Origin of the sequence: Rhodococcus jostii NBRC 16295 (genome assembly GCF_001894825.1) — a bacterium.
Classification (GTDB): Bacteria; Actinomycetota; Actinomycetes; order Mycobacteriales; family Mycobacteriaceae; genus Rhodococcus_F; species Rhodococcus_F jostii.
In genome coordinates, this window is sequence record NZ_BCWY01000005.1 from 1 (window position 1) to 55,488 (window position 55,488).

General features: G+C 68.4%; 56 protein-coding genes, 3 tRNA genes and 1 pseudogene (1 of these 60 only partly in view). 29 read left to right on the forward strand and 31 right to left on the reverse strand.

Going from position 1 to position 55,488, the window contains the following annotated elements:
* Both RJ1_RS05185 and RJ1_RS05190 read left to right on the forward strand, forming a co-directional pair.
* Positions 1 to 221, forward strand: a pseudogene (locus RJ1_RS05185) (PIN domain-containing protein); the annotation flags it as partial.
* 148 nt (positions 222 to 369) lie between these two features.
* A complete protein-coding gene (locus RJ1_RS05190; protein WP_073358913.1) occupies positions 370 to 1,407 on the forward strand; it encodes an alpha/beta hydrolase in 1,038 nt (345 codons plus the stop codon).
* A 4-nt stretch (positions 1,408 to 1,411) separates the two neighbouring features.
* Here the strand turns inward: RJ1_RS05190 and RJ1_RS05195 are convergent, their stop codons facing one another.
* Genes RJ1_RS05195 through RJ1_RS05205 form a run of 3 tightly spaced genes read right to left on the reverse strand, consistent with a single transcriptional unit; the run spans position 1,412 to position 4,011 of the window.
* The gene (locus RJ1_RS05195; protein WP_073358914.1) at positions 1,412 to 2,494 is read right to left on the reverse strand and encodes a S1C family serine protease; all 1,083 of its coding nucleotides are present in this window, start codon (positions 2,492 to 2,494) and stop codon (positions 1,412 to 1,414) included.
* A 29-nt stretch (positions 2,495 to 2,523) separates the two neighbouring features.
* Complete coding sequence (locus RJ1_RS05200) at positions 2,524 to 2,931, reverse strand: pyridoxamine 5'-phosphate oxidase family protein (RefSeq protein ID WP_073358915.1); 408 nt, start codon at positions 2,929 to 2,931, stop codon at positions 2,524 to 2,526.
* Positions 2,932 to 2,991: 60 nt separating this feature from the next.
* Positions 2,992 to 4,011: a LacI family DNA-binding transcriptional regulator gene (locus tag RJ1_RS05205; RefSeq protein WP_073358916.1), complete on the reverse strand. Its 1,020-nt coding sequence runs from the start codon at positions 4,009 to 4,011 to the stop codon at positions 2,992 to 2,994.
* A 293-nt stretch (positions 4,012 to 4,304) separates the two neighbouring features.
* On the opposite strand from RJ1_RS05205, the gene RJ1_RS05210 reads away from it, so the two are divergent.
* From RJ1_RS05210 to RJ1_RS05250, 9 genes are all read left to right on the forward strand, one after another.
* Entirely contained in the window at positions 4,305 to 5,816 is a 1,512-nt protein-coding gene (locus tag RJ1_RS05210) for a sugar ABC transporter ATP-binding protein (RefSeq protein ID WP_073358917.1), read from the forward strand.
* Entirely contained in the window at positions 5,813 to 6,868 is a 1,056-nt protein-coding gene (locus RJ1_RS05215) for an ABC transporter permease (RefSeq protein ID WP_073358918.1), read from the forward strand. The genes RJ1_RS05210 and RJ1_RS05215 overlap by 4 nt, the downstream gene beginning before the upstream one ends.
* Positions 6,858 to 7,910, forward strand: a complete 1,053-nt coding sequence (locus RJ1_RS05220; RefSeq protein ID WP_083400553.1) for an ABC transporter permease — start codon at positions 6,858 to 6,860, stop codon at positions 7,908 to 7,910. The genes RJ1_RS05215 and RJ1_RS05220 overlap by 11 nt, the downstream gene beginning before the upstream one ends.
* Before the next feature lie 70 nt (positions 7,911 to 7,980).
* On the forward strand, positions 7,981 to 9,057 hold the full coding sequence (gene rhaS / locus RJ1_RS05225) for a rhamnose ABC transporter substrate-binding protein (RefSeq protein WP_073358919.1): 1,077 nt from the start codon (positions 7,981 to 7,983) through the stop codon (positions 9,055 to 9,057).
* An 8-nt stretch (positions 9,058 to 9,065) separates the two neighbouring features.
* Positions 9,066 to 9,428 (forward strand): L-rhamnose mutarotase, encoded by a 363-nt coding sequence (locus RJ1_RS05230; RefSeq protein WP_073358920.1) that lies wholly within the window; start codon positions 9,066 to 9,068, stop codon positions 9,426 to 9,428.
* A 6-nt stretch (positions 9,429 to 9,434) separates the two neighbouring features.
* On the forward strand, positions 9,435 to 10,616 hold the full coding sequence (rhaI, locus tag RJ1_RS05235) for an L-rhamnose isomerase (protein ID WP_073358921.1): 1,182 nt from the start codon (positions 9,435 to 9,437) through the stop codon (positions 10,614 to 10,616).
* On the forward strand, positions 10,616 to 12,061 hold the full coding sequence (locus RJ1_RS05240) for an L-fucose/L-arabinose isomerase family protein (RefSeq protein ID WP_073359114.1): 1,446 nt from the start codon (positions 10,616 to 10,618) through the stop codon (positions 12,059 to 12,061). The genes rhaI and RJ1_RS05240 overlap by 1 nt, the downstream gene beginning before the upstream one ends.
* 27 nt (positions 12,062 to 12,088) lie before the next feature.
* Complete coding sequence (locus tag RJ1_RS05245) at positions 12,089 to 14,128, forward strand: bifunctional rhamnulose-1-phosphate aldolase/short-chain dehydrogenase (RefSeq protein ID WP_073358922.1); 2,040 nt, start codon at positions 12,089 to 12,091, stop codon at positions 14,126 to 14,128.
* Complete coding sequence (locus tag RJ1_RS05250) at positions 14,128 to 15,576, forward strand: rhamnulokinase (RefSeq protein ID WP_073358923.1); 1,449 nt, start codon at positions 14,128 to 14,130, stop codon at positions 15,574 to 15,576. Before RJ1_RS05245 ends, RJ1_RS05250 begins: the two co-directional genes overlap by 1 nt.
* Here RJ1_RS05250 and RJ1_RS05255 read toward each other — a convergent pair.
* Genes RJ1_RS05255 through rfbA form a run of 4 tightly spaced genes read right to left on the reverse strand, consistent with a single transcriptional unit; the run spans position 15,573 to position 18,434 of the window.
* Positions 15,573 to 16,382, reverse strand: a complete 810-nt coding sequence (locus RJ1_RS05255) for an enoyl-CoA hydratase (RefSeq protein WP_073358924.1) — start codon at positions 16,380 to 16,382, stop codon at positions 15,573 to 15,575. The two genes, RJ1_RS05250 and RJ1_RS05255, sit on opposite strands and share 4 nt — an antisense overlap.
* Before the next feature lie 22 nt (positions 16,383 to 16,404).
* The gene (locus RJ1_RS05260; protein ID WP_073358925.1) at positions 16,405 to 16,911 is read right to left on the reverse strand and encodes an SRPBCC family protein; all 507 of its coding nucleotides are present in this window, start codon (positions 16,909 to 16,911) and stop codon (positions 16,405 to 16,407) included.
* Positions 16,912 to 16,969: 58 nt separating this feature from the next.
* Positions 16,970 to 17,557, reverse strand: a complete 588-nt coding sequence (locus tag RJ1_RS05265) for a dTDP-4-dehydrorhamnose 3,5-epimerase family protein (RefSeq protein ID WP_073358926.1) — start codon at positions 17,555 to 17,557, stop codon at positions 16,970 to 16,972.
* Position 17,558: 1 nt separating this feature from the next.
* Positions 17,559 to 18,434, reverse strand: a complete 876-nt coding sequence (rfbA, locus tag RJ1_RS05270) for a glucose-1-phosphate thymidylyltransferase RfbA (RefSeq protein ID WP_073358927.1) — start codon at positions 18,432 to 18,434, stop codon at positions 17,559 to 17,561.
* A 63-nt stretch (positions 18,435 to 18,497) separates the two neighbouring features.
* Between rfbA and rfbB the strand changes: the two genes are divergently transcribed.
* Positions 18,498 to 19,502 carry a dTDP-glucose 4,6-dehydratase gene (gene rfbB / locus RJ1_RS05275; protein WP_073358928.1) on the forward strand — a complete coding sequence of 335 codons (1,005 nt, stop codon included), beginning with the start codon at positions 18,498 to 18,500 and terminating at the stop codon, positions 19,500 to 19,502.
* Here the strand turns inward: rfbB and RJ1_RS05280 are convergent.
* From RJ1_RS05280 to RJ1_RS05290, 3 genes are all read right to left on the reverse strand, one after another.
* Positions 19,492 to 20,283: a class I SAM-dependent methyltransferase gene (locus RJ1_RS05280; RefSeq protein WP_073358929.1), complete on the reverse strand. Its 792-nt coding sequence runs from the start codon at positions 20,281 to 20,283 to the stop codon at positions 19,492 to 19,494. The genes rfbB and RJ1_RS05280 overlap by 11 nt on opposite strands.
* Positions 20,284 to 20,293: 10 nt before the next feature.
* Positions 20,294 to 21,277: a lysylphosphatidylglycerol synthase transmembrane domain-containing protein gene (locus tag RJ1_RS05285; protein WP_240319822.1), complete on the reverse strand. Its 984-nt coding sequence runs from the start codon at positions 21,275 to 21,277 to the stop codon at positions 20,294 to 20,296.
* 79 nt (positions 21,278 to 21,356) lie between these two features.
* Complete coding sequence (locus RJ1_RS05290) at positions 21,357 to 22,076, reverse strand: DapH/DapD/GlmU-related protein (protein WP_073358931.1); 720 nt, start codon at positions 22,074 to 22,076, stop codon at positions 21,357 to 21,359.
* Positions 22,077 to 22,181: 105 nt separating this feature from the next.
* Between RJ1_RS05290 and RJ1_RS05295 the strand changes: the two genes are divergently transcribed.
* Together RJ1_RS05295 and RJ1_RS05300 are read left to right on the forward strand one after the other, a co-directional pair.
* Positions 22,182 to 23,282 (forward strand): DegT/DnrJ/EryC1/StrS family aminotransferase, encoded by a 1,101-nt coding sequence (locus RJ1_RS05295; protein ID WP_073358932.1) that lies wholly within the window; start codon positions 22,182 to 22,184, stop codon positions 23,280 to 23,282.
* Positions 23,282 to 24,247, forward strand: a complete 966-nt coding sequence (locus tag RJ1_RS05300; RefSeq protein WP_073358933.1) for a Gfo/Idh/MocA family protein — start codon at positions 23,282 to 23,284, stop codon at positions 24,245 to 24,247. Before RJ1_RS05295 ends, RJ1_RS05300 begins: the two co-directional genes overlap by 1 nt.
* Here RJ1_RS05300 and RJ1_RS05305 read toward each other — a convergent pair.
* Positions 24,237 to 25,193 (reverse strand): NAD(P)/FAD-dependent oxidoreductase, encoded by a 957-nt coding sequence (locus RJ1_RS05305; protein WP_073359115.1) that lies wholly within the window; start codon positions 25,191 to 25,193, stop codon positions 24,237 to 24,239. The genes RJ1_RS05300 and RJ1_RS05305 overlap by 11 nt on opposite strands.
* A gap of 115 nt (positions 25,194 to 25,308) precedes the next feature.
* On the opposite strand from RJ1_RS05305, the gene RJ1_RS05310 reads away from it, so the two are divergent.
* Positions 25,309 to 25,902 (forward strand): helix-turn-helix domain-containing protein, encoded by a 594-nt coding sequence (locus tag RJ1_RS05310; protein ID WP_205415401.1) that lies wholly within the window; start codon positions 25,309 to 25,311, stop codon positions 25,900 to 25,902.
* Positions 25,903 to 25,963: 61 nt separating this feature from the next.
* On the forward strand, positions 25,964 to 26,821 hold the full coding sequence (locus tag RJ1_RS05315; protein ID WP_073358934.1) for an SGNH/GDSL hydrolase family protein: 858 nt from the start codon (positions 25,964 to 25,966) through the stop codon (positions 26,819 to 26,821).
* Here RJ1_RS05315 and RJ1_RS05320 read toward each other — a convergent pair.
* Positions 26,793 to 29,009: a glycosyltransferase family protein gene (locus tag RJ1_RS05320; protein WP_174694941.1), complete on the reverse strand. Its 2,217-nt coding sequence runs from the start codon at positions 29,007 to 29,009 to the stop codon at positions 26,793 to 26,795. The genes RJ1_RS05315 and RJ1_RS05320 overlap by 29 nt on opposite strands.
* A 49-nt stretch (positions 29,010 to 29,058) precedes the next feature.
* On the opposite strand from RJ1_RS05320, the gene RJ1_RS05325 reads away from it, so the two are divergent.
* From RJ1_RS05325 to RJ1_RS05335, 3 genes are all read left to right on the forward strand, one after another.
* The gene (locus tag RJ1_RS05325) at positions 29,059 to 29,856 is read left to right on the forward strand and encodes a glycosyltransferase (protein WP_073358935.1); all 798 of its coding nucleotides are present in this window, start codon (positions 29,059 to 29,061) and stop codon (positions 29,854 to 29,856) included.
* A gap of 81 nt (positions 29,857 to 29,937) precedes the next feature.
* Positions 29,938 to 31,827, forward strand: coding sequence for a glycosyltransferase (locus tag RJ1_RS05330; protein ID WP_073358936.1), 1,890 nt, complete (start codon positions 29,938 to 29,940; stop codon positions 31,825 to 31,827).
* Positions 31,824 to 33,350, forward strand: a complete 1,527-nt coding sequence (locus RJ1_RS05335) for a glycosyltransferase family 39 protein (RefSeq protein WP_073358937.1) — start codon at positions 31,824 to 31,826, stop codon at positions 33,348 to 33,350. The genes RJ1_RS05330 and RJ1_RS05335 overlap by 4 nt, the downstream gene beginning before the upstream one ends.
* On the opposite strand, the gene RJ1_RS05340 is transcribed toward RJ1_RS05335, so the two are convergent.
* The 6 genes from RJ1_RS05340 to RJ1_RS05365 form a co-directional block, all read right to left on the reverse strand.
* Positions 33,322 to 34,197, reverse strand: a complete 876-nt coding sequence (locus tag RJ1_RS05340; protein ID WP_073358938.1) for a class I SAM-dependent methyltransferase — start codon at positions 34,195 to 34,197, stop codon at positions 33,322 to 33,324. The two genes, RJ1_RS05335 and RJ1_RS05340, sit on opposite strands and share 29 nt — an antisense overlap.
* Positions 34,198 to 34,263: 66 nt before the next feature.
* Positions 34,264 to 35,346, reverse strand: a complete 1,083-nt coding sequence (gene rsgA, locus RJ1_RS05345) for a ribosome small subunit-dependent GTPase A (RefSeq protein ID WP_073358939.1) — start codon at positions 35,344 to 35,346, stop codon at positions 34,264 to 34,266.
* A 156-nt stretch (positions 35,347 to 35,502) separates the two neighbouring features.
* Positions 35,503 to 36,414 carry a galactofuranosyltransferase GlfT1 gene (glfT1, locus tag RJ1_RS05350; RefSeq protein WP_007298361.1) on the reverse strand — a complete coding sequence of 304 codons (912 nt, stop codon included), beginning with the start codon at positions 36,412 to 36,414 and terminating at the stop codon, positions 35,503 to 35,505.
* A complete protein-coding gene (gene wzt / locus RJ1_RS05355; protein ID WP_073358940.1) occupies positions 36,411 to 37,307 on the reverse strand; it encodes a galactan export ABC transporter ATP-binding subunit Wzt/RfbE in 897 nt (298 codons plus the stop codon). The genes glfT1 and wzt overlap by 4 nt, the downstream gene beginning before the upstream one ends.
* A gap of 13 nt (positions 37,308 to 37,320) precedes the next feature.
* Positions 37,321 to 38,193 (reverse strand): galactan export ABC transporter permease subunit Wzm/RfbD, encoded by an 873-nt coding sequence (gene wzm, locus RJ1_RS05360; protein WP_073359118.1) that lies wholly within the window; start codon positions 38,191 to 38,193, stop codon positions 37,321 to 37,323.
* Positions 38,194 to 38,241: 48 nt separating this feature from the next.
* On the reverse strand, positions 38,242 to 38,826 hold the full coding sequence (locus tag RJ1_RS05365) for a bacterial proteasome activator family protein (RefSeq protein WP_073358941.1): 585 nt from the start codon (positions 38,824 to 38,826) through the stop codon (positions 38,242 to 38,244).
* Between the two features lie 153 nt (positions 38,827 to 38,979).
* Between RJ1_RS05365 and RJ1_RS05370 the strand changes: the two genes are divergently transcribed.
* The gene (locus RJ1_RS05370; protein WP_012691164.1) at positions 38,980 to 40,182 is read left to right on the forward strand and encodes a cysteine desulfurase-like protein; all 1,203 of its coding nucleotides are present in this window, start codon (positions 38,980 to 38,982) and stop codon (positions 40,180 to 40,182) included.
* Between the two features lie 124 nt (positions 40,183 to 40,306).
* Here RJ1_RS05370 and RJ1_RS05375 read toward each other — a convergent pair whose 3' ends face one another.
* Entirely contained in the window at positions 40,307 to 41,302 is a 996-nt protein-coding gene (locus RJ1_RS05375; protein WP_073359119.1) for an NAD(P)H-quinone oxidoreductase, read from the reverse strand.
* Between the two features lie 123 nt (positions 41,303 to 41,425).
* On the opposite strand from RJ1_RS05375, the gene RJ1_RS05380 reads away from it, so the two are divergent.
* Both RJ1_RS05380 and RJ1_RS05385 read left to right on the forward strand, forming a co-directional pair.
* Positions 41,426 to 41,908 (forward strand): MarR family winged helix-turn-helix transcriptional regulator, encoded by a 483-nt coding sequence (locus RJ1_RS05380; protein ID WP_073358942.1) that lies wholly within the window; start codon positions 41,426 to 41,428, stop codon positions 41,906 to 41,908.
* A 42-nt stretch (positions 41,909 to 41,950) separates the two neighbouring features.
* Positions 41,951 to 42,038: transfer RNA gene (locus RJ1_RS05385), tRNA-Ser, on the forward strand.
* Between the two features lie 47 nt (positions 42,039 to 42,085).
* Here the strand turns inward: RJ1_RS05385 and RJ1_RS05390 are convergent.
* The 4 genes from RJ1_RS05390 to RJ1_RS49220 are packed head-to-tail and all read right to left on the reverse strand — an operon-like array spanning position 42,086 to position 44,570.
* Positions 42,086 to 42,448 (reverse strand): TfoX/Sxy family protein, encoded by a 363-nt coding sequence (locus tag RJ1_RS05390; protein ID WP_073358943.1) that lies wholly within the window; start codon positions 42,446 to 42,448, stop codon positions 42,086 to 42,088.
* 16 nt (positions 42,449 to 42,464) lie between these two features.
* A complete protein-coding gene (locus RJ1_RS05395; RefSeq protein WP_073358944.1) occupies positions 42,465 to 43,250 on the reverse strand; it encodes a VOC family protein in 786 nt (261 codons plus the stop codon).
* A gap of 22 nt (positions 43,251 to 43,272) precedes the next feature.
* Positions 43,273 to 44,256: a TIGR03086 family metal-binding protein gene (locus tag RJ1_RS05400; protein WP_073358945.1), complete on the reverse strand. Its 984-nt coding sequence runs from the start codon at positions 44,254 to 44,256 to the stop codon at positions 43,273 to 43,275.
* Entirely contained in the window at positions 44,256 to 44,570 is a 315-nt protein-coding gene (locus RJ1_RS49220) for an ArsR/SmtB family transcription factor (protein WP_240319819.1), read from the reverse strand. Before RJ1_RS49220 ends, RJ1_RS05400 begins: the two co-directional genes overlap by 1 nt.
* A gap of 94 nt (positions 44,571 to 44,664) precedes the next feature.
* Here RJ1_RS49220 and RJ1_RS05410 point away from each other — a divergent pair, with 94 nt between their 5' ends.
* The gene (locus tag RJ1_RS05410) at positions 44,665 to 45,297 is read left to right on the forward strand and encodes a maleylpyruvate isomerase family mycothiol-dependent enzyme (RefSeq protein ID WP_073358947.1); all 633 of its coding nucleotides are present in this window, start codon (positions 44,665 to 44,667) and stop codon (positions 45,295 to 45,297) included.
* A 146-nt stretch (positions 45,298 to 45,443) separates the two neighbouring features.
* Entirely contained in the window at positions 45,444 to 46,445 is a 1,002-nt protein-coding gene (locus RJ1_RS05415) for an alpha/beta hydrolase (RefSeq protein ID WP_073358948.1), read from the forward strand.
* A 6-nt stretch (positions 46,446 to 46,451) separates the two neighbouring features.
* Here RJ1_RS05415 and RJ1_RS05420 read toward each other — a convergent pair whose 3' ends face one another.
* Both RJ1_RS05420 and hisC read right to left on the reverse strand, forming a co-directional pair.
* Positions 46,452 to 48,158, reverse strand: a complete 1,707-nt coding sequence (locus RJ1_RS05420; protein WP_073358949.1) for a bifunctional metallophosphatase/5'-nucleotidase — start codon at positions 48,156 to 48,158, stop codon at positions 46,452 to 46,454.
* 89 nt (positions 48,159 to 48,247) lie between these two features.
* Complete coding sequence (gene hisC, locus RJ1_RS05425) at positions 48,248 to 49,324, reverse strand: histidinol-phosphate transaminase (RefSeq protein WP_073359120.1); 1,077 nt, start codon at positions 49,322 to 49,324, stop codon at positions 48,248 to 48,250.
* 61 nt (positions 49,325 to 49,385) lie between these two features.
* Between hisC and RJ1_RS05430 the strand changes: the two genes are divergently transcribed.
* The 3 genes from RJ1_RS05430 (at position 49,386) to RJ1_RS05440 (ending at position 50,423) form a co-directional block, all read left to right on the forward strand.
* A complete protein-coding gene (locus tag RJ1_RS05430; RefSeq protein WP_073358950.1) occupies positions 49,386 to 50,111 on the forward strand; it encodes a dienelactone hydrolase family protein in 726 nt (241 codons plus the stop codon).
* Positions 50,112 to 50,210: 99 nt separating this feature from the next.
* A tRNA-Ser gene (locus RJ1_RS05435) sits at positions 50,211 to 50,302 on the forward strand.
* A gap of 45 nt (positions 50,303 to 50,347) precedes the next feature.
* Positions 50,348 to 50,423 (forward strand) — tRNA-Arg (locus RJ1_RS05440).
* A 58-nt stretch (positions 50,424 to 50,481) separates the two neighbouring features.
* Here the strand turns inward: RJ1_RS05440 and RJ1_RS05445 are convergent.
* Positions 50,482 to 50,955: an ArsI/CadI family heavy metal resistance metalloenzyme gene (locus RJ1_RS05445; RefSeq protein ID WP_073358951.1), complete on the reverse strand. Its 474-nt coding sequence runs from the start codon at positions 50,953 to 50,955 to the stop codon at positions 50,482 to 50,484.
* Positions 50,956 to 51,049: 94 nt separating this feature from the next.
* On the opposite strand from RJ1_RS05445, the gene RJ1_RS05450 reads away from it, so the two are divergent.
* A complete protein-coding gene (locus RJ1_RS05450; RefSeq protein ID WP_073358952.1) occupies positions 51,050 to 51,409 on the forward strand; it encodes an Rv2640c family ArsR-like transcriptional regulator in 360 nt (119 codons plus the stop codon).
* Positions 51,410 to 51,424: 15 nt separating this feature from the next.
* On the opposite strand, the gene RJ1_RS05455 is transcribed toward RJ1_RS05450, so the two are convergent.
* Positions 51,425 to 51,898, reverse strand: coding sequence for a hypothetical protein (locus RJ1_RS05455; RefSeq protein WP_073358953.1), 474 nt, complete (start codon positions 51,896 to 51,898; stop codon positions 51,425 to 51,427).
* 94 nt (positions 51,899 to 51,992) lie between these two features.
* Positions 51,993 to 52,358 (reverse strand): YybH family protein, encoded by a 366-nt coding sequence (locus tag RJ1_RS05460; RefSeq protein WP_073358954.1) that lies wholly within the window; start codon positions 52,356 to 52,358, stop codon positions 51,993 to 51,995.
* Positions 52,359 to 52,459: 101 nt separating this feature from the next.
* Here RJ1_RS05460 and RJ1_RS05465 point away from each other — a divergent pair, with 101 nt between their 5' ends.
* Positions 52,460 to 53,371, forward strand: a complete 912-nt coding sequence (locus RJ1_RS05465) for a LysR family transcriptional regulator (protein ID WP_073358955.1) — start codon at positions 52,460 to 52,462, stop codon at positions 53,369 to 53,371.
* 4 nt (positions 53,372 to 53,375) lie between these two features.
* Here RJ1_RS05465 and RJ1_RS05470 read toward each other — a convergent pair whose 3' ends face one another.
* The 3 genes in view from RJ1_RS05470 to RJ1_RS05480 are tightly spaced (each overlapping or abutting the next) and all read right to left on the reverse strand, a layout consistent with a single transcriptional unit that may run on beyond the window.
* Complete coding sequence (locus RJ1_RS05470) at positions 53,376 to 54,143, reverse strand: SDR family oxidoreductase (protein WP_073358956.1); 768 nt, start codon at positions 54,141 to 54,143, stop codon at positions 53,376 to 53,378.
* Positions 54,140 to 54,880 (reverse strand): fumarylacetoacetate hydrolase family protein, encoded by a 741-nt coding sequence (locus RJ1_RS05475; protein WP_073358957.1) that lies wholly within the window; start codon positions 54,878 to 54,880, stop codon positions 54,140 to 54,142. The genes RJ1_RS05470 and RJ1_RS05475 overlap by 4 nt, the downstream gene beginning before the upstream one ends.
* Positions 54,877 to 55,488, reverse strand: the final stretch of a protein-coding gene (locus tag RJ1_RS05480; RefSeq protein WP_073358958.1) for an MFS transporter. 786 nt of this gene lie beyond the right edge of the window; only the last 612 of its 1,398 coding nucleotides appear in the window; its start codon lies off the right edge, out of view; its stop codon occupies positions 54,877 to 54,879. The genes RJ1_RS05475 and RJ1_RS05480 overlap by 4 nt, the downstream gene beginning before the upstream one ends.

The window sequence follows — 55,488 nt, forward strand, 5'->3', positions numbered from 1 at the left end:
CTGTCGAACAGCCGGCCTCCGACCGTGTGGAGCCGCCGGCACCGGCCCCGTCTGCGGCGCTGCCGCCCGTGCACGTGGCGAAGCCCCGGGTGGCGCCGCAGCGCATCCTGCCGTCGGCCAACGCGGACACTGGCGGACGCCGCGGCCTCGGCCGGATGATGGGTGGCCGCAAGCGCAAGGTCACCGTGGTGGAGGAGCTGGACGAGCTCGATTTCGGGTGATCGCCCTCGAACGATAACGATTCGGGCAGCGGGCATAACGACTTGGGGCCGAAGCCACCATGAGCGACACACGACCGCAGCGGATACTCCAAGGTTGAAGCTACGTATCCGTCAACGGCGACGGGTATCGGCGACCAGGGGAGAAGGCATGAAATCTGTGCCGAACGACCGCAAGCCGTCTGCGCAGCAGCGGACCGGCACACCGACCGTCCAATACCGTTCGGGAGCGCGGCTCGCGGGCCCGAGTATCGAATCCCAGGTCCTCTACCAGGCGTGCAGATGGTTTCTCCGGCCGGTGGTGCGGATGGCCCCGCTCAACGAGTCGGCCATTCGCAGGGCCGCGCTGCTGGACCTGGCGGCGGGGATCCGGCCGGCCTCCGGTATTCGCCGCCAGAAGGTCCGACTGCCCGGATTCGACGCCGAGATCGTCCGCGCGCCGGGGGTGTCACCGGATCTGGGTGACGGCGTCGTCCTCTATCTTCACGGCGGCGGATTCCTGTGTTGCGGGCTGAACACGCACCGGCCCGTGGTGGCGACGATCGCGAAGCTGACCCGGTTGCCGGTGATGCACGTGGGCTACCGCCAACTGCCCGACACGAACATCAGCGGTTCGGTCGACGACTGTCTGACGGCGTACAAGTGGTTGCTGGAGAACGGGGCCCGCGCGGGTGGGACGGTGTTCGCCGGTGATTCGGCGGGTGGGTTCCTCGTGTTCGCCACGGCGTTGAAGGCCCGCGAGGAGGGCGTCGACCTGCCCGCCGGTCTGGTCGGATTGTCGCCGTTGCTCGACCTGGACTGCGCCGACAAACTGGTGCACGCCAACGCCGCCCGCGACGTCTTCGCCCCCGTGGAGGCGCTCGTCACCATCGGCAAGCTCGGTGGCGAGGTGGACGGTGTGCTCGACTCGGCGCTGTCGCCGGTGAACGGCGCCCTGGAGGGTCTGCCGCCGTCGTTGCTGGTCGCCGCGGAAGGCGAGGTGCTGCGGTCGGATTCGGAATTGATGGCGCATCGGCTGAGCGCTGCGGGTGTGCCGACGACGTTGCAGATCTGGGACGGTCAGGTGCATGCGTTCCCGGCCCTGTGGCCCGGTCTTCCGGAAAGCCGTGTGGTGCTGCGTCGTATCGCCCGTTTCGTGGCGACGCGGGTGCGTCCGGACGACGGTGTAGCGCGGGACAAGACCGCCTGACGACCTACCGCGGCGGGCCTTTCTCGAGCACGATCGTCGCCGTGCGTTGCTGTTCGCTCTCGTCGAGCCAGCGCACCGCGACGGCGTCGCCGGGGTGCCGCGCGATCATCAGTTTGCTGAGATCGGCCGACGACCGGACGGCGGTCCCGTCGAAATCGGTGATCACGTCGCCGATTTCGATGCCCGCCTCGTCGGCGGGGGTGCCGATGCTGACCCACAGCACCTCCGCGCCCCGATCGTCGTCGGTGACGCTGATGCCGAGCAGGGGAGTGTCGCCGATGTGCACGGTGGCGGACGTTCGTCCGGCACGCACCTGGTCGACGACCGTCATGGCGGTGTCGATGGGTACCGCATACGACCGCGGCTGGGCGGGAGCGGGTTTCGACGGGTCGGAGTCGGCGTTGCCCGCGGTGTTGACGCCGATCACGGCGGCGCCGGCATCGACGAGGGGACCGCCGGAGTCGCCGGGGCGGACCGCCGCGTCCACCTGGATCAACCCGTTCAGCCGGTTCCGGGAACCGTCGGTGGAACTGCGGGCGGTGATCGTCTGCTCGAGATCGGTCACGAAACCCCGTGCCGCCACCGGGACTCCGCCGCCTTCTGCGTTGCCCACCGCGGTCACCGGATCCCCGATCCCCGTGGTCGTGTCCTTCGCGAGGGTCGCCGCGGGAAGGTCGCCGGCACCCTGCAGTCGGAGTACCGCGATGTCGCGGGAACTGTCGTAGCCGAGGACGTCCGCGACGTACTCGGCGCCGTTGCCGAGGCTGACCGCGCTGATATCGAGAGCACCGTCGATCACGTGATGGTTGGTGAGGACGACGCCGTCGGGTGTGAGCACGATCCCCGTGCCCGCGGTTTCGACGAAACCCGAATCCGCGACGAGGGTGACGATCGCCGGGATCACCCTGGCCTCGACCTCCTCCGGGGAGAGGACGACCGGTGGCGGCGGTGGTGGTGGCGGCGCGGCGGGCTGGGCCACCGTCACCGCGGGCGGTCCCGACTCGCGGACCGGCGGTGCGCTCAGCAGCAGGCTGCCGATCACCGCCGTGGCCACGGCGAGGACCGTTGCGGCGCGGGGCCCCGTCATGCCCGGCAGCTAGTGGTCGCGGATCCGGTTCAGGACTGTTTCAGTGAGCCCCAGCCGTGCCAGGTGTCGATCTCTATCCAGGCGCTGACGCGTGTGCGGTCGCGGACGGGGTACGGCTTGCCGGTGTAGTGCGTGGCGAGGCGGTCGATGTCGGCGAGTTCGTCGTCGTCCACGAAGTCGACGACACGGCCCTGGATGCTGACGTGGGTGATCCAGTCCTCGGGGTCCATCGCAGTGAGGCTGACGCGCGGGTCGCCCCGCAGGTAGTCGAGGCGGCGACGCTCGGCGTCCATGTTGACCAGCACCTTGCCGTTCTCGAACAGGTACCAGGTGGCCACGGACACGGGCTGGCCGCCCGGTCGGAGGCAGGCGATGGTGGCGTAGTTGGGCCGAGCGAACATCTCGGCGGCTTCCGGTGGCAGAGGTGGCTTCGACATCTCCGAAAGATACTCCTGAGGCCTCCGGCCCTGTGCGTGGTTGACGAGTCCGGGCGCTCGTCACCCGCGCACGGGGCAGGAGGCCGTGGACTCGCGGACCACGAGGGTCGGGGTGAACGAGAGCTGTTGGTGCCGGTGGGTGTCGGGGTTGTTGACCTGATCGAGCAGGAGTTCGGCCGCCGCCCGCCCGAGTTCGTTCCGCGGCTGGGCGACCGACGTCAGCGGCACGGCGGCACCGGCGGCGTAGTCGATGTCGTCGTACCCGACGATCGCGAGGTCCTCGGGTACCCGTTTGCCGTGCTGGATGAACTCCTGCAGCACCCCGAGGGCGAGCAGGTCGTTGGCGCAGAACGCCGCTGTGGGCCGGTCCTCGCCCGACATCGCGAGGATCTCACGGGCGGCCTCGGCGCCGGCTTCGATGCTGAGCGATCGGGTGGCGACGGTGCGCATCCGGGTGTTCGCCGACTCCGCGACAGCGCTGATCGCCCCGTCGCGGCGGTCGCGGACCTGCCGGATGCTGTCGGGTCCGCCCACGAACACGAGGTTGCGGTGTCCCTGCTCCATGAGGTGGCGTGCGGCGATCCGGCCACCGTGGACGTCGTCGACAGCGACGGACGACCGTCCGGGGGTGCGGGACCCGCGGTCGAGCAGGACCACCGGTGTGCCCTGCCGATCGAGGTTGGCGAGCATCGGGGTGCTTTCGCCGGTGGGGCAGAGCAGGATTCCGTGGACGCGTTGTTCCATGAGCTGGCCGAGTTGCCGGTTCTCGCGTTCCTCCGATTCGCCGGTGCTGACCATGACCATCAGCAGTTCGTTGGCCTCGGCGACTTCTTCGGCTCCCGACGCGACGTCGACGAAGAACGGGTTGCGTGCGTCGAGAACGACGACGGCGAGCATGCGCGATTGGCCCGCGCGAAGCTGGCGGGCGGCGTCGTTGCGAACGAAGCCGAGTTGGGTGATGGCGGCGTGCACGCGCTCGCGCGTCGCCTCGGACACCAGTTCGGGGTGATTGAGCACGTTGCTGATGGTCCCCATCGAGACGCCCGCGAGTGCCGCGACCTCGCGCATGGACGCTGCCATCCGATGTCCCCCTTCAGCCGGCTCGTTCGACAGCGCACATTGTTGCGTCGGCCGGTGCCCGAGAACAATCCGGCATTCTTGAATCGCTTCATTGCAAGTATCTCCGGTGTCGCGGGTGGAATCAACCCCGGCTGCCACGGCCGACGGACAGACGTACTCCGCACCGGACCTGGCGTGCTGTTATAACGATAAGATAACGGACGTGGCCGTATCGACCCCGCCTCTTGACTTGTGGCGCCCATCACTTCTAGCTTCGTAACCAAGAAATGAACCGTTTCAATCGGAGGTGCTGAATGAGCGTCCCCCCTGCGGTGCCGCTGCTGGAAGTGCGGGACGTCACCAAGTCCTTCGGCAACGTCGCCGCTGTTCAGGGTGTGTCGTTTCCGCTCTACGGCGGCGAGGCCCACGCCCTCGTCGGAGAGAACGGTGCAGGCAAGTCGACCATCGTGAAGATGCTCGCCGGCGTGCACGGCCCCGACACCGGATCGCTCCTCGTCGGCGGCGAGGAGGTGTCACTCGGATCGCCCGCGGACGCCAAGGCCCGGGGCATCGCGGTCATCTACCAGGAGCCGACCCTGTTCCCCGACCTCACGATCGCGGAGAACATTTTCATCGGCACCCAGCCCCGCGCCCGGTTCGGCATGATCGACCGCGGCGCGATGAACGCCGCCGCCCGCGCACTGTTCGACCGTCTCGGCGTCCCGATGGACCCGGACCGGCCGGCCCGCGGACTGTCGATCGCCGACCAGCAGCTCGTCGAGATCGCGAAGGCGCTCTCCACCGACGCCAACGTCATCGTCATGGACGAGCCGACCGCCGCCCTGTCCGGCAACGAGGTGGAGCGGCTGTTCAAGGTCGCCCGGTCCCTCTGCGCGTCCGGCGCCGCGGTCATGTTCATCTCGCACCGCTTCGAGGAGATCTTCGCGCTGTGCCAGCGGGTCACCGTGATGCGCGACGGCCGGCACATCTCCACCTCGGAGCTGGCGGGCCTGACGGTCGACGACCTCGTCCGCAGCATGGTAGGCCGCGACCTGGGCGCACTGTTCCCGAAGATCGACGTGGAACCCGGCGCCGTGGTCCTCGAGGTCGAGAACCTGTCGCGTGCAGGGGTGTTCTCCGACATCAGTTTCCAGGTCCGCGCCGGTGAGATCGTCGCGCTGTCCGGTCTGGTCGGTGCCGGACGCTCGGAGGTCATGCAGTCGGCGTTCGGAGTGGACCCCCGCGACAGCGGCGACGTCCGGGTGCGCGGCAAGAGCCTGCGCAAGGGCAACCCCAAGGCCGCGATGCGCGCGGGGATGGCGCTCGTCCCCGAGGACCGTCGCCAGCAGGGCCTGATCCTCGACATGTCGATCGAGCGCAACGCCACGCTGACGCGTTCGTCCGCTCTCGCGCGGTTCGGCTTCCTGTTCGGGGGAGGCGAGCGCCGGTCGGCATACGAGTGGACGAAGAAGCTGCAGACCAAGTACGCCCGCATCACCGACCCGGTCGGGGTGCTCTCGGGCGGCAATCAGCAGAAGGTGGTGCTCGCCAAGTGGATGGCCACCGCGCCGAGCGTCCTGATCGTGGACGAACCCACCCGCGGAATCGACGTCGGCACCAAAGCCGAAGTGCACCGAATCATCTCGACGCTCGCCAGTGAAGGCGTCGCCGTCGTGATGATCTCCTCCGAACTGCCGGAGGTGCTCGGAATGGCCGATCGCGTCCTTGTGATGAGGGAAGGACGAATCGTGTCGGAGCTGAGCCGGTCCGAAGCCGACGAGGAGAAGATCATGTTCGCTGCAACGGGTTCGGAGGCCGCCGCATGAGCGCACCCACCCGCGTCGCGCCGCCCGGCGCCGCGAAGACGACGGTGCGGTCGGATGAGGGGCCGTCGCTGATCGAGAAGGTGCTGCAGGTCCGTTCACTCGGTATCCTCGCCGCGCTGATCGTCCTGGTCGTGGTCACCACCACCCAGAACAGCAATTTCCTGTCCGCCCAGAGTATTCGCGACATCCTCCTGGCGGCGTCGATCGTCGGGGTTCTGGTGGTGGGGCAGACCGTCGTCATGATCACCAAGAACATCGACCTCTCGGTCGGCTCCGTGCTCGGGCTGTCGGCGTTCGCCGCGGGCAGTGTGATGCAGGGGCCCGGCGGTGCACCGATCGTGTTCGGCATCCTCGCCGGAATCGTGGTCGGTGCGATCTGCGGACTGGCCAATGCGCTGCTGGTGCGCTTCGGCGGGGTGCCGGCGCTGGTCGTCACCCTCGGCACGATGTACATCTTCCGCGGCATCGCCTACCTGTGGGCGGGCGGCGAGCAGATCACCGCCGACGAAATGCCGTCCGGCTTCCTGACGCTCGGCACCGCAACGCTTCTCGGTGTCCCCGTACTCGTTCTCGTCGCGGTCGTGGCAATCGCCGTGGCCGGGGTGTATCTCCGCCGCTACCGCAGTGGCCGCGACCTCTACGCCATCGGCTCGAACGGCCACGCCGCCGAACTCGCCGGCATCGCCGTCGGCAAGCGCATCCTGCTCGCCTTCGTGTTCTCCGGGGCCCTGGCCGGCATCGCCGGAGTCATGTTCGCCGCGCGGTTCGGCACCGTCGACGCCGCCGCCGGATCCGGATACGAACTCAACGTGATCGCGGCCGCCGTCGTGGGCGGTGTGGCCGTGGTCGGTGGCGTCGGAACCGTCTGGGGCGCGGCGCTCGGCGCGCTGCTCCTCACCACCATCAACAGTTCACTGCCCGTCCTCCAGATCAACCAGTTCTGGCAGCAGGCCATCGTCGGTGCACTGATTCTCATCGCCATCGCGGCCGACCGGCTGCTGGCGGTGCGTGCCGCACAGCAACTTCGGAAGAGGAGCGCTCATGTCGACTGACACCATCGAGCCGGCGGTGACCCCCGCGACGCCCGGCACCGCAGGTCAGACGTCGATGGGCAGCCGCATCCGCGAATGGCTCTCGAGCTGGGACTCGGCGATCATCGCCATCACGGTCGTCGTGCTGGTGGTCGCGTCGGTCACCAACCCCGACTTCGGGAACAGCCGGAACTTCACGTTCCTCGTCCTCGACCTGGCGCCGATCTTCCTGATCGCACTGCCGATGACGTTCATCATCATCACCGGGGAGATCGACCTGTCGGTGGCGAGCATCCTCGGCCTGAGCGGCGCCGCGATGGGCTGGATGTGGAACAACGGCTTCGCGATCGAGATGATCATCCCGATGTGCATCCTGCTCGGTTGCGTCCTCGGTGCCCTCAACGGTGTCCTCGTCGCGAAGCTGGGGCTGCCGTCCCTGGCCGTGACGATCGGCACCCTGGCCCTGTTCCGCGGACTCGCGTTCGTCCTCCTCGGTGACCAGGCGGTGTCCAACTTCCCGCGGGCGTACACGTCGTGGGTGACGGGAACGGTCGGCGGTACGTCGATTCCCAACCTGGCGATCCCGCTGGTCGTGGTGGCGGTGCTGTTCGCGGTGGTCCTGCAGGCCACTCCGCTGGGCCGCGACATCTACGCCACCGGCGCGAGTGACACGGCCGCGCGTTTCGCCGGGATCGACGGGGCGCGGCTGAAGTTCTGGCTCTACGTGGTGTGCGGCGGCGTCGCCGCTCTCGCCGGGGTGCTGTGGAGTCTGCGGTACTCGAGCGCCCGCGCCGACAACGGATCCGGGCTCGAACTGGCCGTGGTCGCCGCGGTCCTCCTCGGCGGCGTGTCGATCTTCGGCGGCAAGGGCCGGCTGGCCGGGGTGCTCGCCGCGGTCGTTCTGCTCGCCGCGCTGCAGAATGCGCTGCGCCTCGAGGACATCTCGAACGAGGCGCTCACCATCGTCACCGGTGTCCTCCTGATCGTGGCCGTCCTGCTGCCGAACCTGCTGAAGACCCTGCGGACCTCCGCGCAGCGTCGAAAGCTGCAGAACGCCTCCTGATTTCCCCTGCCCCACAGCTCTTTCTCACTTCAGCGTTCGCGATGACGCGAACACGAGGAAAGGATCCACCATGACCCGATTCCGCCGGACCTTCGTTCCCCTGGCGGGGATCGTCGCAGTCTCGATCGGACTGACGGCCTGCGGCGGCACCACCCAGGATTCGGCGTCGAACTCGGGCGGTGGCGGCCGCGCCACCGGTACCGCGAACCCCGACGCGCCGATCCAGGACGGGCTGCAGGTCGCGTTCCTCCCCAAGCAGCTCAACAATCCCTACTCGGACATCGAGGTGGGCGGCGGCAAGACCGCCGTGGACGAGTTCGGCGGCGAGTACAAGCTCGTCGGCCCCAACGATGCGAGCGCGTCGTCGCAGGTGTCCTACATCAATACGCTGATCCAGCAGGGTCAGAACGTGATCAACATCGCGGCCAACGACCCGAACGCCGTGTGCCCGTCGCTGAACCAGGCCCGCGACGCCGGCATCAAGGTGGTGACGTTCGATTCCGACGCGGCCGAGGACTGCCGCGACCTGTTCATCAACCAGGCCACCACCGAGGCCGTCGGTGAGACGCTCGCGAAGATGACGAGCGAGCAGATCGGCGGCGCCGGCAAGATCGCCGTGCTGTCCGCGACCCCCAACGCGACCAACCAGAACGCGTGGATCGAGGTGCTGAAGTCCGAGCTCGCGAGCAAGCCGGAGTACCAGAACATCGAGCTCGTGACCACCGTGTACGGCAACGACGACGACCAGAAGTCGTTCCAGGAAACGCAGGGTCTGCTGCAGACGTACCCCGACCTGAAGGCGATCGTGTCGCCGACGACGGTCGGCATCGCCGCCGCGGCGCGCTACGTCTCGTCGTCGAGCTACAAGGGCAACGTCGTCCTCACCGGACTCGGCACCCCGAACCAGATGCGGGAGTATGTGAAGAACGGCACCGTCAAGGAATTCGCGCTCTGGGACCCGACCAACATCGGCTACCTGTCCGCCTACGCCGGTGCCGCCCTGGCGTCCGGGCAGATCACCGGCGCCGAGGGGCAGAAGTTCACCGCAGGCAAGCTCGGTGAGTACACGATCGGCGCCGACGGCGAGGTCGTGCTCGGCCCGCCCACCGTGTTCGACGCGAACACCATCGACCAGTACAACTTCTGAACGCTCCGATGAACAAGTACTGCTTCACCTTGCAACTCCGGCCGGACCGGATCGACGAGTACGTTCGCCGTCACGCCCATGTCTGGCCGGAGATGCTCGAGGCCCTGAAAGCCAGCGGCTGGCACAACTATTCGCTGCACATCCGGCCGGACGGGCTGATCGTCGGCTACGTCGAGTCGGAGAATCTCGAACAGGCGCAGGCGGCCATGGCCCGCACCGACGTCAACCGGCGGTGGCAACACGACATGGCGCCGTTCTTCGAACTCGACGGTGTGGCGCCCGACGAGGGATTCACGCTCCTCACCGGGATCTTCGACCTGGACGCGCAACTTCACACCCCTCTCGACCACACGATCTCCACCGAAGGATGATTCACCATGACGGCAACTGACATTCGGCGCACCGCCGGAGACATCTCCGCCCTCGCCGACTTCGGGATCGAAGTTCCCAGTTGGGCTTACGGGAATTCGGGAACCCGATTCAAGGTGTTCGCCTCGGCCGGTGTCCCGCGCAACCCTTACGAGAAGATCGAGGACGCCGCGCAGGTGCATCGTGTGACCGGTGCGGCGCCGAGGGTGTCGTTGCACATCCCGTGGGATCGCGTCGACGACTTCGGCAAGCTCGCCGCGTTCGCCGCCGATCAGGGGGTGTCGCTGGGGGCGATCAACTCCAACGTGTTCCAGGACGACGACTACAAGCTGGGATCGCTCACCAACGCCGACCCGAAGATCCGCGCGAAGGCCGTCGCCCACCACGTGGAGTGCATCGACGTCATGCGCGCCACCGGGTCGAAGGATCTGAAGCTGTGGCTGCCCGACGGCACCAACTACGCCGGCCAGGATTCCATCCGCGCCCGGCAGGATCGGCTCGCCGACTCGCTTCAGAAGATCTACGCCGAACTCGACGACGACCACCGCCTGCTGATCGAATACAAGTTCTTCGAACCGTACTTCTACACCACCGACATCCCCGACTGGGGAACGTCGCTGCTGCATTGCCTGGCGCTGGGCGAGAAGGCGCAGGTGGTCCTGGACACCGGCCATCACGCACCGGGCACGAACATCGAATTCATCGTCGCCCAGCTGATCCGGCAGGGACGGCTCGGCGCGTTCGATTTCAACTCCCGCTTCTACGCCGACGACGACCTGATCGTCGGATCCGCGGACCCGTTCCAGCTGTTCCGGATCATGCACGAGATTGTCCGGGCGGGAGCACATCTCCCGGATTCCGGGGTGAACTTCATGCTCGACCAGTGCCACAACATAGAGCCGAAGATCCCGGGCCAGATCCGGTCGATCATGAACGTCCAGGAGGCCACGGCCAAGGCGCTGCTCGTCGACGGGGACGCCCTCGATGCGGCGCAGCAGTCGGGCGACGTGCTCGGCGCGCACGCCGTGCTGATGGACGGGTACAACACCGACGTCCGGCCGCTGCTCGCCGAACTACGCGAATCGCAGGGCAGAGACGCCGATCCGATCGGTGCGTTCGCGCGCTCCGGATACCTCGAGCGGATCGAGAACGAGCGGGTCGGCGGGAACCAGGCGAGCTGGGGCGCGTGATGACCGCGAGGACGGCGGACGCCGTGATCGCGCATCTCGACCGGGTACGTCCCCGGAAGGCCCGGCTGGGGCTGGTGTCGGGTGGACTCGGCGCTTACTGGCCGCAGTTCCACGGCCTGCTCCAGACGTTGCAGGAATCGGCACGGTACGTGACGGGCCGATTCGAGGAGCAGGACTGCCAGGTCGTCGACGCCGGGTTCGTGTCCGATCCGCAGGAATCCGCGGCGGCCGCAGAGACGCTCCGGCAGGCCGACTGCGATCTGGTGGTGATCTTCCTGACCACCTACCTGACATCGTCGATGGTGTTGCCGATCGCGCAGCGCACCAACGTCCCGGTGCTGCTGATCGACCTGCAGCCGACCGAGGCGATGGATCACGCGAACACCGACACGGGAACGTGGCTCGCCTACTGCGGCCAGTGCGCGCTGCCGGAGGTCGCGAACGTGTTCCGGCGCAGCGGCATCGACTTCCGGTCGGTGTCCGGGTACCTGCACGACGAGAACGCCTGGCGGCGAATCGACGCCTGGGTGAGCGCTGCGTCCGCACGGGCCGCGCTGCGGCATGCCCGTCTGGGGCTCATGGGGCATCTGTATCCGGGCATGCTCGACATCTCGACCGACATGACGCTGCTGTCTTCGCAGTTCGGGTCGCACGTCGAAGTGCTCGAATTCGACGACCTCCGGGTGCGCGTCGACGCGGTCTCCGAGCGGGAGACGGCCGAGCGGATCGCAGTCGCGAAGGACATCTTCGCCCTGGACGGTTCGGTGAACGAGGACGATCTCGCCTGGGGAGCCCGAGTGTCCGTCGGGCTCGACCGTCTCGTCGCGGACTTCGAACTCGACGCCATGGCGTACTACCATCGTGGCCTCGAGGGCGAAGTGCACGAACGTCTCGGTGCCGGAATGATTCTCGGAGCATCCCTGCTCACCGCGCGCGGTATCCCGCTGGCCGGCGAGTACGACATCCGCACCGCGGTCGCGATGCTGGTGTCCGACCGGATGGGAGCCGGTGGGTCGTTCACCGAACTGCAGGCGCTGAACTTCCGCGACGGGGTCGTCGAAATGGGGCACGACGGGCCCGCCCATCTCCAGGTCTCGTCCGCGGAACCGCTGCTCCGTGGTCTCGGTGTCTATCACGGCAAACGCGGATTCGGCGTGAGCGTCGAGTTCGACGTGACACACGGGCCCGTCACCACTTTCGCGGTCGGGCAGAACCGCGACGGGTCGTACTCGTTCATCGCGTCCGAGGGCGAAGTGGTCCCGGGACCGCTCCTGGCGATCGGCAACACCACGTCCCGGGTCGACTTCGGGCGCGATCCGGGGGAGTGGACGGACGAGTGGAGCGGCACCGGGACCGGTCACCACTGGGCGTTGTGCGTCGGTCACCGCGCCGGCGCGATCAAGGCCGCAGCAGAGTTGCTCGGCGTCGAATTCATCCGGGTCTGAAGTAAGAACATCGAGGGAGAAACAGCAGTGAACGCCACGAGCACCATCGCCGAACTGATCGCGCGGTCCAACAGACTGGGCGCCGACGCTCGGAACACCAATTACGCCGGCGGCAACACCTCCGCGAAGGGCACCGACGTCGACCCGGTGACCGGCGCCGACGTGGAACTGGTCTGGGTGAAGGGCTCCGGGGGAGACCTCGGAACGCTGAAGCCCGCCGGACTCGCCGCGCTGCGCCTCGACCGGGTCCGCGCGCTGACCGACGTCTACCCCGGCCTCGAGGCCGAGGACGAGATGGTCGCGGCATTCGACTACTGCCTCCACGGCAAGGGCGGTGCGGCCCCGTCCATCGACACCGCCATGCACGGACTCGTGAACGCGCCGCACGTCGACCACCTGCACCCCGATTCCGGTATCGCGCTCGCGACCGCCGCGGACGGTGAAGAGCTGACCCGCAAGTGCTTCGGCGACCGTGTGGTGTGGGTGCCGTGGCGCCGCCCCGGTTTCCAGTTGGGTCTCGACATCTCGGCCATCGCGGAGGCGAACCCGCAGGCCATCGGCTGCATCCTCGGCGGGCACGGCATCACCGCGTGGGGGGCGACCAGCGAGGAGTGCGAGCAGCGGTCGCTCGAGATCATCCGCACGGCCGAGCAGTTCATCGCCGACAACGGTCGCGCGGAGCCGTTCGGTCCGGCGATCGCGGGCTACGAGGCGCTGCCCGCCGGCGAGCGCCGACGCCGGGCGGCGGCACTGTTCCCGCTGCTGCGCGGACTGGCCTCCACTGATCGCCCGCAGGTGGGCCACTTCACCGACAGCGACGAGGTTCTGCACTTCCTGGCCGCGCAGGAGCATCCGCGTCTCGCCGCACTGGGCACGTCGTGCCCGGATCACTTCCTGCGCACCAAGGTCCGGCCGATGGTCCTCGACCTGCCGCCGACCGCGTCGCTCGACGACGTCACCGCGCGGCTGCGCCAACTGCACACCGCCTACCGCGAGGACTACGCCCGCTACTACGCCGAGTACGCGGAGCCGGGCAGCCCGGCGATGCGCGGCGCCGACCCGGCCATCGTGCTGGTCCCCGGCGTCGGCATGTTCTCGTTCGGCGCCAACAAGCAGACCGCGCGGGTGGCGGGCGAGTTCTACGTCAACGCGATCAACGTGATGCGCGGTGCCGAGGCCGTCTCCACGTACCAGCCGATCGACGAGCGGGAGAAGTTCCGCATCGAGTACTGGGCCCTCGAGGAGGCGAAGCTGGCCCGCATGCCGAAGCCGGCGCCGCTCGCCACCCGGGTCGCGCTGGTCACCGGTTCGGCGTCGGGCATCGGCAAGGCCATCGCGACGCGCCTCGCCGCGGAGGGCGCATGCGTCGTGATCGCCGACCTCGACCAGGCGAAGGCCGCCGAGGCCGCCGCCGAGATCGGGGGCAGTGACGTCGCGGTCGGGGTCGCGGCGGACGTGACCAGCGCCGACCAGGTCGCGGCGGCATTCGACGCCGCGGTCCTGGCGTTCGGCGGCGTCGATCTCGTCGTCAACAACGCGGGACTGTCGATCTCCAAGCCGCTGCTCGAGACCACCGAGAAGGACTGGGACCTGCAGCACGACGTGATGGCGAAGGGGTCGTTCCTGGTGTCGCGCGAGGCGGCGCGGGTGATGACCGCCCAGGGCATGGGCGGCGACATCGTCTACATCTCGTCGAAGAACTCGGTGTTCGCCGGGCCCAACAACATCGCGTACTCGGCGACCAAGGCCGACCAGGCGCACCAGGTGCGTCTGCTCGCGGCGGAACTGGGCGAGTACGGCATCCGCGTCAACGGCATCAACCCCGACGGTGTGGTGCGGGGTTCGGGCATCTTCGCCGGCGGCTGGGGCGCCAAGCGGGCCGCGGTGTACGGCGTCGAGGAGGAGAAGCTGGGTGAGTACTACGCACAGCGCACCCTGCTGAAGCGGGAGGTGCTGCCGGAGCACGTCGCCAACGCGGTGTTCGCGCTCACCGGCGGGGACCTCACGCACACGACCGGGCTGCACATTCCGGTGGATGCCGGTGTCGCTGCGGCGTTCCTGCGCTGATGGACGCGTTCGCCGCGATCGATCTGGGTGCGTCCAGCGGGCGGGTGATGCTGGGTCGCGTCGCGGACGGGGTGATCACCCTCGACGAGGTTGCGCGGTTCCCCAACCGGCCGGTGCGGCTGGCGGGATCGCTGCACTGGGATCTGGCCGGACTGTATCGGGGTGTGCTGGACGGACTGCGGGCCGCGGTCACGGAGGCCGAGGCCCGCGGGGACGTGCTCGTGTCGATCGGAATCGACACGTGGGCGGTGGATTACGGGCTGCTCGGCGGCGACGGTTCCCTTCTCGGGATGCCGTACCACTACCGCGACCAGCGGACGTGGGGCGTCGCGGCCGGCGTGCGTTCGACCATCGCCGATCGGGAGTTATTCGAGCGCAACGGTATCGCGCAACTCCCGTTCAACACGGTGTACCAACTGCTCGCCGAGCGGGAGAGCGGCGCGCAGCGGCTCGACATCGCGGAGCAGCTGCTGATGATCCCGGACCTCCTCGCGTACTGGCTCAGCGGGGTCCGCATCGGCGAGGTGACCAACGCGTCCACCACCGGGTTGCTCGACCCGGTGAGCCGCGACTGGGATCGTGCGCTCACGACCCGGCTCGGTCTCGACGACCGCATCCTGCCACCGTTGGCGGAGCCCGGTGGGGCGATCGGACTCGTCCGGCCCGACGTCGCCGAAGAGATCGGCGCCACGCCGGTGGTGGTGGCCGTCGGCAGCCATGACACCGCATCGGCCGTGGTCGCGGTACCCGCGGCGAGCGCGCGGTTCGCGTACATCGCGTCGGGCACGTGGTCGCTGGTCGGGACGGAACTCCCCGGACCCGTCCGCACCGAGGAGGTGCGGGCGGCGGGGTTCACCAACGAGGCCGGAGTCGACGGCACCACCCGCCTGCTGCGGAACGTCATGGGCATGTGGCTGGTGCAGGAGTCGATGCGGCAGTGGCAGGCGGACGGGCTCGACATGTCGCTGCAGGAACTGCTGGAGGACGCCGCGGCGCTGACCGATCTCGGCTCGGTGATCGACCCGGACCTGCCGGTGTTCCTGCCGCCGGGCGACATGCCGGCCCGCATCGCCGCCGAATGCGCCCGGACGGGTCAGCGCGTACCGGACGCTCCGGCCGAGGTGATCCGCTGCGTGCTGGACAGTCTCGCGGACGCGTACCGGAGGTCGGTGCAGGCGATCGTCGAGCTGACCGGCACCCCGATCGACGTGGTGCACATCGTCGGCGGCGGCTCACAGAACGCTCTGCTCTGCCAGCTGACGGCGGATGCCACCGGACTGCCCGTCGTCGCCGGACCCGTCGAGGGTTCCGCCCTCGGCAACGTCCTGGTGCAGGCGCGAGCGGCGGGCGGGCTGTCCGGGGGACTCGCCGAACTGCGGGCCGTGGTGTCGAATTCGTTCACCCTGCGCGAGTTCGCGCCGTCGGCGGCACCGCTGTTCACGCCCTAACGCCGGTCCCGGAACCGGGGTTCGCGCTTGTCCTTCCGGGCGGCGGTGGCCTCCTCGAAGTTGTCGGTGAGCAGTCGCACCAGCAACTGTCCGAGGCCCTCCTGGTGGATGTGTGCCTCCAGGGAGGCGGCGTCGAGCCCGGACCACAGGGTGCGCTTGGTGAGTTCCAGGCCGGGCCGGGAGAACCGGGACATACGCTCGGCGAGGTCGAAGCATTCGTCGAGGAGATCCTCGCCGGGCACGCACCGCGACACGAGCCCGATCCGCTCGGCCTCGTCGGCGTGCACGTCCCGCCCGGACAGCATGATCTCGAATGCCCGGGACGAGCCGATCGCGCGTGGCAGCAGGTAGCTCAGCCCCAGCTCACTCGCCGTCAGACCGTTGTTGATGCCCGCCGCCCGGAAGTACGCGTCCTCCGCCGCGATCCGGATGTCGGAGGCGAGCGCCAGGCACAGCCCGCCGCCGATGGCGGCGCCGTTGACCGCGCTGATCACCGGCTGATGCATCCGGCGGAGCGAGAGCACCACGTTGTCCAGCAACTCCATGGCACGCAGCGCGACGGTCGGGGGCGTGAGCCCGTCGACGTGGGGGAGGGTGCCCGCGGATCTCTGGTCGGCGCCGGAGCAGAAGCCGCGGCCCGCCCCGGTGATCACCACCGCGCGCACCGCGTTGTCGTTGCTGATCGCCTCCAGCGCGTCGCGGAACGGGATCATCACGTCGAACGCCATCGCGTTCATGCGTTCCGGGCGGTTGAGCGTCACCAGGGCGATGCCCGGCCGGGGGTGGTCGACGACGACGAAGTTCACGCACTCGATACTAGAACACGTTTCAGTTCGGTGGATCGATTTGCGGTCGCGGAAGCCCGGGGGCGACGGTGCGAGCGAGGATGCCGAGCGTGGCGCGCAGGGCGTTCTCCGAGATCACCGGGAAGATCCCGGCCTCACGCCAGACCGGGTCGATGGCCGACCAGTCGTAGAACGATGTCACCATCGTTCCCTCGTCGATCGGCTCGAGCCGGTAGCCGTACACGTGCCCGATCTGCGGGCGGATCTGGCCGAGGACCTTCCAGGAGATCTCCCGGTCGGGCACGAACGTCTCGATCGTCACGGTCACGTCGTAGAGTCCGAGGTCGAAGTCGTTCAACGCGTCGCGGTCCATGTGCACGACGAACGTGTCGCCCGCCGCCGTGACGGGGGCGCCTTCCGCGGACATCAGCATTCCGGAGCTGTCGATCGCGACATGCCCCTCGGGGTCGCAGAGCACGCCGAAGATCGTCGCCGGGTCCGCGGCGACAGCCCGCCGGACCTCCAACCGTTCGCTGGTTTCAGTCGTCATGCCCGCATCCTGCCACCCCCACGTGAGTGGCATTGTGTGCTCGGGGACGCAAAAACACTCACGTGGGGAAGGTGGGCAGCACTCCTGCGTCCATCGCCTGCTTCAGGGACGGTGCGGCCGAATCCTTCTCGGACAGCTGGAACGTCAGCGGGCTGCCGTCCCGGCCCACCGTGGGCCAGTCGATGCCCAATTCGGGATCGAGTGGATGGACGTCGTGGTCGAGGGTCGGGGTGTACTCGATCGAGCACAGGTACATCACCGTGGATGCGTCCTCGAGGGACAGGATCGCGTGGCCGACCCCCGCCGGCAGGTACACGGCGCGGCGGTCGACGTCGTCGATGAGCACCGAATCCCACTGCCCGAACATCGGCGACCCGACTCGCAGGTCGACGATGATGTCGAGGAACGCACCTTTGACACAGGTGACGTACTTCGCCTGCCCGGGCGGGTTCTCGGTGAAGTGGATGCCGCGCAGAACCCCGGCGGCGGACACCGAGCAATTGGCCTGCGCGAGTTCGAGGCCGTGCCCGACGGCCGACTCGAACTCCGACCCCTTGAACCATTCGAGGAACACGCCGCGGTCGTCGCCGAATTGCCGGGGGGTGATCTCCCAGGCGCCGGGGATCTTCAGTTCGCGATACTCCACGTCACCAGTCCTTGCCGCGTTCGAGCAGTTCGAGGAGGTAGTCGCCGTACCCCGACTTTCCGAGAGTCTCGGCGCGGGCGCATAATTCGGCGTCGGTGATGAATCCGCGGCGCCACGCGACCTCTTCCGGGACGCCGATCTTCAGACCCTGCCGGTGTTCGAGTGTGCGCACGAAGTTCGACGCCTCGAGCAGTGAATCGACGGTGCCGGTGTCGAGCCAGGCGGTTCCGCGGGGCAGCACCTCGACCTGCAGCCGTTCGGCCTGCAGGTAGGCCTGGTTGACGTCGGTGATCTCGTATTCGCCGCGGTCCGAGGGCTTCAGGTCGCGGGCGATGGTGACGACGTCGTTGTCGTAGAAGTAGAGCCCGGGGATCGAGAAGTTCGACTTCGGGGTGGCGGGTTTCTCTTCGATGGATATCGCTCTGCCCGTGTCGTCGAATTCGACCACGCCGTAGGAGCTGGGATCGGACACCCAGTAGGCGAACACGGCGCCGCCGTCGATGTTCTCGAATCGGTTGAGCCGGGAACCGAGACCGGGGCCGTAGAAGATGTTGTCGCCGAGCACGAGGGACACGGACTCGTTGCCGACGTGATCAGCGCCGAGGACGAACGCCTGCGCCAGGCCGTTCGGTTCCTCCTGGACCTTGTACGTGAGGTTCACGCCGAACTGGGAGCCGTCGCCGAGGAGCCGGCGGAACTGCTCGGCGTCGTGCGGGGTGGTGATGACGAGGATGTCCCGGATGTTGGCCAGCATCAGGGTGGAGAGCGGGTAGTAGATCATCGGCTTGTCGTAGACCGGGACCAGCTGCTTGCTCACTCCGAGAGTGATCGGGTGCAGTCGGGACCCGGTGCCCCCTGCCAGGATGATTCCGCGCATGTGCGCAGTGTTCCAGTGTTCGCGTCGGATAGAAACTCGGGCGCGACACTAGGGTGGGTGCACATGAGGCTTCTCGTGACAGGCGGCGCCGGGTTCATCGGTGCGAACTTCGTGCACCAGACGGTGGCCGAGCGGCCGGACGTGCACGTGACGGTGCTCGATGCGTTGACGTACGCCGGCAACCGGCGGTCGCTCGACCTGGTGGCCGACCGCATCGAGTTCGTGCACGGCGATGTGGCGGATTTCGCGCTGGTCGACCGGCTGGTCGCGGATTCGGACGCGGTGGTCCACTTCGCCGCGGAATCGCACAACGACAATTCGCTGGCCGACCCGACACCGTTCGTGCAGACGAACGTGGTGGGCACGTTCTCGCTGTTGCAGGCCGTCCGCGCGCACGACGTCCGCTACCACCACATCTCCACCGACGAGGTGTACGGCGACCTCGAGCTGGGTGACCCGGAGCGGTTCACCGAGTCGACCCCGTACAACCCGTCCAGCCCGTATTCGGCCACCAAGGCGTCGAGCGATCTGCTGGTGCGGGCGTGGGCGCGGTCGTTCGGTGTGCGGGCCACCCTGTCGAACTGTTCCAATAACTACGGCCCGTACCAGCACGTCGAGAAGTTCATTCCGCGCCAGATCACCAACCTGATCGACGGCGTCCGTCCCCGCCTGTACGGCAGCGGGAAGAACGTGCGGGACTGGATCCACGTCGACGATCACAACGCCGCCGTGTGGACGATCCTGGAGAAGGGAAGTCTCGGCCAGACGTACCTGATCGGCGCGGATGGCGAGGTCGACAACCGGACCGTCGTCGGAACTCTGCTCGAGTTGTTCGGCCGCGATGCCGACGACCTCGACTTCGTCACCGACCGTCCCGGCCACGACCTGCGCTACGCGATCGATTCGACGCGGCTGCGCACCGAACTGGGCTGGACGCCGCAGTACGAGGATTTCCGCAGCGGCCTCGAGGCGACCGTGCAGTGGTACCGCGACAACGAGTCGTGGTGGCGGGCGCAGAAGGAATCGGCGGAGAAGGCGTACGCGGCCACGGAGTCCGTCATCGGCTGACGGTTCCGCGAAACGCCCACGCTCTCGCCGTCAGCGCGATGCGGCCCGTCTCGTCGCGGCGCACCCGGGCGTCGAGCAAGCCGCGAAGCTCGGCGCGGCGCTCCGCGGACAGCGACATGCAATATCCGGGCGCGGGCCCCTGACCGCCCAGGAACGGCCGCCAGAAGTCGTCGAAGTCGGTGAACACGGTGGGAACGTCGAGCGGGTCCACCTCCACGCCGGTGAGCCCCGCGGCATCGAGCAGGTCGCGCAGAGGCTGCGGCCGGCAGAGCGGGAAGCGCACGCCCTCGTCGAGGTTCGCGGCCGCCTCGTCGAGTGCGCGGGCGGCGTCCCAGAACACGCGAATCATCTGCATCCCGTCGGCGTAGTCCCACACGTACCCGGCGACCGTCCCGCCCGCTCGCGTCACGCGGCGCATCTCGGCGAGCCCCTCGATGGGATGGGGAACGAAGTTGAGGACCAACGCGGAGACCATCCGGTCGAACTCGCCGTCCTCGGCGGGGATGGATTCGGCGGTGCCCGGCCGCACCTCGAACCGGGGATCGTCCGTCGCGGCCCGAGCCGCCGCGGCGAACCGCTCCGACGGTTCGACGCCGACCACCCTGGCGGGTTCCGCCGTCCGGAGCACGGTGTGGGCGAGAGCGCCGGTCCCGCAGCCCACGTCGCACCACGCGCCGCCCGGGCCGGCCGGCAGCCATTGCAGGAACTGCGCCGCGACGAGTCTGCTCCAGCGACCGACGTACAGCTCGTACGCGGGATCGATCTCCCAGGCGTCCGTCATCGCGGTCTCCTCACGACGGTTGCGGTACCCGCGAATCCTCGTGGACGAGCGCGTTGCGGAGCGACCGCGAACCGGCGACCGCGGCGACGAAGCCGGCGAGCACCTCGCAGAGCGTGAACACCAGGCGTGACGCGAGGGCTAGCCCGAGCGCGACCCCGCTGTCCATGAAGGGCGACAGCGCGGCGACGACGACGGCCTCGCGGACGCCGATGCCGGACGGCGCGACGACCACGAGCACCCCCGCGCACATGCCGAGCGCGATCGCGCCGATGCACTGCACCAGGGTGCCCGCCTCGAAGCCGGCCGTGCTCGATGCGAGGAACCAGAGGTGCACGCCGTAGAGCACCCAGCTGACGGCACACCAGCCGAGGGCCCGCCCGATCTTGTGCATCGTCAGCTGCCTCTGCAGCGGGGCGCGGCGCAGGATCCGCAGGGCCAGATTCACCAGCCGGGTGAGGACCGGTGGATAGCAGCAGACGAGGGCGATCGGGACGAGCGCGATCACCGCGACCGCCGCGACGGTGCTGATGTGGAACAGGGCGGGCAGCGCCAGCAGACCGACGACCAGCGCCGACGTGATGCTCAACCCGACGGTGACGAGGACGGCGACGAACCCGTTGGCCCGCGACACCCCGGCCCGGCGGACCAGCTCGGTCTGCAGGACGAATGCCCACACACTGCCCGGCAGATACTTGCCGAGCTGTCCGACCAGGTAACAGCGGGCGGCGTCGAACGCGGGAATCGGGTGCTCGAGCGCACCGAGGGCGTGCTGCCACGCGCGCACCGCCGCGCCCATGCCGAGGAAGACGAACACTGCGGAAATTGCGAGCGCCCACCAGTCCAACTGGGTGATCGTGTCCCGCACCTCGGCCCACTGCGATTTCACGGCGAACACGATGGCCACGACGATCGCGAGGGTCACGAGGATGCGCAGCGCGTTCATCAGGACGGCGCGGCCGCCGCGGTCCGGGGCGGTCTCGGGATCGACATTCACGAGAACCACCCCCTCAGGCAGTGCGCCGCTGCGGCAGTGCAGCGTTCGATTCCGACGATAGCAATCGGCGGGCGCCGGATCAGGAAACGAGCGGTTTCACCGCCAGTGCGCGCCACCACGCGAACGCGTCGGCGAGCGACTGCGGGAGATCCGCGACGGCACTCAGCCGCCCCGACGCGTACAGCTTCTCCACGGCCGCGATGTCGTCCTCGGGAATCCCCGACCGGTCCATGCCCACCCGGTTGGTGCCGCGCAGGGCGACGGGATTGCCGAAGACCGTGGCGAACGGCGGAACGTCCTTGGCGACCACGGATCCCATCCCGACCATCGCGCGCGCACCGATCACGCGGCGCTGATGCACCACCGTGCTCATGCCGAGGTTGACGCCGTCGCCGAGAGTCACGTGACCGCCGAGGGTGCTCGACGGCGCGATGACGCAGTCGTCACCGATCCGGACGTCGTGCTCGACGGACGTGTGGTTCATGACGAATCCGCCGCGCCCGATGCTCGTCGGCCGCTCGGCGCCCTGCTGGACCGCGCACATCTCGCGGATCACGGTGCCCGCGCCGATCACGACACCCTGATGGGGGCTGACCTTCGTCCACGTGCGGGGATGCACCTTCCCGATCCACTCCGGCGGCGCCCCCAGCGTGACGTGGGCACCGATCCAGCAGTCGTCGCCGAGATCGACGGGGCCGGTGAGGACGGCGTACGGGCCGATGCTCACCCGGTCGCCGACGGTGACGCCGTCGCCTATCACGACGGTCGGGTGGATTTCGCAGTTTTCACCGATGGTCATGAAAGTTGCCGATTCCTTCCAGGAGCCGTGCAGACCGTGGGAACCTTCAAGTGGTTGCAATCTGTGAAGACGGTGTGAACTGCACGTCAATCTATCGGAGGAACCGTGATCGCGATCTCGAGTATCTCCTTCGGAGAGGATGTCGAGCGCGAGGTTCTCGACACCCTGCGATCCGGGATGGTCGCGCAGGGGCCGAAGGTCGCGAGGTTCGAGGAAGGGTTCGCCGCACTCGTCGGCACCCGGCACGCGGTGGCCGTCAACAGCGGCACCACCGCACTGATCGCGGCCCTGCGGGTGCTGGATCTCGCGCCGGGCGACGAGGTGCTCACCACCCCGTTCACGTTCGTGGCCACGCTCAACGCGATTCTCGAGGCCGGCGCGACAGCCCGGTTCGCCGACATCGGCGAGTCCGATTTCGCGCTCGACCCCGACGTCGTGGCGCAGGGCGTGAACGACCGCACCAGGGTGCTGATGCCGGTGCACCTGTACGGGCAGACCGCCGACATGGGTGCGCTGATGCCGCTGGCCGAGTCCCGCGGGCTCGCCGTGGTCGAGGACGCCGCCCAGGCGCACGGCGCCACGTTCGACGGCAAGGGCGCGGGCAGTTTCGGGCTCGGCTGTTTCTCGTTCTACGCCACGAAGAATCTCACCACCGCCGAGGGCGGCATGGTCACGACCGACGACGACGCGGTGGCCGACAGGTTGCGGGTGCTGCGCAACCAGGGCATGCGACGGCGCTACGAGTACGAGATGGCGGGCCAGAACTTCCGGATGACGGATCTGCAGGCCAGTCTCGGATTGCCGCAACTGGGTTCCTATCTGCAGCAGGTGGAGTCGCGCCGACGCAACGCCGAGGCGCTGCGGACCGGCCTCAAGGACGTCGAAGGTCTCGTGCTGCCTTCAGAACGCGCGGGCCGCGGGCACGTGTGGCACCAGTTCACCGTGATCCTCGCGCCGGACGCGCCGATCGACCGCGACACCCTCGCGCAGCGGCTGTGCGACCGGGGAGTGGGCAGCGGCGTCTACTACCCGAAAACCGTCTACGACTACGACTGCTACCGCGAGCACCCCCGGGTGATCACCTCGCCCACCCCGGTCGCGACATCCGTTGCCCGCCGGTGCCTCAGCGTCCCCGTCCATGCCGCGCTCTCCACCGACGAGGTCGACCGGATCGTTGCCGCGGTGCGCGAGGCGATGGAGGTGTGATGACGACGCCGCGACCGCGGATCGCGCTCATCGGATCCGGCAAGATGGGTTCGCTGCACGCCCGTGTTCTCGCGCAGTCGCCGCTGTGCGAACTGGCCCTGCTCGTGGAACCGCGTGCCGAACACGGCCGGGAGATCGCCGCACGTTTCGACACCACCTGGGTGCCGGATTTCGACACACTCGACGGCATCGACGGCGTCGTCGTCGCGGCGGCGACCCCCGCACACTACGAGGTGGCGGGTCGAATCCTGGACCTCGGCAAACCGCTCCTCGTCGAGAAGCCGCTCGCCGCAACGTACGAGGAGAGCACCGACCTGGTGAAACGGGCCGCCGCGACGGGTGTGCCGCTGATGTGCGGACTGCTCGAGCGGTTCAACCCGGCGGTCCGGACGGCACGTGAATTCGCCGGCGACGTGTGGCAGGTCAACGGAATCCGGCACTCGCCGTTCGTCTCCCGCATCCCCACCGGTGTCGCGACCGACCTGCTGATCCACGACGTCGACCTCGCGATCGGATTCGTCGGATCGTCGCCCGTCGGCGTGAAGGCCGAGTTCGGGTACTTCCACGACAGTTCGGTCCGCAACGAGGCCGAGGACTGCGCGGAGGCCGTGCTGCGATTCGAATCCGGTGCGGTGGCCACCATCTCGGCCAGCCGGGTGAGCCACCGGAAGGTCCGGCAGTTGTCGCTGCTGGAGCCGGACCGGCTGATCGAGATCGACCTCCTGCGCCGCGACATCACCATCCACAAGCACATCGACGACGACCTGCCCCCCGATCGGGACGGCTACAAGCAGCAGACGGTGATCGAGATCCCCACCATCCGCTACAGCGAGGAACCGCTCGCCGCCCAGCTCGCGCACTACGTCGGACTGATCGGCGGTGCGGGGGACGCCGACGCGGAACGCGAGTCGATCCTGCCCGCGCACCGCGTCGTCCACGAGGCGACGGTGTCGGCTACCGGCTGAGCGCGCCGGCGACCGCCAGCCGGGTGTCTTCCGCGATGAGGTCGGCGTTGAGGGCCGCCGCGGCGTTCAGACCGGCTCCGGCTGCGACGATCACCTGCGCCTTCGGGTCTGCGACGTTGCCGGCCACCCACACTCCGGGAACGGCGGTGGCACCCGTCGCGTCGGCGGCGACGGCGGTAGCGATCACGTGTCCGGCCATCTCCATCTCGGTGGTGGCCAGGCCGAGGCTGTCGAGGAAGTCGGCGCGGGCCCGGAACAGTGGCGGCACCACCACTGCGGCGAGGGGGAAGACCTGGCCCGTGTGCAGCCGGACGCCGGTCAGCCGGTCGCCCTGCACCTCGAGTCCCGCCACCCCGCCGTCGACGATGGCCACACCGCGCGCGGCGAGCTGCTCGTACTCCTCGGCGGTGGGTTCGTCCGCGTCGTTCAGGAACAGGGTGACGCTGTCGGTCCACTGCCGCCACATCAGCGCCTGGTGCACCGCAAGCGGACTGCCGGCCACGACGCCGATCGGCTGGTCGCGGACCTCCCAGCCGTGGCAGTACGGGCAGTGCAGGACGTCGCGTCCCCACCGTTCGGCCACCCCGGGGATGTCGGGGAGGACGTCGACGAGACCGGTGGTCACGAGCAGTCTCCGAGCCTTCACCGTCCCGCCGTCGGCGAGAGTCACCCGGAATTCCCCGTCCCCGACCTTCTCGGCCGACGTGACGGTGCCGGTCACGATCTCGCCGCCGTACCCGGCGACCTCCTCGCGTCCGGCGGCCAGCAGCTCGCCGGGCGGCGTGCCCTCGCGGCCCAGATAGTTGTGAATGTGCCCGGCCGGTGCGTTGCGCGGTTCACCCGCGTCGATCACGAGCACCGAGCGGCGGGCCCGCGACAGGGCCAGGGCCCCGCTGAGCCCGGCCGCGCCGCCACCGACGACCACTACGTCATAGCTGTGTTCCACCGCGTTCTCCTTCATTCGTCGACCTCGTGGTGACACTGTCCGTCCCTGCCCGCAAATCTGGCAAGCATGTTTGCCACTGTGGCAATATGGAGGTGTGAACGAAGACGTACCCGACCTGGACGGCGTCCTCGACGCCGTGGGGCCGCGGCTCAAAGCGCTCCGCCAGCAGCGCGGCGCGACGCTCGCCCAGCTCTCCGAATCCACCGGGATCTCGGTGAGTACCCTGTCGCGGCTCGAGTCCGGTCAGCGCAAACCCACCCTCGAGCTGATGCTGCTGCTGGCCCGCGCCCACCAGTTGCCCCTCGACGAACTCGTCGATGCACCCCCCACCGGCGACCCCCGCGTCCACCTGCGACCCCTCGAACGCAACGGGTCGACCATCATTCCGCTCACCCGCAGGCCCGGCGGGATCCAGGCGTTCAAGCACGTCATCCCGCCCGGCGACCCGAACACCGAACCGCAACTGCAGGTCCACGAGGGCTACGAATGGCTGTACGTGCTGTCCGGCCGGCTACGACTGCTGCTCGGCGAGCACGACGTGATCCTGACTGCGGGGGAGGTCGCCGAGTTCGACACCCACGTCCCGCACTGGTTCGGCAATCCCGGACCGCAACCGGTGGAGATCCTCAGCCTGTTCGGGCCGCAGGGTGAGCGGGCGCACGTGCGCACCGTCCCTCGGGGAACGGCGGCCGAGCGCGACCGTCGGTAGAATTCGTCCGGACCGGTGACGAGCGCTCCCTCCGAGGCGCAGGACGTGATGGGGAGGCCCCGTGCGACGCTGGATTCTCGGTGTTCCGGTAGCGGTCGTGCTCCCGCTGCTCGTCGGCTGCTCCACCACGTCGACGTCGCCTGCGGCGCAGCCGCAGCCCGAGCCGGAGTCACAGCCGGCGGTCTCCACGCTGGTGGGCCTGGGGGATTCCATCCCGGCCGGTGACGGGTGCCCCGGGTGCACGCCGTTCGTCGAACTGTTCGGCGACCAGCTGTCCGGCGACGACGCCCAGCCCGTGCAGGTGGCCAACCTGGGGGTCGGGGGCTGGACCAGCACCGACCTGCTCGACTCCCTCGAACCCGGCGAATACGACGCCGACGCCGTCCGCGACGCCGACGTCGTCACCGTCACCATCGGCGCCAACGACTTCTACGCCGAACTCGACGACTATCTCGACGGCGACTGCGGTGGAGACGACGGGCTCGGCTGCTTCCAACCGGTGCTGCCGCAGCTGCAGACCACGCTGACGTCCGTGCTCGACCGCATCGCCGAACTACGTGCCGGACAGCCGACCGCGGTGATGGTCACCGGATACTGGGACGTCTTCCCGGACGGCGACGTGGCCCGTGAGTTGTTCGGCCCGCAGTTCCTCCGGGACAGCTCCGCGCTGACGTTGCGCGCCAACGACGTCATCGCGGAGGTCGCGGGCGCGGAGGGCGCCACGTACGTCGACCTGTTCGGGACGTTCAAGGGGGCGTGGGGCGACGGCGACCCCACCGGACTGCTGGCGGACGACGGCGATCACCCGAACCAGACCGGGCACCAGCTGATCGCCGACGCGTTGTCTTCCGCAGCGGTCGCGGCATCCGGGTCCGCCGACGCGTCGGCGTTCACGTCGTCCGGGTGGTCGCCGCGCTGAGCTTCCGCCGGCGCACCACCACATCGACGACGGTGAGGATCAGCACCACGACCGTCGCGGCGCCGAACGCGGCGACGGACACATTCTCCCGGGGCGGCCGGAACGTCACGACCAGTTCGTGGTCACCCGGCGGCACCGTCACCTCCAGCAGACCGTGCCATCCCGCGGTCGCGGCCACCGGTCCGCCGTCGACTGTGGCGGAGTAGCCGGGCCACGCGAGTCGCGCGAACGAGACGGTGCCGCCGCTGCCCGCCACCCGCACGGTCTCCGTCGCCGCGCTCGATTCGGAGGAGATCACCCGGACGCCGTCGGAGACGAACGACACCCGCCCGGGCAGGGGCAGCGGCCGGTCACGCTGCAGCACCGTGCGGGTGTCGCTCCGCTCGGTGACGTGCCAGCCGGGCGGGGGCGGTGCCGTCTCGACGTCGGGCACCAGCGCATGCTGCACGACCAGGGTCGAGACACGCAGGTAGTCGATCAGCGGGATCGGGATGTTCGCGTTCACCGGCTGCCACAGCGCCCCGTAGACACCCGGGCAGACTGCGCCGCGGTAGTCCATGCACAGTGCTTCCTGGAATTCGGTGAACCCGATGCCGGTGTACGCGTTGATGCTGCCCTCCACCGACGACGCCATGATCTCGTTGCCGAACAGGATCCGGCCGGCGGTGATGTCGTCGTGCGGGGTGTCGTCCAGCGCGGCGAGCTGCAGGACGGTGCCCTGATAGCGGTCCGTCTGCTCGGACAGGGTGGTCGTGCTCGCCGGGTCGACGCGGCTGCCTGGCTCGACGTCGTGGGTGAGGGACCAGACCTGCGCGGCGGTCACCACCACGGTGCCGAGGACCAGGGCGGCGACGAGACCCGCCGTGGCCCGGCGTCGCCACACCGCGTACGCGATCACGCACAGCACCGCGACGAGCAGCGCGAACAGTGCGTGCCGGCCGGTCAGGGCCGGCGAGGAAGAGAACGCCAGGTAGAAGCCCAGCACGATCAGCACCACCGACACCGTCGCCCGGTGACGCACCCGGTCGCGGGCAACGCCCAGCGACAGCGCGAGCGACAGGCCGACCATCACGCAGAGGTACAGGTACTCGACCAGCCGGATCGGCCACCGGAACATCCCGACGTTCGACGGTCCGAACGTGAAGAGGAAGTAGACGACCGCGATCACTCCCAGGCTGATCAGCTGCCGGCCGTGCGCGCGGCGGAACTCCGGGGACGCGAACAGTGCGCGGATCCGCCCCCACGGCAGCCACGGCAGCAGCGGCAGCACGAACCACGCGAAGTAGAGCGAGGGGATGACCTCGACGGGACCGCCGAACGTCATGATCACCGGGAGGTAGGACGGGCTGCTCATCGCCGCGATTCCGCCGACCTGCGGTTGCAGGAACGTGTCGTTGAAGATGCCGGTGCTGCCGGCGCGGGTGGTCACGTCGACGCTGAGGAACAGCGGCAGATACGTCACCAGCGCGGCAGTGCCCGAGCACGCGCCGGTGATCACCAGCACGAACAATCGGAAGAACTCCCGCTGGACGAGGAGCCCGACTCCGAGGCCCAGGAGAACCACCACCGCGCCCAGCGCGGCGTACGGGTTGCCCATACTCACCGTCAGCGCGCCGATCAGGAAGGTGACCAGCGCGTTCGTGCGACCGCGGGAGAGGCGCAACGCGGACCACCAGAACAGCGTCACCCACGCGACCGCCATCATCCCGGACGGCCAGCCGCCGGCCTCGTAGAACAGCGTGAAACCGCTGAACGGGATCGTCAGTCCGGCGAGGATCGCGGGAGCGCGGCGGGCGCCGTATTCACGGCACAGCAGATACGTCGCGACCGCGAACAACGCGAGGAACTCGGTCATGATCACGAACGCCGCGACCGACAGGTCCTCGAACTTCGCGGTCAGCGCGTAATTCGCCAGGTTGACCGGGTTGTAGAGGCCGTAGGCCGCCTCGCCGGCGTAGTTTCCGCCGATCCAGGCGTCGGGGTTGACGGTGAGCCACCGCCCGGCCAGCAGTTCCGTCCCGATCCGGTGCCAGGACGGCACGAACGATTCCAGCATGTCGCCGCCGTAATAGAAGCGGTCGTCCACGATCCGGGGAATCGTCGCGATGACCGCGGCGACCACTGCGACCGCCAGTGCCACCGTCCACTCGGGAACGCCGCGTATCGATCGGGTGACGGTCGAGGACACGGACGCGGAGGGTGCCACGGGTTCCGAGCCTACGAGTTAGGCTGCGCCCGTGCGCCTTTTCGGTTGTTCCCACGGCCAGAACGGCGCACGGGCGCCGAAGGCGCTCTCCGTCGTCATCCCCGCCTACAACTCCGCCGAGGTCATCGAGCAGACCGTCCGCCGGGTGGCGGAACGCCTGGCCGGACACGACGTCGAAATCATCGTCGTGGAGAACGGGTCCACCGACGGCACCGCCGACCTCTGCGCACGCCTCGCCGCCGGGTGGCCGGCCGGACCCGTGTCGCTCACCGTCCTGCAGAGCGAGAAGGGCATGGGCAACGCGTTGCGGGCCGGAGCGGAGGCGAGTCGCGGCGCACACGTACTGCTGACCGCCGACGACCTGCCGTTCGGATTCGACGACCTCGACGGCGCCGAACGTCTCGCCGAGAAGGGCCGGCTGCCGCGGGTGGTGATCGGTTCCAAGGCCCACCCCGACTCGCAGGTGCGGCGCGGCGCCCTGCGGGGAACCCTGACCTGGGGTTTCGCCGCGATGCGGCGGGTGGTCCTCGGGATGCGCACCGGCGACCCGCAGGGCACCGTCCTGATGGACGGCGAACTGATGCGCGAACTGGTTCCCGACCTCGTCGAGCCCGGGTTCCTGTTCACCACCGAACTCGTCTACCTCGCGGAGCGGGCGGGCATCGCGCCGGTCGAGGTCCCGGTGCGTCTGAGCGACGATCACGACAGCCACGAAACCCGCATATCCAGGGCCGATGTGCTCGCCATGGGGGTGGGACTGTTCCGGTTGCGGGCCCGTCACCGGGACGGAGGTCGCCTCGCATGGTCGGGGAGCGCGTCGCGAGGTTGATACCCTGCGAACCGAGAAGAGGATCGCGCCGTTGCCGTGGCGCGGTCCAGCCCACCTCTCGCGGGGAACAGTAGGAGCACTATGAACGAGTCTGCGTCGGTAGCACCTGTGGACGGGAGCACGGCCGCGGTCCGGAGCGCTCTCACCGAGCATCGCGCACCCGATCGGCTCGTGGTGGCACGGGGTCTCTTCACGGGACCGACCACCCGGGTCAAGGACGACCTGTACGCCAGGATCGTCAAGGGCCGCGCTCACCGCGAGCGCTACGTCGTGCACCTCGAGAAGGGTGCGACGGTCGACACCGACACCTACTTCGGCCGGTTCGCCGCCAGCTACTACCAGCGGTGGACGACCGTCACCGAGGTGACGGTCGCGTTGCACCACGAAGCCGACGGACGCGCCGTGGTGGCGCTGCGCGGCTCGGATTCGGGCGGCAACTCCCGCATCCTGAGCACCACGGAGATCGACGGCTCCGGCACGGCGACGCTGTCCGCGAAGCTCGACGCCTACCTCGACGGCGGCTCCCTGTGGGTCGAGTTCACCGCCGTCGACGGCCCCCTCGCCGTGAGCGAACTGGAATGGACCGTCGCCGCGCCGTCGGTGATCCGCCCCGCCGCCATCGCGATCTGCACGTTCAACCGGGCCGACGACTGCGCCGAGACCGTCGCCGCCATCGCGAACGATTCGACGATGGCGTCGAGTATCGACGCCGTGTACGTCGTCGACCAGGGCAGCGACCACGTGTCGGACCGCGAGAAGTTCACCGAGGTCGCCGAGATCCTGGGCGACAAGCTGGTGTACCTGCGACAGCCGAACCTCGGCGGCGCCGGCGGATTCACCCGCGGCATGTACGAGGTGTCGGGTATCAACGAGCACGCCAACCTGATCCTGATGGACGACGACATCCTGTGCGAGCCGGAGTCGATCCTGCGGATGAACGCATTCGCCAACGTCACCACCGAGCCGACGCTGGTGGGCGCGCAGATGCTGTACCTGATGAACCCGGAGCACCTGCACGTCAGCGCCGAGGAAGCGGACCTGTCGAAGCTGAAGGCGGGCCGCTGGGCGGCCGGATCGCGGCACGACATCAACCTGCTCAAGAAGAAGCAGCACAAGCGCGTCGACGCCGGCTACAACGCGTGGTGGTCGTGCCTGATCCCCGCCGAGGTGGTCGCGCAGATCGGGCTCCCGCTGCCGATGTTCTTCCAGTGGGACGACATCGAGTACGGCATCCGTGCCCGCGCAGCCGGATTCGTCACGGTCACGCTGCCCAACGCCGGTGTGTGGCATGCGGACTTCCACTGGAAGGACCGCGACGACTGGGCCAAGTACTTCAGCATCCGCAACTCGCTGATCGCCGCGGCGCTGCACAGCGATTTCGACGCCAAGTCGCTGAGCAAGTTGATGACGCGGGAGATCACCCAGTACCTGGTGTCGATGCAGTACGGGTTGGCGTACACCATGATCCGCGGCATCGAGGACTTCCTCGAGGGACCGAAGGTGCTCGAGGACGGCGGTCAGGCCGTGCTCGCGGCGATCCGGGAGGAGCGCAAGCGGTTCCCGGAGACCGTCAAGCATCCCGCGACGAACATTCCCGGTGTCCGCAACTCCGACCTCGTCACCCGGCATGCCGGTTTCGAGCCGGACAAGAGCAAGATCGACCTCGTGCTCGCCAAGCGCGCCGCGTACCAGTGGCTCGGTCGCACCCAGCACGGGGTGGCGAGTATCCCTGTGGCCGAGGCGCACTGGTGGCACGTGTCGCTGTTCGACGCCGCCGTCATCACCGACGCCTCCCAGTCGGGGGTGCGGGTGCGCCGCCGCGACAAGGAGACCGCCCGCGAGCTCACGGCCAGGACGGCGAAGCTGATGAAACGGTTCCGCGAGGATGCGGCGTCGACGCAGCGCCGGTACCGGGACGCGTTGCCGCAGCTCACCAGCCGAGAGAACTGGGCTCGCCTGTACGGTCAGTGACGTTGACCGGACCGCTGCAGGCCCGCGACGCGCGCGGGCTGCTCCGGGATTCGTTCCTCGTCTTCGTCCTCGGTGTGGTGCTCGGGGCGGCGTGGAGCTGGCGGCCGTCGTTCTGGTACGACGAGGTCGCGACGCTGTATTCGAGTCAGCGGTCCCGGCCCGACCTCTCGAATCTGCTGGGCCACATCGACGCCGTGCACGGGCTGTACTACGTCGGGATGCGGTATTGGTTCGAGATGTTCGGGGCCTCGGAGTTCTCGGCGCGCTTCCCGAGTGCGCTGGCCGCCGGTACCGCGGGCGCCGGCGTGGTGGTGCTCGGTGCGCTGATCTCGACCCGGCGGGTGGCCGGGCTGTCCGGCATCCTGTTCGTGATGCTGCCCAGCGTCACGTGGGCGGCGGTGGAGGCCCGCGGATACGCCCTCACGGCAACGGCCGCGGTGTGGCTGACCGTGATTCTCCTTGCCGCCCTGAGGTTTCGGCGGTGGTGGCTGTGGGTGCTGTACGCCGGAGGCCTGGCGGTTTCGATCGTGTTGTTCGTCTACCTGCTCACCCTCGTTCCCGCGCACCTGCTGACGATCCTGCTGCTGCGTGAGGCCCGGCGGTCCTGGCTCGGCTGGACGTCGGCCACGGCCGCGGGGTTGGTGGTCGCGGCGCCGCTGGTGGCGCTGGTGCGCCGAGAGTCCGTGCAGGTGGCGTGGATCCCGCCGCTCGACGACCATCTGCCCCGCGCCGTGGCGGAGTACCAGTGGTTCGTCGGCGCCCCGTGGTTCGCGGTGCTGTTCGCCGTGCTGGTGGTGGCCGGGTCGGTGGCGCTCGTGCGAAACGGCCGCCACCTGCCCCCGGTGCTGTCGGTGACGGTGCCGTGGGTGCTGGTGCCGATGGCGCTGCTGCTCGTCTACTCGCTGCTGCGCACCCCCGTCTATCTGCCGCGGTACTTCACGTTCACGACACCGGCGGTGGCCCTCGTCGGCGGACTCTGCCTGGCCGCCCTGACCCGGCAGTGGTGGCAATCGGCCGCGGTGCTGGCGGTGTTCGCCGTGGCGGCGTCGCCGAGCTATCTCGCGCAGCGTGAGCAGTGGGCGAAACCCAGCGGCATGGACTTCAGCACCGTCAACGGTTTCGCCGGGCAGAACGTCCGCCCCGGCGACTGCGTCCTGTTCGACACACCGGCCTGGAACCCCACGTCGCTGCGGCTGGTGAAGAACGTGCGACCGGAAGCGTTCGACGGCACCCGCGACATCGGGCTCGGGGCCACGGCCGCGAGCCGGGGGTCGCTGTGGGACGACGAACTCGCGGTCCCGGACGTCGCGGGCGCCCTCGACTCCTGCTCCGTGGTCTGGTTCTTCACCGACTACGAACGCGACACCGAACGGGTCATCCGGCACACCTCCAACGAGGTGTGGACGCTGCCGCCGTACCACTTCGAGGACACGGAGGCGTTCGCGGCGCTCACCCGGTCCGGCCTGCGGATCGACGAACGCCGGACGTTCAACGTCACTCAGGCGGTGAAGCTGGTGCGGTGATCCGCACCACCACCTGCTCGTGGTTGGCCGTGTAGCTCAGGTACTCGAAGCCGACGCCGGTGCGGTCGACGAATTCCGTCCACGCCCGGTATTCGTGTTCCTGCCAGCCGGGGAAGTTGAAGAACTCGTCGAACACGATCACCGTTCCCGCGACCAGCCGATTCCAGATCCGGTCGAGTACCGACTTCGTGGACGAGTAGAGGTCGGCGTCGAGGTGCAGGAACGACACCGGTCCCGGATGCTTCTCGAGGAATCCCGACAGCGTGTCCTCGAAGAGCCCGGGCACCAGCTGCGCGCCCCGCACCCGAGGCAGGTTCTCCTGCGCGAACTCGCCAGCCGGGAATCCGGTGCGCCACGTCTGCGGCAGACCGGAGAACACGTCGAACCCGAATACCTCGTGCCCGGCGTCCTTCAACTGCTCGACGATGATGCGGAGGGTCGTGCCCGACGCCACCCCGAACTCGAGCGCCAGGCCCTCGACCTCCACCCGGGACAGGCCGTACCGCAGCGTGTCCTGCGGATTCCAGAACACGGGCGCCTTCGGCATGTGCTCGAGCACGAACTCCGCGGCCTCGTTCGTGGCCCGCACGTCCAGCGCCTGGGTGATGTCGCGGCGGGCCTGCTGCTCGAGTTCGCCGAGCCGCTGCTGGACGTCGGAGATCTCCATGCGGGCATCGGACAGCTCGTGCAGCACCCGAGCGAGTTCCTGGTTGGTCGCGGTCAACTCGGCCAGGGTCTGGTCGTGCTGGTTCTCGGTGAGCTCGCGGGACCGGCGGTCCGATTCGGACACCACCTCGGACACGGCACGTTGAAGCTTGAGACGGGCCTTTCTCCGAAGATCGAACATATAACCATGTTGCCAGCCCGCATCCCGGCTCACCGATCGAACCGGGATGCGGGCCGGACGCCCGGGTCAGTGACCGCGGCTACGGTACATCTGCCGTTGCCACCGGGCGATGCTCTTCCACTCACGTTCCCGCTCGGCCCGGAGCCTCGTATCGGTGCGTGACGCGATCCACCCGTTCTCGCGAATCAGCTTGCGGTAGCTGGCAAGCCTGCGCTCGGGCAGTTCGCCGCGCTCCACCGCGCTGAGCACCGCGCACCCGGGTTCGGAGACGTGCGAGCAGTCCGTGAACCGGCACTGCGCCGCGAACTCCTCGATCTCGGGGAACGTCTTGTCGATGCCGTCGGCCGCGTCCCACATGCCGACACCGCGCAGCCCCGGGGTGTCGATCAGGGCGCCACCACCGGGCAGTGGCAGCAGTTCGCGGTGCGCCGTCGTATGCCGTCCCTTGTGGTCGCCGTCGCGGACGCGTCCCGTGGCCAGCACGTCTTCGCCGAGCAACGCATTCGCGAGCGTCGACTTGCCCGCACCCGACGGCCCGATGAGGGCGACGGTCCCGTCGATCACGGCGGTGAGGACATCGATGCCGTCCCCGGTGTCGGCGCTCACCGCGAGCACGGTCGCGCCCGGTGCCACCGCCGCAACTTCCGCCGTCGCGACGGAAATGTCCTGCACGGTATCGGATTTGGTGAGAGCGACCACCGGCTGGGCGCCGCTCTCCCAGGCCAGGGCGAGCAGGCGTTCGATGCGCCCGAGATCGAGGGCGGTGTCGAGCGCGGCGGCGATCACCACCGTGTCGACGTTGGCCGCGAGGACCTGGCCCTCCGACCGGCCGGACGCGGACGACCGGACGATCGCGCTGCGCCGGGGGAGCAGGTCGGCGACGGCGATCTCGTCGCCGAGACGGTGGAGCGTCACCCAGTCGCCGGTGCACAGAATGTGCTCGCCGACATGGGCGCGGACGAGGCCCGCGGGGGCGGCGACGTCGCAGTGGCCTCGGTCCACGCGGATCACCCGCCCGGGTTCGCGACCGTCGGCCGGGTAGTCGCCGAAGGTGCCGGAAAGTGTGTCGTTCCAGCCGTAGGGCAGGAGGTGTCCAGGGACGAACATGATGGGTGTGATCCTCGGGTCGATGAGCGCCGACCGGACCACTGCGCGGGTTCGGTCAGGCGAGGGGGAAGGGGGAGTGGACGCACACGGCGTCGACCGACGAGACAGTCATCGGACACTCACTCCTTCACAGCACATCGAGACCTACGAACGGAACTCCACGATGTTCCCACCGGGCGGAACCCGGGTGCAACCGAATTACGGGCGCTCGAACCGTTCCTGACGGCCCAGCTTGCGCAACCGCATCCACTCCCGCAGACCCTGCGGATCACGCCTGGTGACGAGGAAATACCACCCGAACCGCACCCATTCCTGCGGCAGCAGCTTCCGCATGCCCGGCTGGGACAGCAGATACCCGCGGTTGCGGTAGGTGAAGAAGCGTTTCGTCTCGTTGTCCGGGTACTGCGTGTGCATCCGGCCACCGAGGATCGGCTTGAACTCCTCCGCGCCGTTCGGGTGCACGTACGCCGTCTGCAGGCAGGTGCCGAACGGCAGCCCCGACCGCACCAGCCGGCGATGCACCTCCACCTCGTCACCGCGGACGAACAGGCGCAGGTCGGGAACGCCGACCGTGTCGATCGCCGACGCGCGGAACAGGGCGCCGTTGAACAGCGACGCGATACCCGGGAGCAGGTCGGCCGAATCGTCGCCGTCGGCGAACAGTTCGGACCGCAGCCGTCGCCACTCCACGCCGCGGCGCAGCGGGAACGCGAGACGGTCGGGGTCGTCGATGTCGCAGACCACGGGGGAGACCTCCGCCAGGCCGTGCCGCTGCGCGCAGTCGAGCAGCGTCTCGAGGACCTTCGGTCCCTCGGGGCGGCCGTCGTCGTCGGCCAGCCACACCCAGTCGGCGCCGAGCGAGAGCGCGTACAGGATTCCGAGAGCGAAGCCGCCCGCTCCGCCCAGATTGTGCTGCGAACCGAGGTAGCTGACGGGAATCCCGGACGATTCGACGAGTTCGCGCACGTCGTCCTCGGCGGCGTTGTCCACGACCACCAGATGGTCCAGCGGACGCGTCTGGGAGCCGAGAACCTTCAGCGATTCGGCCAGCAGTTCGCGGCGCTTGTGGGTGACGACGACGCCGACGATCCGCTCGGCAGCAGCGCTCACGCGGACTCCGCCTCGGCCTCCGCTGCGGTGCGAACGGGACGATCGTTCGATCCGACGCTACGGGCGTCCCGTTCGGCCGGCTTGCCGAGCCCGGACTTCTCCCGGTCCATCTCGTAGATGACGTGCCGGACGTGGTCGGCGGCGTCGTCACCCTCGTACGCGCGGACAACGTCCTCGATGCCGCCCTGCTGCCGGATCCGGCCGTGGTCGATCCACATGGCCCTGTCGCAGAGCTGGGCGAGGAACTCGTTGGAGTGGCTGGCGAACACCAGGATGCCGGACCGTTCCACGAGAGCCTGCAGACGCACCCGCGCCTTCTTCATGAACTCGGCGTCGACGGCGCCGATACCTTCGTCGAGCAGCAGGATCTCCGGGTCGATGCTGGTGACGACCCCCATCGCGACGCGCACCCGCATGCCGGTGGAATACGTGCGCAGCGGCATCGACAGGTACTCGCCCAGCTCGGTGAACTCGGCGATCTCGTCCATCTTCGCGAGCATCTGCTTGCGGGTCTGCCCCAGGAACAGTCCGCGGATGATGATGTTCTCGTAACCGGAGATCTCGGGGTCCATGCCGACACCGAGGTCGAAGACGGGGGCCACGCGGCCGCGGATGCTCGCGCTGCCGCGGGTGGGCTCGTAGATGCCGGACAGCAACCGCAGCAGCGTCGACTTGCCCGCGCCGTTGTGGCCGACCAGACCGATCCGGTCGCCTTCCTTCAGCGACAGATTGATGTCGCGCAGGGCCTCGACCACCACGACGTCCGAGTTGTTGCGCCCGATCGAACCGCCGGCCTTGCCGAGGAACGCCTTCTTCAGCGAACGGGACTTGGCGTCGAAGATCGGGAAGTCGACGCAGGCGTCCCGCGTCTCGATACTCACATGCTCTGTCATGTACTTCAGACCCCTAAACCCAGTAGGGCACGCGGGCCCGGTACTTGCGAAGCGCGAGGATGGCGGCGGTCCACCCCACGACGGTGATGGCCAGGACGATGTACCAGTGGTAGGCCTGCTGGTCCTGCCCGATCATGGGCGCGCGCACGATGTCGAGGTAGTGGAACAGCGGGTTCAGCTCGGCGAGCTTGACGCGCTCCGCGGCCTGACCGCCCTGCGCCTCGAGGCTCTGCGTGGTCCACATGATCGGGGTCAGCACGAACAGCAGCAGCGTCATGCTGCCGAGGATCGGCGCGATGTCCCGGTAGCGGGTGGAGAAGATGCCGAACATGATCGACACCCACGCCGCGTTGACGACGATCAGCGCGATCGCCGGGATCGCGGCCAGCGACAACCAGGTCAGGTGCCGCCACACCCCGAACGCGAAGAGCATGACGACGTAGATCACGAGGTTGTGGGCGAACAGCAGCAGTTGCCGCCACACCAGCCGGTACACGTGGACGCTCAGCGCCGAGGGCAACTGTTTGATCAGCCCCTCGTTGGCGATGAACACCTCGGACCCCTCGAGGATGCTCGCACTGATCAGGTTCCAGACGATCAGACCCACGGTGACGTACGGCAGGAACTCGTCCAGCGGGATGTCCAGCAGGGCGGAGTACAGGATGCCCATCGCCGCGGCCTGCACGCCGGTCGCGATCGTGATCCAGAACGGACCGATCACCGACCGGCGGTAACGCTGCTTGATGTCCTGCCAGCCGAGGCTCAGCCACAGCTCGCGCTGAGCGAAGCCGTCCCTGAGGTCCTTGAACGCGCGACGGAAGGTCTGCGAATCGGACGCCGGGAGCGGGCCGCCTGCGGCCTCGGTTTCGATAGCGGATGCTGACACGGGCACCGAGCCTACCGGGAGTCGAGTTCCATGCTGTTTCGCCCGTTGCTACAGGTACTGGCCGGTACCGCTCGACTGCGACCCGGGATCGTGATTGTGCGCCCCGTGCGGGTTGCCCATGCTGATGCCCGGAGGCAGTGCCCCCTGACGCATCTGCTCGAGCTGGGAGCGGGCCGCCATCTGCTGGGCGAACAGGGCCGTCTGGATGCCGTGGAACAGTCCTTCGAGCCACCCCACCAGCTGCGCCTGCGCGATGCGGAGTTCGGCGTCGGTGGGGACGGTGTCGTCGGTGAAGGGCAGGGTGAGGCGTTCGAGCTCGTCGCGCAGTTCGGGGGCGAGGCCCTGCTCGAGCTCGTGGATCGACGACTTGTGGATCTCCTTCAACCGGTTGCGGCTGGCATCGTCGAGCGGTGCCGCGCGCACTTCCTCGAGGAGCTGCTTGATCATCGTGCCGATGCGCATGACCTTGGCCGGCTGCTCCACCATGTCGGCCACCGACTCCGCGCCGTTCCCGTTCGCGTCCGCGGCGGCGTCGGCGCCCTCGGGCTTGCTCGCGGCCTCGGCGACGGGGATGGCCATGGGCTGACCGTCGGGGCCGATCACGACGACGTGTTCATTCTCCGAGTTCGTCATGCCTCCATCTTGGCTGTTCCTGCTCGGCGGCGCGAAGGTGCGTCCCATTTGAGTGCTTTCCGATAATTTGGGGTGCTCGAGAATATTGTTGCGCTTCGCAACAAACGATGGCTGGCTTCGACCGTATTGACTTGGGGTCCTAGAGTGTCGGGCATGGCTTACGACGTTGCCCGCGTTCGGGGACTCATCCCCTCACTCGGCGACGGTTGGATCCATCTCGATCCGCAGGCCGGCATGCAGATTCCGGATGCGGTGTCACGCACTGTCTCGACAGCCTTCCGGGCCTCTGCCTCTTCGTCGACCGGGCGACATGTGTCCAGCCGGCGCAGTGCGGCGGTACTCGATGCGGCCCGAGCAGCCGTCGCCGACCTGGTCGGAGGCGACCCCGCGGGGGTCGTCCTCGGCCCCGACCGATCCGTTCTCCTCGCCTGGCTCGCCGAGTCGCTGAGCACACGCCTCGGCCTCGGAACCGGGCTGGTGCTGTCCCGGCTCGACGAGGAAGCGAACGTCGCCCCCTGGCTTCGCGTCGCCAGCCGGTACGGCGCCCAGGTGCGGTGGGCGGAAGTCGAGATCGAGACCTGCGAACTCCCCAGCTGGCAGTTCCAGGACCTCATCACCACCACCACGCGCCTCGTCGCCCTCACCGCCGCCTCCCCCATCGTCGGCTCGGCGCCCGACGTCCGCGTCGCCTCGGACCGCGTCCACGAAGTCGGTGGACTGATGGTCGTCGACGCGATCGGTGCCGCCCCCTACGCACACGTCGACATCAACGAACTCGGAGCCGACGTCGTCGCCGTCGGCGCCACCTCCTGGGGCGGACCGCAGGTCGGGGCGCTCGTCTTCCGCGACCCCAGCCTCCTCGACCGCATCCCCGCCGTGTCGCTCAACCCGTACGCGCGGGGTGTCGAACGTCTCGAGGTCGGGGTGCACCAGTTCGCGCTCCTCGCCGGCCTCACCACGTCCATCGACTTCCTCGCGAACCTCGACGAGTCGGCCACCGGATCCCGCCGCGAGAAGCTCGAGGCGTCCATCAGCTCGCTGCAGAACTACCAGGACACCCTGTTCGACCACCTCATGTCGTCGCTGAAGCGGCTACCGCAGGTCATGGTCATCGGGCGGTCACCCAGCCGGGTTCCGACGCTCAGCTTCACCGTCGCCGGAGTCTCGGCCGACAAGGTCGCGTCGCACCTCGCCGACAAGCGCATCGCCACCGTCAGCGGCGTCCACGGCGGTTCTCGCCTGCTCGACGCGCTCGGCGTCAACGACGAGGGCGGGGCCGTCACCATCGGCCTCGCGCCGTACACCACCCGCTACGAGATCGACCAGCTGGTGAACGAACTCGCGACCCTGGGCTGAGCCCAACCCGCGCCGCACCTGCCGACCCGCCGATCACCCGCCGCGCCGCGCCCAATGTGACATTCGTTCCGTTGAACGGGACCAATGTCACATCGGGCGGTGAGTGAGAGGCGGACGACGAGTGTCAGTTCCGCGGGATCGTGAGGATCACCTTGCCGACGGTGTCCGCCGAATCGAGCAATTCGTGCGCGCGCGGGGCCTCGGTGATGGGCAGTTCGGCCGACACGATGGGGTGCACCGCGCCCTCCGCGATGAGCGGCCACAGCCGCTTGTGGACGTCGGCGACGATGTCGGCCTTGCCCTCGCGTCCCGTCTCGGCGCGTCCCCGCAGACCGGCGGCCGTCACGTGGCCGCGTTTGCCCAGCAGCTTGCCCAGATCGAGTTCGCCCTTGCGGCCGCCCTGCATGCCGATGACGACGAGCCGGCCGTCGGCGGCGAGCACGTCCACGTTGCGGTCGAGGTACGAGCCGCCCATGTTGTCGAGGATCACGTCGGCGCCGTGGCCGTCGGTGGCCTTGCGGATCTCGTCGACGAAGTCGGCTTCGCGGTAGTTGACGAGGATGTCGGCGCCGAGTTCGCGGCAGCGCGCCAGCTTCTCGTCGGACCCTGCCGTGACGGCGACGCGCGCACCCAGCGCGACGCCCACCTGGATGGCGTGGGTGCCGATGCCGCCGCCACCGCCGTGCACCAGCAGCACGTCGCCGCGGGACAGTCCGGCGCCCATCACGACGTTCGACCACACCGTGCACGCGACCTCCGGCAGTGACGCGGCGACGAGCAGGTCCACGCCCTCGGGTAACGGGAGAAGCTGGGTCGCGGGAACGGCGACACGTTCCGCGTAGCCACCGCCGGACAGCAGCGCGCACACCTGATCGCCGACGGACCACCCCGACACTCCCTCGCCGAGTTCGGCGACGGTGCCGGAACATTCGAGCCCGAGGATGTCGCTGGCCCCGGGCGGCGGCGGGTAGAACCCCTGACGCTGCAGCAGGTCGGCGCGGTTGACGGCCGTCGCGGCCACGTCGACGAGGACGTGTCCGGGTGGGAGTTCCGGGTCCGGCTGCTCCGCCCACTTCATGACTTCGGGGCCGCCCGGCTGGTCGATCGTGATCGCATACATGAGGACGACGCTAGCGAAATGCGTCGGCGCCCGGAGGCAGTGACCGATCATCGCTACACGCTCGCCGATGCGGGGAACGGCAGGCTACTGGAAAGTAATGTCGGAATACTAGAGTGTGAACCTGTGACAGCAGAAACCTCCGACGCCGAAGCGGCGACCAACTGGTTGACGCCGGCCGAGATGCGCGCCTGGCGTGGTTACATGGACGGCAATCAGCGGCTGATGGACGTCCTCAACCGGGATCTGCAGGACAAACACGATCTCTCCCTGGCGGACTACCGGATTCTGGTACTGCTGTCCGAGTCTCCGGACGGTTCGTTACGCATGAGCGATCTCGCGGACGGCGTCCTCTCCTCCCGAAGCCGCCTCACCCACCAGATCCGGCGGATGGAAGCGCAGGGCATGGTCACCCGCGACACCTGCCTCGAGGACGGCCGCGGAGTTCTCGCCGTCATCACCGACGAAGGCCGCGCCCGGTTGGCCGCGGCGGCGCCCACTCATGTCGCCGGGGTGCGCAGCAACCTCGTCGATCTGCTCACCAAGTCGCAGCTGAAGGTTCTCGCCGAGGTGTTCGAACGCGTCGACAAGGCCATCGGCGACCGCTGACCGGTTGCCCGCCGACGCGTCCGTACCGATAAGATCGCCCACGGAAGCGTGGCAGAGCGGCCGAATGCACTCGCCTTGAAAGCGAGCGTCGTGAAAGCGACCGGGGGTTCAAATCCCTCCGCTTCCGCCAGCGGGCAGCAGTCCTGGCCTGGTATCGCACCAGGCCAGGGCTGTTTCCTATTTCTTCCGGGCCTTCGGCCGCTTCGGTGGAAGTTCGGCGATCTCGGCGAGCGCGCGTTCGATCCACGGTGTGGCGAGGTCCGGGGTGTCACGCCACTGGTCCGGCAGGGCCAGGTATTCGCGCATCGGCTTCTCTCCCGGACCGAACGGGCCGGCGCCGTCGGCCGACGCCAGTTCGTCCTTCGCATGCTCGGTGAGGAGACGGACCCCGACGCTCGGCCCGAGGAGCCCGGCGAACATGTTGCCGTTCACGAAGGCGCCCAGGTTGCCGAACATCGGTTTCACCTCGACGCCGGGTGTGTCGGGGATCAGCGACCGGAAGAACTGCTTGTCCTCCTCTGACGGTTTCGGCATCTGCATGGGAACTCCTCGGTGGCTACTGTTCCTGACGTTCCTCGGGGGTCATGATGCTGAAGAGTGCGCCCTGCGGGTCGGTGACACCGGCCATCCGGCCGACGGTGGGGATGTCCATCGCCTCTTCGACGATCGTGCCGCCGAGTTCGACGACCTTTGCGGCACTCGCGTCGACGTCCTCGACCGCGAAGTAGACGCGCCAGTGATTCGGGGTGCCGGCCGTCATCGGCTGTCCGCATCCACAGACCTGCTCTCCGCCCACCTCGAACAGCGTGTAGGTGTACTCCGGACCCATGGACATCTGCGACGTCGTGATCCCGAAGACGCTGGTGTAGAACGCAACCGCCGTGTCGACGTCGCCGGTGTTCAGTTCGGTCCAGAGACAGGCGCCGGGGTCGCCGACGAGGGTGGCTCCGATGTGCTTGTTCGCCTGCCACAGCCCGACGGCTGCCCCGGTGGGGTCGGTGACGAAGGACATGCGGCCGGCTTCCCCCACGTCGAACGCCGGCATCAGAACCTGGCCCCCGGCGTCGGGGACTTTCGCGACGGTCGCGTCGACGTCGTCGACCGCGATGTAGGTGTTCCAATTCGCCCCCGCCGCGGCCGCATCGGGTTGCAGTGGTGCGATGGCGGCCACGTTCTCGCCGCGCACGGTGGCCATCGAGTAGACGGGGCCTTCGGGCATCGGCCGGTCGTCGTACTCCCAGCCGAGCAGTTCCGAATAAAACTTCTTCGCGGCGGCCTGATCGCTGGTTTGGAGGTCGACCCAGTTCGGTGTTCCCTGGGCGTATTCCGATTTGGTGGGCATGACGATCCTTTCCGTTGTGGTGTCAGGCCGCCGGGACGGGGTGGCGGCCGGTGTAGGCGATGAGCCGGGTCACCGCATCGCTGGTGTGCGGGGCGGGAACGGGATCGTCGAATCCGACGGCCTTCCTGCCCTCGGGTGAGATGATCTTGTGCGCCAACGTCAGCACGTATTCGGCGAGTGGCTCGGGCACGGCCGCATCTCCTCCGGTCGCTGCCGCGAAATCCCAGGCGTGGACCAGGAATTCGATCGAGAGGATGCCCACGGCAAGGGTCGCGGGGAATGGGTTCGGCCCGAGCGTCACCGTGCCGTCCAGGCCGCGACCGCGCCATGCCTCCAGTGCCGGTTGGGCGAGGTCGGCGATTCGCGTCTCGACGGGCTTGGTGGGGTCGTCGTCGAACTCCGCTCCGGCCGCGCCACCGAGGGACGTGATCGAACCGGCGAGGTGATCGGCGAGCTGCGAGACGGTGAACTCGGTGCACGCTGTCTGCTTGGACATGTCCTCTGCCGTGAAGCCGCGGAGGACTCGTTGCACGACTGCCAAAGAAGCTTCGGCACTGGACAGTTCGTCGAGAGGGTCGGGTGCGGCCGCCCAGTCGTCGGGGCCGGCGTCACTGTTCTGTGCGGCGAGGACGAGGCGATCCAGGTAGTGGTTCCAGCCCTCCGCGTGGCGGGCGGCCTGCTCGTCGTCGAGCCCGTCGTGCACGAGGCGCACCTCGGTTCCGCCGGTGGTGGGGGTGAGTGTCACCGTCACGGTGGACGTGCCCGGCGGGAGTTCGTCGTCGCCTTCCCATCCCCACGTGTACACCACCCGCTTGCCGGGAACGACCTCACGGAACGTGCCGGCCGCGGAGTGACCCGGAACGACGGTCCACCGGTACTCGCCACCCGCCTGCAGATCGACGCGGGCCGCGACGGTCTGCCACCGCCGCAATCGCTCCGGTCTGGTGACGAGGTCGAACGCGGCGTCCGGGTCCAGCGGGACGACGACGGTTTTGTCGAATGGCATCAGCTGTCTCCTTTGGATCCTGCTTCGTCTGTGGCGTCCGCGACGAGCCGGTCGAGTTCGTCGATCCAGAAGGAGTCGAACAACGTGCGCAGTTGCGCGAGTCCCTGCGGGTCGAGCCGGTAGTACCTGAAGCGTCCGTCCTTGCGCGCAGTGACCAGTCCCGCCTCGGTGAGCACCCTGAGATGTTGCGATATCGCCGACCGGCTCGCGGGGAAGTGTGCGGCGAGGTTGTTGACGGTCTGTTCACCAGATGTCAGCAGTTGCATGATGCGTCTCCGGGTGGGCTCAGCTGCGACTTCCAACTGATCGAGCACGACCAATACGTTAGTCGTGACTAACACGTTGTGCAATGGGTCTCGCCCACGAGGCCGTGAGGTGGGAGAATTCGAAGCGACGAGGGAGTGAAAAATGACAACGTCAAGCCCCTGGCCCACGATTCACGACGAACGCCGCGCCCTGGTGGACGACCTCGAACCGCTGACCGAAGAACAGTGGTCGATGCCGTCGCTCTGCGAGCGCTGGACGGTGCGGGACGTGTTCGCGCACATGACGGCGACGGAGAAGATGACGCCGCCGAAGTTCGTCGGAAAACTCGTCGGATCGGGATTCCGCATCAACACCATGTTCGAGAAGGACATCGCACACGAAGAGGAAGGAACGCCGGCCGAGGCGCTCGACGAATTCCGGGCGCACATGAGTGACTCCACGCATCCGCCCGGCCCCATCGACGCCATGCTGGGCGAGATGATCGTCCACGGCGAGGACATCCGCCGCCCGCTCGGAATCGCGCACGACTATCCGATGGACGCCGTCGTCCGCGTCGCCGACTTCTACAAGAATTCGAACCTGCTCATCGGATCGAAGTCCCGGGTCGCGGGGCTGACGCTGCGAGCCACCGACACCGACTGGACCACCGGATCGGGGCCGGAGGTGTCCGGTCCGATGCTGGCGCTCGTGCTGGCGATGACGGGTCGCCGTGCCGCCCTCGGCGAACTCAGCGGCGACGGCAAGTCCCAGTTGGAGTCTGCCCTGCCGAAGTAGAGCAATCGGACAGCGAACCAGCGGTGACTACAACGTGATCGGGCTGGCGCACACAGCTGTCACAAAACCTCTAAGCTCTTGTTGACCGGACGCATTTTGTACTGTGCAATCGGGGTCCACACAGTCCGGGGAAGAGGGATTTCTTTATGCGTCGCGAAGCAATGGCTGCTGTCGGTCTGGCAGTGTCACTGACCCTTCTGGGGCCGGCGTTCACTGCTGTCGCCGACCCGGCGCCTGCTCCGGTCGCACCTCAGAGCAGTGGGGTCGCCACCGTCGACAAGATCGTCCCGCTCACCGACACCCGTAGTGCCGTCTTCATCAATTCCCCCGCCATGGGCCGCGTCGTGCAAGTGCAGGTCCTGCATCCCGCCGGGGGTGGGTCGAGGCCGTCGCTGTATCTGCTGGACGGGGTCAGCGCCGGGGCCGAGTCGGACTTCCGCGAAAGCACCTGGACGCAGAAGACGGACGTCGTGCAGTTCTTCGCCGACAAGAAGGTCAACGTGGTGCTCCCGGTGGGAGGCACCGCCAGCTACTACACCGACTGGCTGCATCCCGACCCCACGCTGGGGATCAACAAGTGGGAGACGTTCCTGGCCGACGAACTGCCGCCGATCATCGACCGGAACTTCAGCGGTAACGGCGTCAACGCCGTCGCGGGTGTGTCGATGGGTGCGATGGGCGCCGCCAACCTCGTCACCCGGCACCCGCAGCTCTACCGCGGACTGGCCGCCTACAGCGGATGCCTCGACAACTCGAACCCCAGCTCGCGGGACTCGGTCCGCGGCACGGTGGCCTTCAAGGGCGGAAACCCGGCCAACATGTGGGGTCCCGACACCGATCCGGCGTGGACCGCTCACGATCCGTCGGTGAATGCCGAAGCGTTGCGCGGCAAGCAGATCTACATTTCCACGGGCAACGGGCTCCCCGGACCGTACGAGATCGGGGGAGACATCGCGTCGACGATCGCGGTGGGTGGTCCTCTCGAGGCGGCGGCGAACCTCTGCACGCAGACGTTCCAGCAGCGCCTGACGCAGCTCGCGATCCCGGCGACGTTCACCTACCGGAACTTCGGCACGCATTCGTGGCCGTACTGGCAGGACGAGCTGCGCACGTCGTGGCCCGTCCTGCAGAGCGCACTCGGCGTCTGACCGGACTCACTGTCCGCCGAGCACCGCGATCCGGTCGGTGTTCGGCGGCGTCACCGGTGACTTCGCCCCCAGGTACGCCGTGAAGGCGTCGAGGTCGCAGCCGGCGTGCACCGCCTCGCTGCGGGTGCGGAAGGCGTCGAACCCGTCGCCGCCGTCGGCGAGGAACTTGTTGACCGCCACCCGGTAGGTGCCGTCGGGGGTGACCGTGTCGCCGTTCACCCGCAGGTTCGAGATGCGGTCGCCGACAATCGCCGAGCGATTCATGGTGTACGTCAGCGAACTCGACGGGGCGAGGATCCGCTCCGTGATCGTGCCGTCGCCGCGCGGCTGGAACTGCTGCTCCAAGGCGGTCTTCAGCGCCGCACCGGTGACCGTCAGGACCTCGAGGGTGTTGCCGAAGGGTTGAGCGGCGTAGGCCTGCCCGTAGGTTACGGTGCCGCCGGTGCCCCGCAGCAGGTCTTCGCGGAGCCCGCCGGGGTTGGTGAGTGCCACCTGGGCGCCGTGCCCGGATCCGGCCGCCAGCTGGGCGTCGGCGACCACGTTTCCGAGGGTGGATTCGCCGCTGCCGGTCTCGTCGCGGGTGAGGTCGCCCGTCAGCGACGCCACGCGTGCCTCGCCGACCTCGGAGGCCTGGCGCGCGGCGCTGTCGGCGAGCGCCTGGACGTCGGGGTCGGACGGGATGTCGTGGGTGACCACCTGATTGAACGAGGACGCGCGATCGCGCAGGATGTCGCGGGTGGTGCGGTCGATCGACACGTCGACGACCGAGATGATCCGGCCGTGCGACGCGCCCTGCATCATCACCCGCGGGTTCCCCATCGGGTCGGGGAACGAGCAGTTGTACTGCTGGTGGCTGTCGGCGGTGAAGATGACGTCGACCTTCGGGGACGCCCGCAGGGCGAGGTCGCGTGCCGGTCCGGACGTCACCTCGCACGAGTTGGGACCGTTGTCGGCGACGGGCTCGGCGCCCTTGTGCATCAGCAGCGCGATGGCCCGCACCCCGAAGAAGTCGAGGAGGTCCGCCGTCCGGTCGACCGCCGCGAGTTCGTCCGTGAACCGCAGCCCTCCGACGCCCTCGGGGGTCACCATCCGTGCGGTGTCGGCGGGCATGGTCGCGATCACCCCGACGGGGATTCCCTCGACGTAGTTGACGGTGAAGGGCAGCGTCGCCGGCGCGCCGTTCTCGAACTCCATGTTCGAGGCGAGGAGCGGGAAGCGGGCGCCCTCGAACGTGTCCCCGAACCGGCAACCGTCGACGGGATGGCAGCCGCCGGTCTGCATCCGCCGGAACTCCGTATATCCCTCGTCGAGTTCGTGATTGCCGATCGCGGACGCGTCGACGCCCATCCGGTTGAGTAGTTGCACGGTCGGTTCGTCGTGGAACATCGCGGATTCGAGCGCCGACGACCCCCAGTTGTCACCCACCGAGTACAGCAGCGAATGCGTCGCTTGACCGCGCAGTTGGTCGACGTACGCGGCCAGATAGGCGGCGCCGCCCGCCGGGACCAGCGAACCGTCGGCGTGCTTCACCTGACTGCGGACGCCGGGTGGGGGTTCGAGGCTGCCGTGGAGGTCGTTGAACGCGAGCAGCCGGAGCGACACGGTCGCGTCCTGCGCCTGCGCCGCGGACAGCCCAGACGTCAGCGACACCGCCAGCGCCGTCGACAGCCCGGCCGCCAGTGCAGCGGTGCGGAGCGCGGCGCGGCGACGCATGTGGGGGCTCCCTTCGGCAAAACCTCACTGAGTCTGCCAAGAAGGAGTCACGGGCGTTATACCCGTGGGTAACGTTTACGTCTCGAGCGTTACGCCCGGACCGCGACGTTCGCGATCGACCGCGCCTCGGCACTCGTGGCGAAGGCGAGGAACGCGTCGTTCTCCTCGGGGTCGCCGATGGTGATCCGCACCCCGTCGTCGCCGTACGGTCGCAGCAGCACACCTGCCTCGGCGCTTGCCGCCGCGAACGCGCCGGAGTGGGTGCCCAGCGGGAGGTAGACGAAGTTGGCGGCCGATTCGGGTACCTCGTAGCCGGCAGCGAGAAGGCCGTCACGGACCCGGTTCCGCTCGGCGATGACGCCGTCGGTGCGTGCCAGCAGTTCGGCGGACGCGGCCAGCGACGCGATGGCGGCGGCCTGCGCGACGGCATTGACCGCGAACGCGATGTGCACCTTGCCCAGCGCGGTGACGACCGCGGGATCGGCGACCGCGTACCCCACACGGATGCCCGCGAGGCCGTAGGCCTTGGAGAACGTGCGCAGAACCACCACGTTGGGGCGTCCGCGGAACAGTTCGATGCCGTCGGCGTCGGACCGGTTGTATTCGAAGTAGGCCTCGTCCAGGGCGACCAGGACGTGGGCGGGAACGGCGTCGAGGAAACGCTCGAGTTCGGCCTTCGTCAGGGCGTTGCCGGTGGGGTTGTTCGGGTTGCAGACGAAGATCAGCCGGGTGCGGTCGGTGACCGCGGCCAGCATCGCGTCGAGGTCGTGCCCGTGGTCCGCGGTCAGCGGAACCTTGACCGGCGTGGCCCCGGCCACCTGCGTGACCACGGGGTACGCCTCGAACGACCGCCACGCGAAGATGACCTCGTCGCCGTCGTTGCACGTGGCCTGCACCAATTCCTGGCACAGGCTGACCGACCCGCAGCCCGCGGCGATGTTCTCGGTGGCAACTCCGAGGTGATCGGCGAGCGCCGTGATCAGGGCGATGTGACCGTTGTCCGGGTAGCGGTTGGCGTTACCGACGGCGTCGGAGATGGCGTCCCGCACGCTCGGCAACGGGCCCAGCGTGGTCTCGTTGCTCGCCAGCTTGATCGCGCCCGGAAAATTCTTGCCGGGGATGTAGGCCGGGATCGTGTCGAGGTCTGCCCTGGTTCGCGGAGTCACCACGCGATTATGCGCCTCCCGATCCTCTGCGCCGACGCCCCCTTCGTGCCAAGGTAGGGACATGTCGGGATTCTTCAGGGACAGTGCAGCCCTGCGGACGTCCGGAGACACGCCGGAAGGCCCTCAGCGGCGTGTTCCGCTCACCGCGGTGGAACCGGACGGTCCGGCGCGGGGCGGGATCGTGGTTCTGCACGAGTCACGAACCTTCAGCGAACCTCTCCTCGATCTGATGCGCTCGCTCGCGATGGAGGGGTGGGTGACGGTCGCGCCGCACCTCTTCCACCGGGAACCGGCACCCAGCGAGGTCGAGGTGTTCGGCGACTCGCTGTTCGCCGACTTCGACGCCACCTTCGACTGGCTGATCGCGCGGGGCATCTACGCCGACTGCGTGGGGGTGCTGGGTTTCGACGACGCCGGGACCGCCGCGCTGCTGGTCGCGACCACGCGTCCCGTCGGTGCCGCCGTGAGCGTCGCCGCCCGCGGGATCGTCGAGCCGTTGTCGGAGGATGCGCCCGCGCTGGTGCATGCGGCCCCCGACCTGAAGGCCCCGTGGCTCGGTCTGTACGGGGAGGACGATCCGTCCACGCCGCCCGATCAGGTCGAGATGCTGCGCGACGCCACCGCCAAGTCCGACGTCGCGGGGCTCGTCGTGAGTTATGCCGGGCTCGCGCACCGGGCCGACGAACCGCCGCAGGTGCCCGACGGCCGCGACGACGACCCGGGGGCCCAGGCCATCGTCGACGCGCAGCGGCGGATCTTCGACTGGTTCGACAGCCACCTGCGATAAAGCGGCCATCCATACGCTGTGACCAGCCGTTTTGCCTTTGTGGTGGAAAGGTGTGTAATCTTTCGCACCGGCGGTCCGAAGGGATCGGAACCACCCCAGGGAGGCGTGCCAGAGCGGCCGAATGGGACTCACTGCTAATGAGTTGTCCCTTTTACGAGGGACCGGAGGTTCAAATCCTCTCGCCTCCGCCACACCGGGCCTAGTCGGCCGGTGCAAGCTAGACAACTGAAGAACATGCGCCCGTAGCTCAACGGATAGAGCACTTGACTACGGATCAAGAGGTTAGGGGTTCGAATCCCTTCGGGCGCACCAAAAAATCCCCGTCAACTGCAGTGATGCAGGTGGCGGGGATTTTTCTTTGTCGTGCGATCTAGCAGCAGGACTTGGCCGCGGAGGCCTTCTCCCCGTCCGCAGCGGTGCCGCAGCAGGTGCCTTCCTCGGCGTCGGCGCCCGGGTGCTGCGGGCTCGACCCGAACGTCTCGGAGTCGGCGAGCACGGTGTAGACCTCCCACTTCTCGCCGGCGGGACCGGTGACCCACACCTTGTCCTGGGTCGCGAAGCAACAGGTGGTGCCGATCTCCTCGTCGGTGAAGAGGCCCTCCCCGGTCAGCCGGGCGATCTCGGAATGCACCTCGGCGCTGGACTCGACCTCGACGCCGAGATGGTTGACGGTGCCGCCCTGGCCGGGGTTCTCCAGCAGCACCAGTTTGAGGGGCGGCTGTGCGATGGCGAAGTTCGCATATCCCGGCTTCAGCTTCGCGGGTTGTGTATCGAACAGTTTCGAGTAGAACGTGACTGCTTCCTCCAGATCGTCGACGTTGAGGGCGAGTTGGGCGCGGGACATGACAACCTCCACCTGTGTGACATATGTCGAATTACTGTGTAACCACAGCGTCCCACCTTTTTGACATATGTCAAGAAGGTGGGAGGATGGATTCATGCCCAAGACGTTGCCGGTGGTAGATGTGTCCGCGCCGATCTGCTGCGCACCCGTCTCGGCCGCCCCGATGACCGACGACGCGGCCCTGCACCTCGCTCTCCGTCTCAAGGCCCTGGCCGACCCGGTCCGGATCAAGCTGATGTCGATCCTGTTGACCGCGAGCGAGGGCGAGGTGTGCACGTGCGATCTCGCGACCGGCGTGGGCCTGTCCGAATCGACGGTCAGCCACCATCTCGGTCAGCTCAAGAAGGCGGGAATGGTTCAGTCCGTTCGCCGCGGGATGAACGTCTTCTACAGCGCGCGATCCGAGGCCCTCGACGCGCTGCGGGTCGTCCTCGACCCCCACTGCTGCACCTGACGCAGGCCGGGATGATTACGACGTTCGTGTGCTCGATTCGAGACCGATCGTCGTGGTTGTCGAACCGAGACCGATTCGTGGCCAGCCCGCGGTGACCGCGATGAACCCCGAGGCGGGTATCGCGTCCAGCCAATAATGCGGCTCGGTGCGGTACTCCGGCGGCCCGCTCCGGCACGCCTTCGACGCCGAGGTCGGATGGTAGGGGTCTGCCTCACCCTCGATGTCGTCGACGCGTGCGCGCACGGACAGATAGGACCACCGGGTCGAGGGATCGTCGGGATCGGACAGCGACCGTGTTTCGTACTGCGCCAGCTCCGCGGGCCTGCCCGTCGCAGTCAGGGCCATTCGGAGGTGGAGGCCGTCCGGGAACGCCACGACCTCGAAGAGCTCGAGCGTGAGGTGCTCCTCGGTCGTGAGGAGCAGTGGGCCGTGCACCCGATGTCCCCCGGTGGTGGGTGGCGCTACTGCCGGCCAACGCGGTCTGCGCATGCCCCTATGGTCCCACCGATCCGAATGCAGATGCAATGGTGGACAACGCAGTTCATGCCGTGTAGTGGACGGCGAGAACTGCGTCGCCGCGACCTCAGCTGGTGGGTGGGACGAACTCCGGTTGGTCGAGGAGGCGGAGCCAGGTTCCGTCCGGTTGCCTGCGGACGACTTGCGCCCGCGCGCCGGATCCATCCTTGGGCGGGGTGGACGTGAGGGCGATGTCGTCACTGATCAGCGTGGGAAGGGGCGTTTCGAGTTCGAAGTGCGGCGCGTTCGCGAGCACCGATTCCCACAGTTTCCGAATGGCCTCCCGCCCGACCGTCCGGCTGCCGGGCGGATAGGCCATGACGGCGTTCTCCTCGTACAGCGCCGCGACCCCGGCGGCGTCGCCCGCGTTGCTCCGCTCGACGAACAGGCGGGTGAGGTCTTCGGGCTTCAGCGCCTTCTCGTGCTCGGTCATTGCGCATCCTCTCGTGGGTGAACTGTGGTCACTTCCCAGGATGCTGCCGCCAGAACCGGAAGTCCAACAGATAGTTGTGCTGAATACTAGAATCTTCAGTTATGGAACTCAGGCAGCTCGAGTACTTCGTGGCGGTGGCCGAGGAAGCGAACTTCACCCGCGCCGCGGAACGCGTCCACATCAGTCAGTCGGGGATCAGTGCGCAGATCCGCCAGCTCGAGCACGACCTCGGCGCCACCCTCATCGACCGCTCGAGCCGGACGGCCACGCTGACGGCCGCGGGGGAGGCGGCGCTCGTCCATGCCCGCGCTGCCCTCGCCTCGGCGAGAGCCGTGGAACAGGCCGTGGACGACGTGAACCAGCTGGTCCGGGGGCGGCTCGTCGTCGGCATGGTCACGGCCTGCACCGTGAAACCCCTGTTCGACGCCCTGTCCGCGTTCCATCTCGCGCACCCGGCAATCGAGATCACGCTGACCGAGGACAGCTCCGACCGGCTGGTCGAACGCGTCCGCTCCGGCGCGATCGACCTGGCTCTCGTCGGAACCCCGTCCGCCCCACCGGACGGGCTGGACGCCTTCCCGATCATCAGCGAGGGGCTGGTCGCGGCGGTGCCGCCCGGTCACCCGCTGGCGGGGCGTGCACGCGTCACTCTCGCCGAGCTCGGCGACCATCCGATCGTCTGTATGCCCACCGGAACGGGCATCCGGACGGTCTTCGATCAGGCCTGTGCGGCCGTCGGGCTCCGGCCCGACATCGCCCTGCAGGCCAGTGCCCCGGACGCCGTCGCCGATCTCGCGATCCGCGGGCTGGGGGTCGCGATCCTCAGCGAGTCGATGGCGACCGACTACCAGGACCGGTTGACGGCGGTCGCCCTCGACGACGTCGACATCCCGGCCGTGCTCGCGCTGGTCTGGAAGAAGGTCGGAGGCCCCGCGCTCCGCGAGCTCGTCCTGCACACTCGCCGCTCCTTCGGTGAGCTGCCGACCGGACAGGTTGCCGCGATCGGCAGCTGAATCCTCACACCACCGCGGTCATGCCGCCGTCGACGAAGATGACCTGACCGTTGACGTACCGGGAGGCGTCCGACGCCAGCCAGACGGCGGGACCCACGAGATCGTCCGGTGTGCCCCACCGCCCGGCGGGTGCCCGGCCGCGGAGCCAGGAGTCGAACTGGGCGTCGTCGACGAGGGCCTGAGTCACCCCGGTGTGGATGTAGCCGGGGGCGAGCCCGTTGATCTGCAGTCCGGACGCCGCCCACTCCGCCGTCATCGCGCGGGTCAGATTCCGCAATCCGCCCTTCGCGGTGGTGTACGGCGCAATCGTGGGCCGGGCCAGGTCGCTCTGCACCGAACAGACGTTGACGATCTTCCCGCTCCCGCGCCCGATCTGGAACCGTGCCACCGCACGTCCGACGAGGAAGGCGCTGGTGAGGTCGGTGTCGATCACCCGCTTCCAGTCCTCGACGGTGACGTCGAGCAGCGGCTGACGGTGTTGCAGCGCAGCGTTGTTCACCAGGATCTCGATCGGCCCGACCTCCGACTCGATCCGCGCGACCGAGTCGTCCACCCGCTCGGCATCCGTGACGTCGAAGGCGTACGCGTGGACCCTCGTGTCGCCGAACTCCTCGCGGAGTTGTGCACGCGCCTGTGCGAGACGGCTTTGTGAGACCCCGTTGAGCACGATCGTGGCGCCCGCGTCGGCCAGGCCCCGCGCGAGTGCGTAGCCGATTCCCCTACTCGAACCGGTGACCAGGGCGATGCGACCGGACAGGTCGAACAGGCTCACAGCGCACGCACCGGGTTGCTCAGGGTGCCGATTCCGTCGAGCGTGATCTCGGCGCGGTCGCCGGGTTCGACCGGGGCGAACGTGAACGGACACCCTGTGAGCACGACATCTCCCGGCCCCAGCGTCAGATACCGGGTGAGATGCACCAGTTGCTCGGTGACGTTCCAGGCGAGTTGCCGGGTGGACGCCTCGGCCACGGTCACGCCGTCGACGCGCACCGCGATCGGAACGTCCCCGGGATCGAGATCCGTCTCGATCCACGGCCCCAGCGGTGTGAAACCGTCGCCGTGTTTCGCCTGGGTGAGCTTGTCGTCCAACGCTATCTGCTCGACCGCGGTGACGTCGTTGCCGATCGTGTAGCCCAGGATCGCGGACGGCACGTCCTCCGGCCGCAGCCGGCGGCAGGTGCGGCGGATGACGACGGCCAGTTCACCCTCCACGTTGACCTGCCCCAGCCCTTCGTCGACGACGATCGGGTGGTCGGGGCCGACCACCGTGCGCGGCGACTTCATGAATGCCTGCGGCGGGAGTTCGCGATCCCCGGGGGCGCCGTTGTGCGCCATCCCGAGCACGACCCGCGGTTCGGCGGGCGCGAGCAGCTGCACGGTGCCGGGGTCGTGTGCGGGTCCGGTGAACGCCGGGGTGTCCGCGAATGGATCCGCCACCTCGTGCCAGCGTCCGTCGTGCAGGCACACCGGCCGCGGTCCGGCGGCGGTGGCGATGCGGGCCAGCCTCATGCGTCGACCCGATCCTTCGATTCGGCGGCAACCGGATCCGGTCCGTGGACCGGATCGGCCATCGCATCCCACGCGAGACCGAGGTCGCGGCCACGAGTTTCGGGTGTCACGAACGTGGTGGCGAACGAGATGATGCTGAGCACCAGAACGTAGATCGCGAGCGGCACCCACGAGTTGTTCAGCAGCGACAGCAGCAGCGCGCCGACGAACGGGGCGATGCCGCCGGCGAGGATGGCGCTCGTTTCCCGGGCGACCGCCACGCCGATGTAGCGGTGGCGATTTCCGAACAGCTCGGGCAGGGCCGCGCACTGCGCGCCGAGCATCACGTTGACGCCGATCCCGTAGCTGACGGCGAGGGTCGCCACGACGAGATAGGGGTTGCCGAGGGACAGCAGCCACCACGACGGGACGGCGAGGACGAGTTGCAGCGCCGCGCCGAACCGGTACACCCGCATCCGGCCGAAGCGGTCCGACAGCGCACCGGAGAACGGGATGACCAGCATGCCGATGGCGGCGCCGCACGCGATGGCGAGCGGTCCGATCGACTTGCTGACGCCCACCACCGTCGTGACGTAGCTGATGCCGAGGGTCTGGAAGATGTACGAGCC

Coding starts and splice junctions, on each gene's coding strand:
- RJ1_RS05190 (WP_073358913.1), top strand. CDS start 370: ATGAAATCTGTGCCGAACGACCGCAAGCCGTCTGCGCAGCAGCGGACC.
- RJ1_RS05195 (WP_073358914.1), bottom strand. CDS start 2,494: ATGACGGGGCCCCGCGCCGCAACGGTCCTCGCCGTGGCCACGGCGGTG.
- RJ1_RS05200 (WP_073358915.1), bottom strand. CDS start 2,931: ATGTCGAAGCCACCTCTGCCACCGGAAGCCGCCGAGATGTTCGCTCGG.
- RJ1_RS05205 (WP_073358916.1), bottom strand. CDS start 4,011: ATGGCAGCGTCCATGCGCGAGGTCGCGGCACTCGCGGGCGTCTCGATG.
- RJ1_RS05210 (WP_073358917.1), top strand. CDS start 4,305: ATGAGCGTCCCCCCTGCGGTGCCGCTGCTGGAAGTGCGGGACGTCACC.
- RJ1_RS05215 (WP_073358918.1), top strand. CDS start 5,813: ATGAGCGCACCCACCCGCGTCGCGCCGCCCGGCGCCGCGAAGACGACG.
- RJ1_RS05220 (WP_083400553.1), top strand. CDS start 6,858: ATGTCGACTGACACCATCGAGCCGGCGGTGACCCCCGCGACGCCCGGC.
- rhaS (WP_073358919.1), top strand. CDS start 7,981: ATGACCCGATTCCGCCGGACCTTCGTTCCCCTGGCGGGGATCGTCGCA.
- RJ1_RS05230 (WP_073358920.1), top strand. CDS start 9,066: ATGAACAAGTACTGCTTCACCTTGCAACTCCGGCCGGACCGGATCGAC.
- rhaI (WP_073358921.1), top strand. CDS start 9,435: ATGACGGCAACTGACATTCGGCGCACCGCCGGAGACATCTCCGCCCTC.
- RJ1_RS05240 (WP_073359114.1), top strand. CDS start 10,616: ATGACCGCGAGGACGGCGGACGCCGTGATCGCGCATCTCGACCGGGTA.
- RJ1_RS05250 (WP_073358923.1), top strand. CDS start 14,128: ATGGACGCGTTCGCCGCGATCGATCTGGGTGCGTCCAGCGGGCGGGTG.
- RJ1_RS05260 (WP_073358925.1), bottom strand. CDS start 16,911: ATGACGACTGAAACCAGCGAACGGTTGGAGGTCCGGCGGGCTGTCGCC.
- rfbA (WP_073358927.1), bottom strand. CDS start 18,434: ATGCGCGGAATCATCCTGGCAGGGGGCACCGGGTCCCGACTGCACCCG.
- rfbB (WP_073358928.1), top strand. CDS start 18,498: ATGAGGCTTCTCGTGACAGGCGGCGCCGGGTTCATCGGTGCGAACTTC.
- RJ1_RS05280 (WP_073358929.1), bottom strand. CDS start 20,283: ATGACGGACGCCTGGGAGATCGATCCCGCGTACGAGCTGTACGTCGGT.
- RJ1_RS05290 (WP_073358931.1), bottom strand. CDS start 22,076: ATGACCATCGGTGAAAACTGCGAAATCCACCCGACCGTCGTGATAGGC.
- RJ1_RS05300 (WP_073358933.1), top strand. CDS start 23,282: ATGACGACGCCGCGACCGCGGATCGCGCTCATCGGATCCGGCAAGATG.
- RJ1_RS05330 (WP_073358936.1), top strand. CDS start 29,938: ATGAACGAGTCTGCGTCGGTAGCACCTGTGGACGGGAGCACGGCCGCG.
- RJ1_RS05340 (WP_073358938.1), bottom strand. CDS start 34,197: ATGTTCGATCTTCGGAGAAAGGCCCGTCTCAAGCTTCAACGTGCCGTG.
- wzt (WP_073358940.1), bottom strand. CDS start 37,307: ATGACAGAGCATGTGAGTATCGAGACGCGGGACGCCTGCGTCGACTTC.
- RJ1_RS05365 (WP_073358941.1), bottom strand. CDS start 38,826: ATGACGAACTCGGAGAATGAACACGTCGTCGTGATCGGCCCCGACGGT.
- RJ1_RS05370 (WP_012691164.1), top strand. CDS start 38,980: ATGGCTTACGACGTTGCCCGCGTTCGGGGACTCATCCCCTCACTCGGC.
- RJ1_RS05375 (WP_073359119.1), bottom strand. CDS start 41,302: ATGTATGCGATCACGATCGACCAGCCGGGCGGCCCCGAAGTCATGAAG.
- RJ1_RS05390 (WP_073358943.1), bottom strand. CDS start 42,448: ATGCAGATGCCGAAACCGTCAGAGGAGGACAAGCAGTTCTTCCGGTCG.
- RJ1_RS05395 (WP_073358944.1), bottom strand. CDS start 43,250: ATGCCCACCAAATCGGAATACGCCCAGGGAACACCGAACTGGGTCGAC.
- RJ1_RS05400 (WP_073358945.1), bottom strand. CDS start 44,256: ATGCCATTCGACAAAACCGTCGTCGTCCCGCTGGACCCGGACGCCGCG.
- RJ1_RS05410 (WP_073358947.1), top strand. CDS start 44,665: ATGACAACGTCAAGCCCCTGGCCCACGATTCACGACGAACGCCGCGCC.
- RJ1_RS05415 (WP_073358948.1), top strand. CDS start 45,444: ATGCGTCGCGAAGCAATGGCTGCTGTCGGTCTGGCAGTGTCACTGACC.
- RJ1_RS05420 (WP_073358949.1), bottom strand. CDS start 48,158: ATGCGTCGCCGCGCCGCGCTCCGCACCGCTGCACTGGCGGCCGGGCTG.
- RJ1_RS05430 (WP_073358950.1), top strand. CDS start 49,386: ATGTCGGGATTCTTCAGGGACAGTGCAGCCCTGCGGACGTCCGGAGAC.
- RJ1_RS05445 (WP_073358951.1), bottom strand. CDS start 50,955: ATGTCCCGCGCCCAACTCGCCCTCAACGTCGACGATCTGGAGGAAGCA.
- RJ1_RS05450 (WP_073358952.1), top strand. CDS start 51,050: ATGCCCAAGACGTTGCCGGTGGTAGATGTGTCCGCGCCGATCTGCTGC.
- RJ1_RS05455 (WP_073358953.1), bottom strand. CDS start 51,898: ATGCGCAGACCGCGTTGGCCGGCAGTAGCGCCACCCACCACCGGGGGA.
- RJ1_RS05460 (WP_073358954.1), bottom strand. CDS start 52,358: ATGACCGAGCACGAGAAGGCGCTGAAGCCCGAAGACCTCACCCGCCTG.
- RJ1_RS05465 (WP_073358955.1), top strand. CDS start 52,460: ATGGAACTCAGGCAGCTCGAGTACTTCGTGGCGGTGGCCGAGGAAGCG.
- RJ1_RS05475 (WP_073358957.1), bottom strand. CDS start 54,880: ATGAGGCTGGCCCGCATCGCCACCGCCGCCGGACCGCGGCCGGTGTGC.